The sequence below is a fragment of the Cupriavidus sp. UBA2010 genome (assembly GCF_002335265.1).
Lineage (GTDB): Bacteria > Pseudomonadota > Gammaproteobacteria > Burkholderiales > Burkholderiaceae > Cupriavidus > Cupriavidus metallidurans.
On sequence record NZ_DDCI01000009.1, the window covers coordinates 335,963 to 382,132 of the forward strand.

The window sequence follows — 46,170 nt, forward strand, 5'->3', positions numbered from 1 at the left end:
TTGACGTAGGCCATCACGAACTTGGCATCGCTGGCGGCCACGACGAAATCGCACGCCAGTACCAGCGAGAATCCCGCGCCGGCGGCCGGGCCCTCGACCGCCGCGATGATCGGCTTGGGGAAGGCGTGGAACGACTCGATCCACTGGTTGAGGACTTCGATGCTGTCTGCCTGTACCGACGGTGGTTGCGAACGGTTGCCGAGCAGTCGGTTCAGATTGCCGCCGGCACAGAACACGCCATCGGCACCCGTCAGGATCACGGCACGGATCGAATCGTCGCGGGCGGCGACTTCGAGCGCTTCCGCCGAAGCGGCGTAGATGTCCGGATGCAGCGCGTTACGCGCTTCGGGGTTGGAGATGGTCAGTACGAGCGTCGAGTCGACGCGTTCGGAAAGTAGTTGGGCGGTCACGGCAGCCTCTTGATCTGGCGGAAATGAAAAAGGCGCCCCGTGTCTCGTCGGGGCGCCTGCGTGGGGTCAGGCTTCTTCGGTCAGCAACGACAGGCCAAGTCCGGCGCGGCGCCACAGCCACGGGCTCGGACGGTAGCGCATGTCGCCGGTCAGGCGGTTCAGGTTGCGCAGGACTTCAAGGATCAGGTCGGCGCCGATCGTGTCGCCGAGTGCCAGCGGGCCCTTCGGATAGCCCAGGCCCAGGTGCACGGCCAGGTCGATGTCGGTCGGGGTGGCGATGCGTTGCTGCGCGATGTCGCTGGCGATGTTGACGATGCAGCTGATCACGCGCTGTGCAACGAATCCGGCCGAATCGCGAATCACCGTCACCGGCACGCCGTCGCTGGCGAACAGGCCGTGCGCGGCGTCGCGTGCGGCGGCGCTGGTGGCCGGCGTGGTCATCAGCGTGCGGCGCTTGGTGGCCTCGAACGGCATCAGGGTGTCGATGGCAACCACGCGCGTGGCGTCAAGGCCTTCCTCGAGTGCAGCGGTGGTTGCGTCCAGACCCAGCGGCGTCACCACGATCAGCGCGTCAGCCGGCGGCTGGTTGCCAGCCTCGACCGTGACACCCAGGGCGGTCAGCAGCTTGACGGTCATCGCATGGCCACGCTCGTTGGCGCGGCTCACCCACACGCTGGCAGGGCGCGCAGCCGGCACCGGCGCGGCGGCCGGTACCTGCTTCTGGCCGTTGGGGTACGCGTAGAAGCCCGCGCCGGTCTTGCGGCCGAGCAGGCCACCGACCGAACGCAGCGACGTGATCGGCGACGGACGGTAACGGGGCTCCTGGTAGAACTGGTTGTAGATCGACTCCATCACCGGGTGCGATACGTCAAGACCGGTCAGGTCCATCAGCTCGAACGGGCCCATGCGGAAGCCAGCCTGCTCGCGCATGATGTTGTCGATGTCGACGAACTCGGCCACGCCTTCCTGTGCAACCTTGAGCCCTTCGATGTTCATGCCGCGGCCAGCGTGATTGACGATGAAGCCGGGCATGTCCTTGCAGCGCACCGGCGTATGGCCCATGCGGCGCGACAGTTCCATCAGGCGGTCGCCCACGGCCGGGTCGCCCGAGATGCCATCCACGACTTCCACCACCTTCATCAGCGGCACCGGATTGAAGAAGTGATAGCCGACCACGCGACCGGGCTTCTTCGCGCCCACGGCGATGGCCGTGATCGACAGCGACGAAGTGTTCGACGCGATCACGGCATCATCGCGCACGACGGCTTCAAGCTTGGCCACCAGGTCACGCTTGACATCGAGCCTCTCGACGATGGCTTCCAGCACCATGTCGCACGCGGCCAGGTCTTCCAGCGCGGCGCAGGCCTTCACGCGGGCCAGCGCGGCCTCGCCGTCGGCGGCGCTCATCTTGCCTTTCTCGGCCAGCTTGGTGAAGGTATCCTGCAGATACTGGCGTGCTGCCGCCACGGCCTGGGCATTCGTGTCGAACAGGTTGACGGTCAGGCCAGCCTGCGCGGCGATCTGGGCGATGCCGCGGCCCATGGCGCCAGTGCCGACGATGCCGAGCGTTTGGATGGTGGAATTGCTCATCGTTCGTCCAAAAAAGTTGTGGTTAAATTAGCACGATCGTACGTTTTTTGCACTTGCCGCGACAGACGGGGCGCGCACGCCGCGTGCGCTGATCGGACAGAAACGGCAGTGCGGGGAACGATGAGGCGACTTCGGGTCGACTCCGACGATCTCACACTACTACGGAGAGAGACAACATGCTGAAGCTCTGCGGCTTTGCGGCCAGCAATTACTACAACAAGGTCAAGCTGGCGATGCTGGAGAAGAACCAGCCATTCGAGGAAGTGCTGGCCTGGCTGGGGCAGACCGACCTGCAGGCCTCGCCGCTCGGCAAGGTTCCCTACATCATCACCGATGCGGGCCCGCTGTGCGAGTCCGAGGTGATCGACGAGTATATCGAGGCGGCCTATCCGGGGTCGCCGCTGTTGCCGAAAGACCCTTATCAGGCCGCCAAGGTACGCGAGGTCATCACGTTTCTGGAGTTGTACCTGGAACTGACAGCGCGCGAACTTTACCCGGAAGCGTTCTTTGGCGGCAAGGTCAGCGACAGTATCAAGGAGCGCCAGCGCAAGCTGCTCGACCGGTACATCCCCGGCTTCGCGAAACTGGCGAAGTTCTCGCCCTACATCGCGGGCGATACTTTCACGCTGGCCGATTGCGCCGCCATCTGCCACCTGCCGCTGATCTCGTCTTGCACGAAGATCATCTACGGCGAAGACCTGCTGGCCGGCCTGCCGGCCAAGGATTACCTGAAGGCGATGGCCGAACGCCCGTCCGTGCAGAAGGTCAACGCGGATCGCAAGGTGAATCTGGAGCAGATGGTCGCCAGGAACAAGTAAGAAGGGGGATCACCCCACTTCCACGTTGTGGGAGTGGGGCTGGCAAGCCTCCGATTCGGATCAGAGCCTTGCCAGGCGATCCAGCGCCAGCTTCAGCGTCTCTTCCTTCTTCGCGAAACAGAAGCGCACGACGCCCGATTCGCGCGGCGTGGAGTAGAACGCCGAGACCGGAATCGCGGCAACGCCGATTTCGCGCGTGAGCCACATCGAGAAATCGGCCTCGCTCATATCGGAGATCGCCGAGTAGTCGACGCACTGGAAGTAGGTGCCGTCCGATGGCAGAAGCTTGAAGCGCGTGCCGGCCAGACCGGCACGGAAGTAGTCACGCTTGGCCTGGTAGAACCCGGAGAGGTTCAGATACGGAGCCGGATCGGCCATGTAATCCGTCAGCCCATACTGCACCGGCGTGTTCACCGTGAACACATTGAACTGGTGGACCTTGCGGAATTCGTTCGACAGCGCGGCCGGGGCGGCCACGAAGCCGACCTTCCAGCCCGTCACGTGATAGGTCTTGCCGAAACTCGACACGACAAAGCTGCGTCGCGCCAGTTCGGGATGGCGTGCCACCGACTCATGCCGCTGGCCATCGTAGACCATGTGTTCGTAGACCTCGTCGGATAGCAGCAGGATGTCGGTGCCGGCCAGCAGGTCGGCCAGTTGCTGCATGTCCTCTTCGCGCCAGATCGTGCCCGTCGGGTTGTGCGGGGTGTTGATCATGATCATGCGCGTGCGCGGCGTGATCGCGGCGGCCAGCTTGTCGAACGGGATGCGGAACAGCGGCGCTTCCAGCGTCACGGGCACGGCCGTCGCGCCGGCCAGTTCGATCGCAGGCAGATAGCTGTCGTAGCACGGTTCCAGCACGATCACTTCGTCACCCGGATGCACGGCGCAGAGGATGGCGGTCAGCAGGCCCTGCGTGGCGCCCGCGGTCACCGTGATCTCGGTGTTCCAGTCGTAGGTGTGTTCGTACAGCTTCGCGATCTTGGCGGCGATGGCCTGGCGCAGTTGCGGCACACCGGCCATTGGCGGGTACTGGTTGTGACCAGTGCGCATTGCGTGCGTCACGGCATCGACGATGCGCGGATCGCAGTCGAAATCCGGGAAGCCCTGGCCGAGATTGACGGCGTTCTTTTCGGCCGCCAGTGCCGACATCACGGTAAAGATCGTGGTGCCCACCTTGGGCAGACGCGACAGGGGCGGATTCAGCGGGGCGAGATTGGATTCAGCCATGACGGAGCTTGAAAGAGTAGAAGCGGGGCAATCAGCCAGAGCGACATTCTAGCCGCGATCATCGGGCGGCACCCATGCCGCCAGCCAGCCGCCGAATGCCAGCGGCGGCAGCACTTCCACCCCGCTGGAGCGGCGCAGGCGGCTGCGGAGCTTGAGCACGGCCTTGTCCTTGGACACCAGCAGCGCCGCGCGCGAGAAATGGGCGAGTTCGATGAACTTCTGGTCGTCAGTGTCCTTGCACTTCGGCAGGCGGATCGCGTCAGCGTCTTCCTGGGTGGGCGCCGGTTCTAGTGTGGTGACGCGGTCGACCTCCGCCAGCGCGGCGTCGATATCGACGGCAAAGCGGGTGAACTGGGGATAGGCCAGCACCCGGCGCAACTCCTCCCGGCAGTCGGCCCGGATCACCGGGGCGATGGCGCCGGCTGCCAGCGCGGCCCGGATCGGCTCCACATGCGGGTCGCGGAAGACCAGCAGGTCTACCCAGATATTGGAGTCAAGGACTACCCGGGGTGCGGAAGTGACGGAGAGGGCGCCGGCATCGGGGCCGGTGCTGGAGTTGGCATCGTGGCCGGTGTGGGTGGTGTGCATTCGCTACAATCTGGTCTTTGTTTCTGCCCGCGATTTTGCCATGCTCATCGTCCTGTCTCCCGCCAAGTCCCTGGACTACGAGACACCCCCACGCGTCAAGACCCATACGCTACCGCGTTTCATCGACCGCTCGGCCACGCTGATCGAGCGCCTGCGCAAGCTGGCCCCGCAGGATGTGGCGTCGCTGATGGATATTTCCGACAAGCTCGCGGTGCTCAATGTCACGCGTTACGCCGACTGGTCGCCCGAGTTCACGACGGCCAACAGCAAGCAGGCCGTGCTGGCCTTCAATGGCGATGTCTACGACGGTCTCGATGCGAAGACGCTGTCGACCGACGACCTTGCCTTCGCGCAGAAGCACATCCGCATCCTGTCCGGCCTCTACGGCGTGCTCCGGCCAATGGACTGGATGCAGCCGTATCGCCTGGAAATGGGCACGCGGCTCGACAACGCCGCCGGCAAGGACCTCTACGCGTTCTGGGGCGACGACGTCACGGCGTTGATCAACAAGGATATGGCCGAGCTCAAGCACGAGGGCTCGCAGACGCTGGTGAACCTGGCGTCCGAAGAATATTTCAAGGTAGTGCGCCCGAAGGTGCTGGCCGCGCGCGTGATCACGCCCGTGTTCGAGGACTGGAAGGGTGGCCGCTACAAGATCATCTCGTTCCACGCCAAGCGCGCGCGTGGCACGATGGCCCGCTACGCGGTCACCCATCGCGTGACGGATCCCGCGCAACTGAAGCGCTTCAACGAAGACGGCTACGCCTTCGACAAGGCCGCGTCCGACGATGCCCGCTGGGTATTCCGCCGCCGTCTGGAAGACTGAGAACCAAGGAGCTACTTCATGACCTCAGCGCTGCATATCTCCACGCTGTTCGATTCGGGTGCGATCGAAGTCGAAGCCCTCGATCGTGCCGACGACATCCGCCTGCGTATCCGCGCCGATTCGCACGCCGACTTTCGCCAATGGTTCCACTTTCGGCTGCAGGGCGCGGCCGGGCAGGCCTGCAGGCTCCAGTTCCTTAACGCGGGCGAATGCACCTATCCGGACGGCTGGCGCGACTACAGCGTCGTGGCCTCCTATGACCGGGCCCACTGGTTCCGCGTGCCGACGCGCTACGACGGCACCACCATGACCGTCGACTTCAAGCCCGAACACGACAGCGTCTGGTTTGCGTATTTCGAACCGTATCCCGAGGAGCGGCACCTTTCGCTGCTGGCCTCCTGCCAGCGTTCGCCGCTGGCGAAGCTGTCGCACCTTGGCAGCACCGTCGATGGGCGCGACCTGACCTGCGTGACGCTGGGTCAGCCAGGGCCGGGCAAGAAGACGGTCTGGATGATCGCGCGTCAGCATCCGGGCGAAAGCATGGCCGAATGGTTCTGCGAAGGCGTGCTGCAGCGCTTGACGGGCACCGGCATGTGGGCGGGCGATCCGGTGGCGCGCAAGCTGCTCGATCGCGCCGTGTTCCATATCGTGCCGAACATGAATCCGGATGGTTCGGCGCGCGGCAACCTGCGCACGAATGCCGCGGGCGCCAACCTCAATCGCGAATGGATGCAGCCGAGCCTCGAGACGAGCCCCGAGGTGTATCACGTGCGCCGGGCGATCGAAGCCACTGGTGTCGATCTGTTCTTCGACATTCATGGTGACGAGGCGCTGCCGTACAACTTCGTAGCCGGCAGCGAGATGCTTCCTGGCTTTACCGCAGCCCAGCGCGACCAGCAGTCGCGCTTCATCGAGGCGTTCAAGCGGGCCACGCCGGACTTCCAGGACGTGCACGGCTACGCTGCAAGCAAGTACAACGCGGACGCACTGAAGCTTGCCTCGAAGTACATCGGCCATACCTTCGGCTGCCTGGCCCTGACGCTGGAGATGCCGTTCAAGGACAACGCCGACCTGCCAGACCCGGTGCTGGGCTGGAACGGTGCGAAGAGCGGCCTGCTTGGTACGTCGATGCTGCAGGCGGTTCTGGAGTATCTGGGCTGACGGACGTGATCAGGGTTTGAAGCGCCAAGCGCTCCCTTTCCCGCAAGCGGGAGAGGGAGGCGGGCCTGCGTCTCAGTCGCAGTCGGCGCAGGGCCTTACTGCTTCTTCTTGGTTGTCGTCTTGGAAGATGTGCTCTTGGAAGACGATGTCGATTTGGACGTCGAGCTTGCCTTGCTGGACTTCGACGACGTCGATGCCTTGGCGGTGCTCTTGCCTTTTTTCTTCTTCGAGTGCGACGTGGCCACGGCGGGTGCCGCGGCTGGCTCGCTGATCGTCTCGCCGCTGCTGTTGAGCAGTTCGTACGCCAGCATCATGCCGTTGTCGTAGCCGCAGCGGACCTTGACCGGTTGCCATTGCGGTTCCCCCGAGCGGCGGTGTGCGCTGGCAGCGAACGTCACGACGGAGCTGACGACTACGGACTGCTTGCCCGACGAGAACCGGCTTTCCCAGCGCTCCTCGGTGGCCTGATCCTGGGCAAGTGCGCCCGTGGGGATCTTCAGCGCGTCATAAGTCGCCGACCGCGGCACCACCCAGCTGGCGTGCGCGGCGCAATCGGCTACGTCGGCCGATGCATTCTCCGTCTTCATCAACTGATCGCGCATTTGCGCGCGATATTCGGCCAAGCTCACGCGGCCCCTGTCGGGTAGCGTGACCGTCGTCGTGGGCGGGCTCTTGCCGTTGGTGGTCGGGGTCTTGGCGGCCGTCGCCGAGGCGGGGCCGGGGGCTACGGGGGTGGCGGTGCTGGCAGCGGGCGAGCCGGGCTGGCCAGCCACGGCTGCGGTCTCGTCCGTCGGTGCGGTGGCGCAACCGGCGAGTGCGATCGCACCGGCCACTGCGGCAGACAGCATACGCAGCCGGCTGCCGAACAGTTCGGAAATTCGTCGGATCACGGGGTCGTCTTTGCTCGGTGAAGCAAGGAGGGGTTAGTGAAGGATTGCCATGATAGAGGAATCCCCCGCGGCAAAGTTCCTAAATGTTGTTACCCTTCATTCTAATTGCTTGCAACCGTCGCGATCCCCGTGGATTTGGGTGTGTGCGATAGCAGAGAATTGCCGAGTCACGCAACTCTGGCGAACCCCGAGGCACGCGTGCTGCGTGCCTCGGGGCAGGGCGCCATTGCGGCAGCCCTTTGATCCGTCGGTCAGATCGTGCGCGCGAAGCGCAGCAGCTCGTCCATCAGCGCGTTGAGGTCGCGCTTGAGCTTGTCGAACCCGGCGCTGTGCGTCAGGCCGACTTCATCCATGTACAGTTTCCTGTTGACTTCCAGCTGCAGGCTGTGACGGTTGGCCTGGGGCTGACCTACCACGCGCACGATTTCCACGCCCTTGTAGGGATGGTTGCGCCACACGTCGTAGCCCATGTCCTTGAGTACGCTTTCCACGCGATCGGTGAAGCGGGTATCGCAAGTCGTGCCGTCGCGGTCACCCACCACGAAGTCCGGATGCTGCAGGCCCGGATGCTCAGTCGCGTATTGCGCGGCCTCGCTCGGCATCGAGTGGCAGTTGATGTGCCATACGCGGCCGTGGCGGGCTACGGCCTGGTCGGACAGTCGCTGCAACTGGGCGTAGTAGGGCAGGTAATAGTTGTCGATGCGCGCCTGCAGTTCGGCCACGCCGAGCTTGCGATCGTAGATCGGCTCTCCGGTGTCCAGCACGCGCCAGACCAGGCCCTTGCCGAGGCGCGTCTTCGACGTTTCCTGCTTGGCGCCGGGCCACGGCGCGTCGAGCAGGGCTTCGTCGATCTCCTCGAGACCGCGGTTGGCGTCGAGGTAGCTGCGCGGAAAGCCCGCGCAGAGCAGCGGGATGCCGCGCGCGGGCGCGTCGGCATAGAGCTGGTCCACGAACGTGTCTTCCGCCTGCCGCAGCAGCGGCAGGGGCAGGTTGCCGGCGAAGCGGAAGTCCGCCGGGTACGTGGTGCAGCTATGGGGGGAATCAAGAAAGAGCGGGCCGCACTCGCCTTCCGGCATGTGCAGGAAGTACGGGCTTTCCGCGGTCTTTCGGTCTGCTTCGGTCATGCTGGGTTACCGGTCCGTGATTAGTCCAGGGAGATCTTGGCGGCAGCGGCCACGCGCTTGTTCTTGGCCACTTCGGTGGCGATCTGCTGCGCGAAGTGCTGCGGCGTGTCGCCCACCGGCGTGGCGCCGAGTTTCTCGAGCTTGGCGCGCACTTCCGGCATGGCCAGCACCTTGATGGCGGCGGCGTTCAGCTTGGCCTGGATGTCGGCGGGCAGCTTGGCCGGGGCGATCAGGCCGAACCATGCGGCGTCATTGACTTCAGGCAGGCCCAGTTCGGCGAAGGTCGGCACGTTCGGCAGCGCGGCCACGCGCTTCGGCGCAGCCACGGCCAGCGCGCGCAGCTTGCCGCCTTCGATGAACGGCAGCGACGACGGCAGGTTGTCGAACAGCACCTGCACCTGGCCGGCCAGCGCATCGTTCAGCGCGGGGCCCACGCCCTTGTAGGGCACGTGCAGCAGTTCGGTCTTGCTGCTCATCTTGAACAGCTCGCCCATCATGTGCGACACGCTGCCATTGCCGGCCGAGCCGTAGGCGATCTTGTTCGGTTCCGATTTGGCCAGCGCGATGAACGACTTCATGTCGGTGGCCTTCACGTTCGGGTTGATGCTCATCACGTTCGGCACGGAGGCCAGGTTCGTGATCGGCGTGAAGTCCTTGGTGGCGTCGTATTGCAGGCGCGGATACACGGCCGGGTTGATGCCGTGCGTCGATGCCGTGGCGATGCCGAGCGTGTAGCCGTCCGGCGTGGCCTTGGCCAGGTAGCCGGTGCCGATGCTGCCGCCGGCGCCGCCGCGGTTGTCCACCACCACGGCCTGGCCCAGTTGCTGGCCGAGCTTGTCAGCGACGATACGCGCGACGATGTCGGTGGTGCCGCCAGCCGGGAACGGCACGACGAGCGTGATCGGCTTGGTCGGGTACGTGCCTTGCGCCAGGGCGGGCAGGGTCAGGCCGGCGGCCGCGAAGGCGGTGGCGGCGGCGAGGATCTTGAGCAGGGGACGGCGTTGCATCGTCGGGATTCCGGTGGGGATTCAGGGAGCGGAACTCAGCAAAAGCTGAATTCTTTAGCTCTCGTGATTCTGCTTTCCGATGCAAGATGCGCGCAAACGAAATAAAATCCCCGGATCATTCCAAATGGTATTGAAGTAGAGGTGACCTATGCGACGCTTATGTCCGTCGCTGACGGAATTGCAGGCATTTGAAGCCGCTGCGCGGCACAACAGCTTCACGCTGGCCGCCCGGGAGCTTCACGTCACGCAGGGGGCGGTCAGCAAGCAGGTACGCAGTCTCGAGGCGTTCCTGGGTGTCGAGCTGTTCGAGCGCGTGCGCCAGCGCCTGATGCTGACCGGCGCGGGGGAGCGCTATCTGGAGCGCATCCGGCCGAGCCTGAACGAGATCGAGGCGGCCAGCGTGGAACTGATCGCGCGCAAGGGGCGGGGCGGCATCCTGCATATCGCCAGCATGCCGACACTCGGCGCCAAGTGGCTGATTCCGCGGCTGCCGCAGTTTTTCGCCCGGCATCCCGAAGTCACGCTGGAGTTCGTTCCCCATGCGCAGGGCTACGATTTTTCCCAACCTGATCTCGATGCGGCGATCCGCTTTGGCGACGGCGTCTGGCCGGGGAGTCTCGCCGACTACATGACCGGACGCGAAGTGCTGCCGGTGTGCCGGCCGGGATTGCTCGCGCAGGAGCCTGGGGGCGCGGTTGCATCTCCCGAGGATTTGCTGCGTTACCCACTGCTGCATCACACCACGGTGCCAGAGGCGTGGCCAGACTGGCTGTCCGAACTGGGGGTGTCCACGCGCCAGGCGTGGAGCGGGGCGCGTTTCGATCAGTTCTCGTTGCTGACGCAGGCGGCGGTGTCGGGGCTAGGCATCGCTCTGATTCCGCGCTGCCTGATCGAAGAGGAGATTGCCACCGGCACGCTGGTGGTGGCGCATGCCGCGCGCGTGCTGGCCAAGAAGGGGTATTACCTCTGCTATCCGGAACAGAAGGCTCACCTGCCGGCGCTGCAGACGTTCCGGGCCTGGCTGATGGAGGGTGTCGACGTGGTGGCGTAGCGGCCCGGCAAGCGCTCATTCCAGGCGCTAACTCCGGGCGCTAACTCCGGGCGCTACGTCGATGCATGGCATCCGCTATTTTTACTTCGACAGCACTTTCATCGCTGCCTCGAGCCCCGCGATCGTGACCGGATACATGCGGTTCTTCATGATCTGGTTGATCACGGTGATCGACTGGCGGTACTGCCAGAGGCCTTCCGGCTCGGGGTTCAGCCACACGAAGCGCGGGAACTGCTCGATCATGCGATTGAGCCACACGGCGCCGGCCTCGGCATTGTTGTACTCGACCGAGCCGCCCGGCTGCAGGATCTCATAGGGGCTCATCGTCGCATCGCCGACAAAGATCACCTTGTAGTCGGGCGTGTACTTGTGGATGAGATCCCACGTGGCGATCTTCTCCGCATGGCGGCGGCGGTTGTTCTTCCACACGTAGTCGTAGAGACAGTTGTGGAAGTAGTAGTACTCGAGGTGCTTGAACTCGGTCTTGGTGGCCGAGAACAGTTCCTCCACGCGCTTGATGTGGTCGTCCATCGAGCCGCCGACATCCATCAGCATCAGGACCTTGACCTTGTTGTGGCGCTCGGGCCGCAACTTGATGTCGAGCATCCCCGCGTTGGCGGCGGTGGAGTGGATCGTATCGTCGAGATCGAGTTCGGTGTCGGCGCCCTCGCGCGCGAAACGGCGCAGGCGGCGTAGTGCCACCTTGATGTTGCGCGTGCCGAGTTCGACCTGGTCGTCGTAATCCTTGTACGCGCGCGTCTCCCACACCTTGATCGCGGTGCGGTTGCCCTTGGACGGGCCGCCGATGCGGATGCCCTCGGGGTTGTAGCCGCTGTGACCGAACGGCGAGGTGCCGCCCGTACCGATCCACTTGTTGCCGCCCTCGTGCTTTTCCTTCTGCTCCTCGAGCAGTTGCTTCAGGCGTTCCATCAGCTTGTCGAGGCCGCCCATGGCCTCGATCTTGGCCTTTTCCTCGGCCGACAGCTCGCGCTCGAGCGTCTTCTGCAACCAGTCGAGCGGAATGTCGCTCTTCCAGTCGATCAGGCTCTCCACGCCCTTGAAGTATGCAGCGAAGGTCTGGTCGAACTTGTCGAAGTGCTTCTCGTCCTTTACCAGCGTCATGCGCGACAGGTAATAGAACTCGTCGATCGACGGCGCGATAACCTGCGCGCGCAGGGCTTCCAGCATCGTCAGGTACTCCTTGACCGATACCGGCAGCTTGGCGTGGCGCAGCGAGAAAAAGAAATCGATCAGCATGGGAAACTCTCCCCGGTCAGCGCGGGCGGTCGAGCTGGAACTGCAGGTGCGCGCGCACGGTGGGCCATTCGCTGGCGATGATCGAGAACACGACCGTATCGCGGAACGAGCCATCCGGCATGCGTTGATGGTTGCGGAGCACGCCGTCCTGCTTGGCGCCCAGACGTGCGATGGCGGTGCGGCTCTGGTGGTTCATCCAGTGCGTACGGAATTCCACGGCGATGCAGTCGAGCGTCTCGAACGCATGGCGCAGCAGCATCAGCTTGCACTCGGTGTTGAGCGCGGTGCGTTGCACGCGCCGCGCGTACCATGTCGAGCCGATTTCAACCCGCCGGTTCTTGCCGTCGATGTTCATGTACGTGGTCATGCCGGCCGGGCGGCCGTCAGCATCGAGCACGGTGAACGGTTGCATCGAGTCCTGCGTCTGCAGGTCGAGCCGGCGCTTGATCTCGGCTTCCATGCCTTCGGGCGAGGGCACCGAGGTGTACCAGAGCCGATGGAGCTCGCCATCGGCCGCGGCTTCGCGCAGGCCTTCGGCATGGTCCATCGACAGCGGCGCGAGCGTGGCGTGGCTGCCGGGCAGCGTCACGGGTTGAACGAACCTCGACATCGTGCTGTCCTTAGCGGTTGGCGCGGTTCATGAACACGAGACGCTCGAACAGGTGCACGTCCTGTTCGTTCTTGAGCAGCGCGCCGTGCAGCGGCGGGATCGCGGCCTTGCGGTCGGGGCTGCGCAGTGCCTCGGCGGGAATGTCCTCGGCCATCAGCAGCTTGAGCCAGTCGATCAGCTCCGACGTGCTCGGCTTCTTCTTCAGGCCCGGCAGGTTGCGCATCTCGTAGAACGATTCCATCGCGGCCGCCACCAGCTCGCGCTTGATGCCGGGGTAGTGCACGTCGACGATCTGCTGCATCGTCTCGGCATCCGGGAACTTGATGTAGTGGAAGAAGCAGCGGCGCAGGAAGGCGTCCGGCAGCTCCTTCTCGTTGTTCGAGGTGATGATCACCAGCGGGCGATGCTTCGCCTGGATCAGTTCGCGCGTCTCGTAGACGTAGAACTCCATGCGGTCGAGTTCGCGCAGCAGGTCGTTCGGGAATTCGATGTCGGCCTTGTCGATCTCGTCGATCAGCAGTACCACGGGCTCGTCGGCCTCGAACGCCTGCCAGAGCACGCCCTTGACGATGTAGTTGGCGATGTCGTGCACGCGGTTGTCGCCCAGTTGGGAGTCGCGCAGACGCGACACGGCGTCGTATTCGTACAGGCCCTGCTGGGCTTTGGTGGTTGACTTGATGTGCCATTGCAACAGCGGCATACCCAGTGCTGCGGCCACTTCCTCAGCCAGCATGGTCTTGCCCGTGCCGGGCTCGCCCTTGATCAGCAGGGGGCGCTGCAGCGTGCGTGCGGCATTGACGGCCAGCTTCAGATCGTCGGTGGCAACGTATTGGGCACTACCTTCGAACTTGACCTGCTGGGACGGATTGGCGTTGGCGGTGGTGGACATGGGCGGTCTGATCGTATTGCAAGGGGCGTGGTTGGCAGACAATCGGAAACAATGACTCAGGGCCAATGATCCGGTCGGGCAACAACCGGCATGAACAATCGGAATTTCGGTCGGAATGGGCCAGTATAAGAGCAGATCGGGATTCGCGTTCAGTGGGGGACACCCCAAGGCCGTTCTGTGGACTGGCGCGTGCACGCTGCGGTACAATGCGCCGGTTTGACGCGCCCCTGGTCACAATATCTCCCCCTCATACCCGGCAGTTCTGTCACTGAGACATGGCAGTTCACCGGGAGGCGGCGACAGCGCGAGATGGTTGCAGAATGGTGTGGAAGCACCCGCGGCACATCAGCACTTACCGCGATTTCAGATCCCCGTTCCCAAAGCCGTTTCGCCCTGCAGGGCAGTCACACGCGGTTTAAACACTTCCCACTCAGCTAAGACAATGAAAAAGCTCCTCACGATGGTGGTGTTGGGCGCGGCCGCAACGGCTGCGCAGGCCCAGGACAAGGGCAACGTGGACGCCGCCAAGGACAAGGTCGCAATGTGCATTGGCTGCCATGGCATTCCTGGCTACCGTGCATCGTTCCCCGAGGTATATCAGGTGCCCATGCTTGGCGGCCAGAGTGCCAAGTACATTGAGAACGCGCTCAAGAGCTACCAGAAGGGTGATCGCAAGCATCCGACCATGCGCGGGATTGCCGACAGCCTGTCCGACAAGGACATCGCCGCCGTGGCTGCGTACTACTCGCAGCAGAAGCGCGACACGCAGAACAATCCGCTCAAGTAAGAGGCCCCTGACCATGAAGATGCTGAAAGCTGTTTCGTTCGCGCTGGGTGCTGTCGCGCTTGGCGCCGCTGCCATGTCCGCTTCGGCGGCAGATATCGCCGCTGGCAAGGCACTGGTGGAAAAGGGTGGATGTGTGGCGTGCCACGGCAAGGATCTGAACGCGCCGATCTCGCCGGACTATCCGAAGCTGGCCGGCCAGCACCAGGATTACATCTATCACGCCCTGTTGTCTTACCAGATCAGCGGCAACCCGCTGGTGGGCCGCAATAATGCGATCATGGCCGGTCAGGTCAAGAGCAACCCGGCGGTTACCGGCAAGGACGGCAAGCCGCGGGAGTTTACGCGCAAGGAGTTGAAGGATATTGCCGCGTATATCGAATCGCTGCCGGGCGATCTGGTGCTGAAGAAGTAAGTCGAAAGACGTCAGCCGCTTCGATTTCGTCGCAAGGGAATCGAAGAAAAAAAAAGCCGCTCGAATGAGCGGCTTTTTCGTTCTGCAGTGCGGATCAGTTGCCGCTGCCGGTCACCAGGCGACGCTGTTTCACGGCGTTGGCCAGCGTCTCCAGTACGGCCACGGAGTCATCCCAGGCGATGCAGGCGTCGGTCACCGACTGGCCGTAGGTCAGGTTCTCCACCGGAGTGCCCTGCACATGGTCCTGTCGGCCAGCTACCAGGTGCGATTCCACCATGACGCCGACGATGCGCTGTTCGCCGCCGGCGATCTGCTTGCCGATGTCCTCGCAGACCGGGATCTGGTTCTCGTGCTTCTTGCTGCTGTTGGCGTGCGAGGCATCGATCATCAGACGTGCGGCCAGGCCAGACTTCGAGATCGCGTCGCAGGCTTCCTGCACGCTGGCCGCGTCGTAGTTCGGTGCCTTGCCGCCGCGCAGGATGATGTGGCAGTCCTCGTTACCCGAGGTCGACACGATGGCCGAGTGGCCGCCCTTGGTTACCGACAGGAAATGGTGGGGCTGCGAGGCGGCCTTGATCGCGTCGACGGCGATCTTCACGTTGCCGTCGGTGCCGTTCTTGAAGCCGACCGGGCACGACAGTCCGGAAGCGAGTTCGCGGTGCACCTGCGACTCGGTGGTGCGCGCGCCGATCGCGCCCCAGCTCACCAGATCGGCGATGTACTGCGGGCTGATCATGTCCAGATATTCCGTCCCCGTCGGCACGCCCATTTCGCTGATATTCAGCAGCAGTTCGCGGGCGGTGCGCAGACCGTCGTTGATCTTGAAGCTGCCATCCATGTGCGGATCGTTGATCAGGCCCTTCCAGCCGACCGTCGTGCGCGGCTTTTCGAAGTAGACGCGCATCACGATCTCGAGCTCACCCGCGAAGCGGTCGCGCTGCACCTTGAGCAGCTTGGCGTATTCCAGGGCCGCGCGCGTGTCGTGGATCGAGCACGGGCCGATGATGACGATCAGGCGGTCGTCCATGCCGTGCAGAATGCGATGCATGGCCTGACGGGCGCCATAGATCACGTCGGACGCAGCCTCCGAGCAAGCAAACTCGCGGATCAGGTGCGCGGGCGGCAGCAGTTCCTTGAGTTCTCGAATACGCAGGTCGTCGGTGTTCTTCAGCATGATGGCTCCGGGTTTGTGAGGTCGTGAGTCTGATCTGGAATTGCGTTGCGGCGGTGGCGGGGATAAAAAAAGCCGCCAGGGTCGCTGGCGGCTTTTTTTAGTATTCGGGGCTACTTGCAGCTATCCCTCTCTATCCGCCAGCGGTGTGAGATGCCAAAAAAAGTAAAAGTAAAACTTGGCGGACATGGCGGAAATCGGATCGGCTGTAGTCAGCTTGTGTCGGTTATGCGGCAATGCGTGAAATTTATGCTGCGGTGCGCGATCAAAAGGCATTTTATTGCGCACTCGTGGGAAAAATCACGGGGTGCAATCGCCGCTCGCGCGACAACGAAGCATCTTTATATCGCTTTTCAAGGAAGATGGCAAGCGGCCAATCGATAGATTTAAGCAATTGCAGAGTACCCATGCTTCCTATAGTGGAATCACAAGAACAAGGTGGAGGGAGGGTAGCCATCATGCCAGTCGATGAGGCAAGGCTGAATGCCTTCATGGAGAAATTCGTCCATGACATCGGTGCCGTGATGCACGCGGCGACGGTGGTGTTGGGCGACGAGCTTGGGCTGTACAAGGCACTGGCCGAAAAACCGATGACCGCCGATATGCTGGCGGCAAAAACCCGCACGGATGCGAGGTACCTGCGCGAGTGGCTGTCAGCGCAGGCCGCCAGCGGCTACGTCGAATACGACGCGGACACCGACAGCTTCTCGTTGAACGAGGAACAGGCGCTGGCGCTGGCGCAGGAGGGCAGTCCGGCGTTCATTCCCGGCGCATTCCAGATTGCGGTGGCACAGTTCCGCGCGATTCCGAAGATGGTCGACATCTTCCATAACGGCCGAGGGCTTGGCTGGCACGAACACGACCCGGCGCTGTTCCATGGTACCGAGCGGTTCTTCCGCCCCGGCTACGCGGCACATCTGGTCGGCGAATGGATTCCGTCGCTGGAAGGCTCCGACGCCCGGCTCAAGGCGGGGGCCATGGTGGCTGACGTGGGGTGCGGGCACGGTGCTTCGACGATCATCATGGCGCAGGCCTATCCGGCTTCCACGTTTCGCGGCTTCGACTACCACGAGCCGTCGATCCGATATGCGATCGAGTCTGCCAGACGTGCAGGCGTGAGCAACCGCGTGACGTTCGAAGTGGCGGCGGCCAAGGATTATCCCGGAAGCGGATACGACCTCGTGACGGTCTTCGACTGCCTGCATGACATGGGCGACCCGGTTGGCGCCGCGCGGCACATCCGAGAATCGCTCAAGCCCGACGGGTGCTGGATGATTGTGGAGCCGTTTGCCAATGACCGGCTGCAGGACAACCTCAATCCGATCGGGCGCGTGTTCTATTCGGCGTCGACATTCATTTGCACGCCGGGATCGCGGTCGCAGGAGGGGGCAATGTGCCTGGGAGCACAGGCCGGTGAGGCCCGCATGCGTGGTGTGACGGAGCAGGGCGGCTTTGGCAGCTTCCGCCGCACGGCACAGACACCGTTCAATCTGGTGTACGAGGTGAGGCCGTAGCTTTGACCAGGCGCCCCTCTCCCGCAGGCGGGAGAGGGGCGAACTTCGGCTGTCAGGCCGTGCCACCCACCGTCATGTTCTCGATCCGCAGCGTTGGCTGACCCACGCCCACCGGCACGCTCTGGCCTTCCTTGCCGCAGACGCCCACGCCCGAATCCAGGCGCATGTCGTTGCCGATCATCGTGACGTCCTTGAGCGACTCGGGGCCGTTGCCGACCAGCGTCGCGCCCTTGACCGGATACGTGATCTTGCCGTCCTCGATCATGTATGCCTCGCTGGCCGAGAACACGAACCTGCCGTTGGTGATGTCGACCTGACCGCCGCCGAAGTTCACGGCATAGAGGCCGCGCTTGACGCTGGCGAGGATTTCCTGCGGATCGCGGTCGCCGTTAAGCATGTAGGTGTTGGTCATGCGCGGCATCGGCAGCGCGGCATAGCTCTCGCGGCGTGCATTGCCGGTGACCGGCATCTTCATTAGGCGCGCGTTGAGCGTGTCCTGGATATAGCCGCGCAGGATGCCGTCCTCGATCAGCGTGGTGCACTGCGTGGGGTTGCCTTCGTCATCGAGGTTCAGCGATCCGCGGCGATTGGCGATGGTGCCGTCGTCGACCACGGTCACCCCCTTGGCCGCCACGCGCTCTCCCATGCGGCCGGCAAACGCCGAGGAACCCTTGCGGTTGAAGTCGCCCTCCAGGCCGTGGCCCACGGCCTCGTGCAGCAGCACGCCGGGCCAGCCCGGCCCGAGCACCACGGTCATCGCGCCAGCCGGGGCGGGACGCGCCTCCAGGTTGACCAGTGCCGACGACACCGCTTCGTCCACGTATTTGCGCAGCAGGTCGTCGGTAAAGTACCCGTAGGCATAGCGGCCGCCGCCGCCCGAGGAGCCGATCTCGCGCCGACCGTTCTGTTCGGCGATGACGGTCACGGACACGCGCACCAGCGGACGCACGTCGGCGGCGATCACGCCGTCGCTGCGCGCCACCAGCACCACGTCGTATTCTCCGGCAAGGCCGGCCATGACCTGCACCACGCGCGGATCCTTGGCGCGTGCCAGCTTTTCGATCTTCTCGAGCAGCGCCACTTTCTCGGTGGCGGTCATCGAGTCGAGCGGATCGTTCGGTGCGTAGAGGTTGCGGCCCGTGTGCGAGGCGAGCGAGCCCGCCACCTTGACGCGCCCGCCGCCGCTCTTGCCGATCGTGCGGGTAGCCGCGGCGGCCTGGCTCAGGGCCGGCAGGCTGATGTCGTCGGAGTATGCGAAGGCGGTCTTGTCGCCCGAGACGGCGCGCACGCCAACGCCCTGGTCGATGCTGAAGCTACCCGACTTGACGATGCCTTCCTCGAGGCTCCAGGCTTCGTTGCGGGTGTGCTGGAAATACAGGTCGGCGTAGTCGACCTTGTGGGTGAAGATGTCGGCCAGCACGCGCTGGAGCTTGGCTTCATCGAGCCCGTACGGCGCCAGCAGCAGTTGCTGGGCAGTGGCCAGGTTGCGGATTCCGAGATCGCCGGCGTTCATGATTGTCCTTTTCGATACCCCGTGGCGGTCTGCCACGGCGGCCTGCAATGTGAATTTCCGTCAATCCTACAGCACGCGGTGACGCAGTGCCGGCAGGTTCTGACGCACTTCGGCAAGACGAGCCGGGTCGACCGTACCCGACACCACGCCTTCACCCTCGGGCAACACGCCCATCAACTCGCCCCACGGGTCCACCAGCATCGAGTGACCCCAGGTGCGGCGGCCATTTTCGTGCTTGCCGCCTTGTGCCGCGGCCAGCACATAGCACTGGTTTTCGATCGCGCGGGCGCGCAGCAGGATCTCCCAGTGAGCCTGGCCCGTGGTGTAGGTGAAAGCCGCCGGCATCAGGATCAGGCTGACGTCATTCTTGCCCGCCAGTCCGCGATAGAGCTCCGGAAAGCGCAGGTCGTAGCAGACCGACATCGCCACCCGTCCGCACGGCGCATCGAAGGCCACCGGCGTCTTGCCGGCCAGGATCGTGCGCGATTCGTCGTAGCTCTCGGTGCCCTTGGTGAAGCCGAACAGGTGGATCTTGTCGTAGCGCGCCACGCGGCGGCCATGCGGATCGAAGGCGAGCGACGTGTTGTAGACGCGCGCATCGTCGTTGCACCACATCGGCAGTGTGCCGCCCACGAGCCAGACGCGATGACGCCGCGCGGCATCGGCCAGGAAGCTCTGCACCGGACCGTCGCCATCCTGTTCGCGGATGGCGACCTTGTCGGTCTCGTGACGGCCCATCATGCAGAAGTACTCGGGCAGCAGCACCAGTTCGGCGCCGCCGCGCGCGGCCTCGGCGATCAGCGCATCGGCACGCGCGAGGTTGTCGTCGAGCGTGATGCCGGTGACGGTCTGGATGGCGGCAACGCGCATCGGGGCAGTGGCAGTCATCTTGGCTTCCTTCTCTGGAGCAGGGGCTTCAGCGCGGATAGGCGCCGGAACGCTCCTGGATCGGCGGTTGCGGCTTATTGTCTTCCACTTTCGTGACCTTGGGGTCGGCCCACGATCCGGACACGCGGTAATGCTGCGTGAACACCTTCGAGATCTCGTCGGCGAACATCAACTGGGCGGCCAGCGTGCCGATGCCCAGCACCGGATTGATGAACGCGGCGGCCACCGACGTGGTGGTGGCGTTGATGCGCGGCGTCACGGCCACTTCCAGGTCCTGCGTCTCGTGCAACAGGTCCGCCGTGCCAGACATCGAGGCCATGGCCTGGCCACTCTTGAACTTGAACTCTTCGATCTTGCCCACGCCGTTTTCGATCGTGCCGGTGCCGTTGAGGCTGTCGAACACCATCCCCCGGCTCGAGAGCGAGCGGAAGTCCAGCGTGGCGAAACGCAGCAGGCTTTGCAGGCTCAGCACGCCGAGCAGCCGCGCGGCGCCCGGGTCGACGCTCAGGATCTGGCCGTTCTCGATATTCAGTTTCAGGCGACCCGAAAGCGTGGGGTAGTCGATCGACATCGGCGAGCCGCGCCAGGCGATGCGACCCTCGAACGTGCCCTTGCCGTCGCGCAGCGTGTGGGGCAGGCCCATGCGTTCGAGCACGTCGCCTCCGTTGCGGATGTCGAGCTTGAAGTTCAGCAGCGTGCGGCGGCCTTCGGTCGAGGAAGCATCGCCTTGAGCCGCCGCTTCACGCAAGCGCCTTGGCAGGCGCCAGGAGCCATTGCCGGTGAGCTTGGCGCCCGGCTGTTCGATGGTCAGGCTGTCGAGCGTCCAGACCGGCTGGTTGTCGTCATGGCTCGTATGGGCCTTGACCTCGAGCTTGCCGAATTCCCGGCCGTGCAGGACGAACCTGTCGACGCTCAGGTCGAGCGCCGGCATTTCCTCGACGCTGCGCGTGATGGCTTCGGTCATGTGGCCGTCATCGGTGGCGTCGGGGATGTCCAGATGCGCGAGCCGCACGGTGAGCATCCCGGACGGATTGCTCGCGTTGCGGCGCCACTGTCCGGTGCCGGCGATCTGGCGCGAATTGATCTGCATGTTCCAGCCGCCGTCGCCGCGCTCCCGGCCGGCATCGAGCGAAACGTCATCGAGACTGCGGCCGAACGCATCGAGCACCTTGGCGCGCACCGTCATGCGATCGGGCAGGAATGGGGACGAGCGTCCTATGTCACCGGCGGGTTTGTCGCCGCCTTTGTTATCCGGGCCGCTGAGCAAGGCGCGCCAGGCATCGACATTGAGCCGGTCCGTGGTCATCGCCACCGTGATGCCGCTTGCAGGCTGAGGCGCCGGTTGCCCAAGGCCGATGCCGCCGGACAGGACTTCCAGCGCATCGCCGCCACGGCGTAGCACATAGCGCGCGCTGGCCGCATTGCCGAGTTGCACGGTGACTTCGTCCAGGCCCGCGCGGCCGGGCGCGGTCGACGGTCGTAGGTCGAAGCGCAGTGGCATGTCCTGCGCGGCGGTCTTGGCCAGCGGCGCTGGCAGGTCCAGAGCGAGTCCGTTGAGGTTGGATGCCACCTCCACCTGCAGATGCTTGTCGTGAACGCCGACCACGGCGCTATAGGCGGTGGTCCCGTCGATGCGGCTGCCGAGGGCTGACATTTCCGTACCGAGCGCCTCGCGCAGGCCCTGGGCCGTGGCCGTGCCGCTGACTGTCACACGTGTGGTGCCGTCTGGCTGCGTGCCGCCGCCGAGGCGAGTCTCGCCACCGACAAATCGGCCACGCACGTTGTCGAGTCGGAAGCCGTGTTCGTCGAAGGCCACCGCGCCGGTGGCGCCGTAGAGCGTTGGCAGTTCCGGGAACAAGGTCACGTCGTTGCCGGGGAAGCGGAATTCGCCGTTGACCTTAGAACCCGCCGCGTGATTGAGCGGCAGGTCCAGTTTGAGCTTGAGCTCGCCATTGCCCGGCGCGTGCGACGTCTCGGTGACGTTGGCCGTCCACTCCTTGACCGGGCTGGTAGCCACGAAGCGCAGGAAGCTCTGCACCGGGCCGCTGGCGCTGCCGTCGACCAGCAGGTGACCGTGGTCACCCATGTCGTCGATACGCCCGCTCACGTCGCGCAGGGTTACGCCCTGGATACCCGCCACGCCCGCGCGCTTCGCCAGGAACGACATGCTGCCGCGTTCGAACATCACCATGCCTTCGATGTCCGTGAATTCGGGCCATGCCGTGCCGGCCTTTTGCCCGCTTGCGCCGTTGGGGCCGGTTTCGTCTGGTGCGATCTGGTAGTTCACGTGGCGCACCGGCACTTCCACGCGGAAGTCGCCAGCCTTGGCCAGCGGCGGATGGAACGGGAAGTGAGTGAGGTCGCCCTTGACCAGAAACTTGACGTCGTGCGCTTCGCCGCCGACCAGCGCGCCCGCCAGATAGTGGCGGGTGGCTGGCAGCGTGAGCGGCATGTAGCGCGGGACACGGTTGGCCTGGGCGCGCTCGAGTTCGCCTGTCAGATCGGCCACGCCGGCGTGGCTGTCGCCTCCCTGGCGCCAGGTGCCGCGCACCGTGCCGGCGGTATCGGTGTTGGCGAACTGGATACCATCGGTACGGACCACGAGCTTGTCACCCTCGTGCGTCCAGCGCACTTCGCCGCGCAGCGTGTCGAACGGCAGGCGTGGATCCTCGAACACACCCGGGAAGATCAGGGCGCCGCCGGTAGTGTCGACCCTCGCCACGCCCTGCTTGTCGTCGAAGTTGAAGCTGCCCGAGAGCTGGCTGAAGCCGGGCGTGCCGGCGCGCGGGAGGCCGTCCGCATCCACGGCCGGCACGGCGGGCTGGCCATTCACGGAAACGTTGCGCAGTGTGCCCTGCACGTTGTAGTGCTGGGTGCCAGGGGTACGTGACAGCATGCCGGCGCGGTCGCGCGACCACGCGACGTCGAGATTGTCGATATGGCCCGCCGGCTGCAACGCGCGGAGCTGGCGTAGCACGGCGGTGTCCAGCGGCATCGACGTGGCCAGCGCGCGCAGCGTGTTGAGGTCGAAAGTCGGCGCCCGCAGTGCGAACTTGCGTAACTGACCGGAGCTGTCACGGTTCCAGTCGATCGTCACCTTGCGCATCCCTTCGCGCCACGTCGCGTCCGCGTTGGACGGCGGGCCCGCCTGCGGCTCGGCCTGCCAGAGCAGGGTGTCGATGGTCAGCTGGTGGTTGCCGTTGCGGTCGCTCTTATGCAGTAGCAGGGCCTGGGCGTTGGCCAGCTTGAGTGGCTCCGGCGCCCCAGCCAGATGCAGGTCGACGCCAGATGCACGCAGCCGCATCTGGCTGCGCTGTACCTGTCCGCCACGGAAGTCGACGGTGCCGTCGGTGCTGAAGACGCCATCCTGCACGCTGTCGAAGATGGCCAGGTAGCGCTGCACGACCGGCAATTCGAGCTGGTTGAAGGCCCAGCTTGCCTGACCGGTCCAGTGCTGCCAGTTGCCCGTGCCGTGCAGGTAGTCGTGGCGCAGGTTGGCCTGGAATACCAGCGGTCGCGGCGCCAGCGCGGCGCTGCGCGCCTCGAGCCGCACAATGTGCTGGGCGCCATCGCGCTCGGTGGTGAAGTGGATGTCCGCCACGTCGAGCTGAGGCAGCCGGGCCTTCTCGTCCAGCCAGCGCAGGTTACCGCTGACCAGGTCGATGCGCCCCTGGGACAGCAGCCAGTGCAGGAACGGATCGTCCTGCGCGCCGGTCTTTTGTGTTTCCACAGGCACACCGGCAACCAGCAACTTGCCTTCGGGGGTGCGCCGGATCAGCACATCGGTACGGTCGGCCGTCAGGCTGACGAACTGCAGCGCCATCGTCGGCACCGATTGCCACGACAGTTTGCCGTCGAGCGACCCGGCGGTCAGCAGCACGCGCTGCTGCGCGTCCACCGCGCGTACGTCGCGGGCGCGGAACGCCGGATGCCAGCCATCCCAATAGGTGTCGAGTTCGCCAATAGTGAGGCGCGCGGAGAGCGCGGTCGACCCTTGGTGTTCGAGCCATTCGCGCGCGGTGTGGGCCTGCGGCCAGAGCACGAAGCGGATCAGCAGCACGGCGACGATCGCCAGTGCGAGCAGCGCCGCCACGATGCGCACGATCATCCGCCAGAGTCGCGGCCAGACTGGATGGCGGATGGCGGTCCACAATCCGAGCCAGAGCCCGCGCAGCGTGGCGCGGACGAACGCCGCCGCCCGGCGGCCAGCGCCAGATGTGGGCATCGAACTCCGGGGAGCAACGGCAAGCGCGGCTTGGTCTTCGCCACCCGCGCGTGGAGATGCGGAACCGTCGTGTGGAGCGGTAGGGCGGCTGGACATGGGCAGATTATCCGACAATACTAGCCGCTCTCCAAAGTGGTGCGCACGCGAATGCCGCGTGTTGTCACGGCGCCTGCTGCGAAATTGCAAAAAGTAACTGGAATGACTGTCCCTGATCCGACGAGTTCCGCCGAGGGCAATGCCCCGGCTTCGACTGACCTGCAGCGCATGGCGGATGGCGCAGGAACCACTTCGAATGTGACATTGCCCGGCGAGGCCGGTCCGATCGGCAACATGGCCCAGGGGGCCTATGCCACGATCGCGGCTCAGGGACTTGCCGCCGCAGATTGCGAAGGCCACGTATTGTACTCGGCTGCGTACTCTCATTACGCACGCCGGGTGCTCGCGGCACGCCCGGGCCTGCCGGCAATCGTCGGCGAGGCCGCCGCGACGCCGGTGTCCCGTGCATGGATGGAGTCGCGGCTGCAGGCGCTGGTCGCGCCGTCCGCCGATGCGGAGGCCGCCGCGGGCCAGGCACTGCGCCGGTTGCGTGCCGAGGTCATGTGCGTGCTGATCGAGCGCGATCTGCGTGGTCTGGCCACGTTGGCGGAGATCACCGGCGCGATGACGGACCTGGCGGAGCTGGCGATCCAGTTCGGCCTGCGCGTGCTCGGCGCGGACCTCGGCGCGACCTACGGACGCCCCATCGGCGAGCAGAGCGGCGAGGCGCAGGAACTGGTGGTCGTCGGCATGGGCAAGCTCGGCGGGCGCGAACTGAACGTCTCGTCCGACATCGACCTGATCTTCCTCTATGACGAGGATGGCGAGACGCAGGGCGGATCGCGCAGCCTGTCCAATCACGAGTATTTCATTCGCCTTGGCCGCCGGCTGATCACGTTGCTGTCCGAGGTCACGGCTGATGGCTACGTCTTCCGCGTCGATATGCGCCTGCGGCCCAATGGCGACGCGGGGCCGCTCGTCTGCAGCTTCGGGATGCTCGAGGAATACCTGGTGGTGCAGGGCCGCGAGTGGGAGCGCTATGCCTGGATCAAGGGGCGTGTGGTGTCGGCCTGCGATACGCCGCACGCCGAACGTGTCGCGTCCATGCTCTCGCGCCTGACCACGCCGTTCGTGTTCCGCCGTTACCTCGACTACGGCGTGATCGCGGCGATCCGATCGCTCCATGCCCAGATTCGCGCCGAAGCGGCCAAGCGCAGCGGTGGTCTGGCCGGGCACGGTGTGAACCAGCGCTCGTTCAATATCAAGCTCGGTCGTGGCGGCATTCGCGAAATCGAGTTCATGGCGCAGGTGTTCCAGTTGATTCGCGGTGGGCAGGACCCCGCGCTGCGGGTGCGGCCCACGCTCGAGGTGCTCGACGTGGCGCTGGAACGCAACCTGTTGCCCGCTGGGCAGGCACTGCAGCTTGCCGATGCCTACCGCTTCCTGCGCCAGCTCGAGCACAGGCTCCAGTATCGCGACGACGCCCAGACGCATCACCTGCCGACGTCGGACGAAGAGCGCGTCGCCGTGGCGCAAATGATGGGCTATGGCGACTGGGAGGCGCTGGTCGCGCAGATGAACGCGCTGATGGACCCCGTGGCGCAGCAGTTCGAGGCGACGTTCACCAGTCCCGATACGCCGGAGTGCGAGGCGCTGTGGCCCGCGCTGGTGCGTGAGGAGCAGAGCTCCCGCGCCTCGCAGGACACCCCGGGTGACGGCGAGGAGACCGATCCCGAATCGTCACCATGCCAGCGCCTGCAGGCCGCGGGCTTTAGCGACTGCACGGGCCTGTACGACCGGCTCCGCGCGATCGCCACGTCGATGCGTTATCGCGCGTTGTCCGAAACCAGCCGCTCGCGCTTCGACCAGCTCGTCAACCGGGCGCTCGATCTCGCGGCCAAGCAGGACGATTCGGACAGCACGATCGCGCGCTTTCTCGATTTTCTCGATGCGATCAGCCGGCGGGCGTCTTATCTGTCGCTACTGTCGGAGTATCCGCAGGCAATGGACCGCGTCGCGCAGACGCTGCACGCATCGCGCTGGGCCGCGACCTACCTGACGCGCCACCCGCAACTGCTCGACGAACTGCTCGATGCCGACGCGCTGGCCGGAGCGCCGGACTGGCCTGCTTTCCGCGCGCGGCTGAGCGAACGGCTGCAGGCGTCGGACGGCCAGATCGAGGCGCAGATGGATATCCTGCGTCGCGAGCACCATGCCGAAACGTTCCGCATCCTGTTGCAGGATCTGCAGGGGATGCTCACCGTCGAGCAGGTGGCCGACCGTCTTTCCGATCTGGCGGATGCGATGCTCGACGTCACGCTTCAGGCCGTGTGGCGCCAGTTGCCGACGCGTCACTGCGACACCCCGCGTTTCGCGGTAATCGCCTATGGCCGGCTCGGCGGCAAGGAGTTGGGGTACGCGTCCGATCTGGACCTGATCTTCCTCTACGACGACGATCACGAACGTGCGCCCGACGTCTATGCGGCCTACGCGCGCCGCCTGATCACCTGGCTGACCAGCCATACCGCGGCGGGCATGTTGTTCGACGTGGACACGCGTCTGCGGCCAAACGGCGCGGCCGGGTTGCTGGTGACCAGCTTCGACGCGTTCCGACGCTATCAGTTGCGCGAGGGTGACAACGCCGCATGGGTCTGGGAACACCAGGCCCTGACGCGCGCGCGCTTCTGCGCTGGCGCCCCGGAAATCGGCGCCCGTTTCGAGGATCTTCGCGAAGAGATCCTGCGCCAGCCGCGCGATGGTGCCGCGCTGCGCGGCGAGATCGTCGAGATGCGCGCCAAGGTGGCGGAGGGGCATCCGAACCCGACCGACCTGTTCGACCTCAAGCATGATCGCGGCGGCATGGTCGATATCGAGTTCGCCGTGCAGTATCTGGTGCTGCTGCACAGCGGCGCGCATCCGGAACTGACCCGCAATGCCGGCAACATCGCGCTGCTGCGTATGGCGGGCGTGCTGAACCTGATCGACGCCAGTCTCGCGCAGGCCGTGGGCGACGCGTACCGGCTGTTCCGCGCGCGCCAGCACAAGCTGCGGCTCGATGGGTTCGACCAGGCGCGGGTGCCACCGGAGAGTGTGCGCGAACAGGCCACGCAGGTGCGCACCCTGTGGCGCGCGGTATTTGGTGAAGGCTGAGCGCGCCTTGCCGGGCTGGCCGGCCATGCTCGCCGCAGTGGCGGGTGTGGCGGCGCTGGCCGCGTTGTTCACGTTCGTGCCGTGGATGCACGCGCACGGCCTCTATTTGCGCGATGCCGTGCGGACGGAGGGTCAATGGTGGCGCCTGGTCACCGCGATGTGGGTGCACCTCGACACCAGACACTATCTCTCCGATGTTGCCGCCACCGCCGGGCTCATGCTGCTCGCCGGGCGCGAGGCGCGGGTGCGTGAGTCGCTGACGGTGCTGGTGGTCTGCGGACTGGCCGCCCAGTTGGCGTTGCTCGCGATGCCGGCGGTAGGTTGGTATGGCGGGTTGTCCGGGGCTACACACGGGCTTGCGCTATGGACGGCGTTGCGGCTGCTGCAGGCACCCGGCTGGTCGCGCCTGATCGGCGTGGTGACGTGCGTGATCGTGCTGGGCAAGGTCTGGCTCGAACAATCGTGGCTCGCGGCCGTGGTGTTCGATCCGTCGTGGGGGTTCGGCGTGGTGCGCGGCGCGCACGCGGCGGGCGCTGTGGCGGGATTGGGCTGCTGGTTGCTGCAGGAATGGTGGGGGGCGCGTGGGAAGCGTGAAGGATAGTTGAGCGGTTATCGCCCTTCCAGCCAGCCGGCGAGCGGCGCAAATCGCCAGCCTTCGATCTTGATACTCCCGCGGTGCTCTGCCCCGACCCCGCTAGCAGGAAAGGGGAAGGGGCAGGGCCAAAGGGCAGGCGCCCGCTATGCGGTTATGCCCGCTTCACTCCCACCCGCCTCCGTATCGCGAACCCCATCACACCCATCACCAGCAACAAGGCAGCGCTCCACGGCACCATCGCGCCGCCCCCACCGCCCCCGCCCCCGCTGCTGCCGGAGCCACTGCCGCCAGTCGATGTCGATGAGGAACCGGCCGGCGCGCTAATCGCCGCCGCCAATGCGGCATCGGCATCCAGCAGTCCGGCGCCACATTTGCCGACATTGCTGCCGGTGGTGCAGAACGTGTTGGCCGGGTGCGGACGTGCCGAACTCTGCAGGGCAGTCGTGACCTGGGCCGGCGTCAGTGCGCCATTCACCGCGAACATCAATGCGACGACGCCCGACACCATCGGTGTCGCGAAGCTCGTGCCTTGAGAACTGACGATCGTGTAGTTGCCGATGGTCGTCGCGCCATCGTTCGAGAGCGTCCGGATGTATGACTGGCCGCCCACCGCCGTGCAGACTGGCTGACCCGCGATGGTGCCGACCTTCGAGTTGCCGCAGCCGCCGCCGGGCGCGCTCAGCGTTACCTGGGTCCCGAAGTTGGCGTAGCTCGCGTTCTCGCCATCGTTCGCGTGCGCGGTCACGGCGACCACGCCGGAGCAGTCGGCGGGGGCTTCCACGGCACCGGCCGAGTTGCCGGCGGCAGCCACCACCACCACGCCCGCTGCATTGAGATCGTTGATTGCCTGTTGTTCAATCGTCGAGCACGTGCCGCCACCCAGGCTGATATTGATCACCCGCGCCGGGGTCGGGTTGGCCGGTACATTTGGCACGCTCAGGCCGCCGGCCCAGCGCATGCCGTCGACGGTGTCGGACAGCAGCGCGCCGCAGCGTCCCGATACCCGCACAGGCTGAATCCGTGCCGACCAGTCCACGCCGGCGATGCCGAGGCCGTTGTTGGTCAACGCGCCCAGCGTGCCGGCCACGCGTGTGCCGTGCCAGGTGCTGGCCTGTGGGCCGGCGGAGCCGTCCGGGCAGGTGACGCCGGATGGGACGTAGTCACCGGGGTCCGTGGCGTCGCCGCTGCGCGTCGCGCCGTTCGTCGATACGAAGTTGTAGCCGGCGATTATCCGGCTGGCCAGATCGGGGTGGGGCAGATACCCGGTGTCGACCACCGCGATCACGACGCTGCTACTGCCGCGCGTGCGGTCCCACGCCTTCGGCAGGTTGACGCCGCCAACTACCTGCGATGGCGGGCCAAGATACGTCTGGTTGGTGGCGAACTCGGGGTCGTTCGGAATGGTGTCATGCAACCGCAGCCAGCGATCCGGCACGGCGTCGGCGATGCGTGGGTCGTTGCGCAGCCGCTTTGCGACAATCTCGGGATCGTCGCCACGACTGTCCTTTACCGTCAGCAACTGCATCGCGCCGGACATCGGACGCTTGACGGATAGGCCGAGCCCCGTGCTGGAGGCCACCTGGCGCATCCGGGTGGTGTCCGTGGGGGTATCGACGGTCTGGCTGCCGTCGCGCCATCGCACGATGTAGTTGCCGGTGTAGACCGGGGCGGTACGCGCTGCCGTGCCGGTATCGGCATGGGCGGCAGGAGCGTGGGCGAGGGCTGCGCCGATGACAACCAGCGCGGCTGGCGCGGCGGACGTGAGCCAGGACTTCAGCAACCTGTACGGCATCATCGCTCCTTAAGGGGCTTTGTCGGCTAGAGCTTGTCGAGGCAACCGGCGATGCGAACTGCTGAGGTACTCGGCTCTCAGATTAGGCGATGCTGATACTTATTGCTGGGGCATGTCGCGGCCACCCGGCATGGAGCGGTGCGGCTTCAACATGCGGTCGGGCGTTGCCGATTCCACGCGCGGCGCGGCCTGCAGCGTGGCGACTGCCTGGTCGGCGGTGATGTCGGGGGATTTCGTGATCGCGGTGACCAGCCAGACCCCTCCTGACATCGGGCGTTTGACCACATAGCGCACCGGCCCCTCGATCGCTGCCAGCAGCTTGCCGGCGTCTTCCGAGGTTGTCACATCCGGCGGCGTGAACTTGACGAGGATGTCCCCGATCGCGCGGTCGTCCGTAATGCTGCCGCGCGGCGGCGCAAATGACTTCGATTCCGAGGCGCAGCCCGACACTGCCGTCACAGCCAGCGCGGCAAAGGTGGCCGCGACGACGCGGCGGTGGAGCGATGGCGACTTGCCATGGGTCATCGGTTTGAAACTCCTGTGTGGTTCGGCGTGCCGGAATCAGCCGGCCGCGCGGCGCGGGCGCTTGCCACTGCTTTCGCGCGGCGAGTTGGCCGCCTGGGCCGCCTGGGTGCCTTGCGCCAGCATTTCCTCGGCATGTTGCATGGTCGTGGCAGTGACCGTGGTACCCCCAAGCATACGCGCGGTTTCCTGGACGCGACCATCTGTATCAAGTGTCCGGATGCGTGATCGCGTCACCGGGCCGCCATTGTCGCCTCCGGCCTTTTTGTCATCCTTGCTGGTTTCCTTGCTGACCAGCAGGTGGGTCCCGGCCTGCGCCGCCACCTGTGGCAGGTGCGTGACGCAGAGTACCTGTCGCGAGCGTCCGAGCTCCTGCAGGCGGCGTCCGACCACCTCGGCTACCGCGCCGCCGATACCCGTGTCCACTTCGTCGAAGATCAGCGTTGGCGTGGGCGCCGCCTCGCTTGTGATGACCGAAATCGCCAGGCTGATCCGCGCCAGTTCGCCACCCGATGCCACGCGGGCGAGCGGCCTGGGGCTCACGCCGGCGTGGCCCGCGACCAGGAACTCGATCTGCTCGAGCCCGTGGCTCTGGCCTTCCTCTAGCGGATGCAATGCCACGGCGAACGTGCCGCCGGCCATCGACAGGCCCTGCATCGCATTGGTAACGGCGGCGGACAAGGCTTCGGCTGCCACCTTGCGCGCCCCCGACAGATGCTGGGCGAGGGTCAGGTAGGCAGCGCGCGACGCGGCTTCGCGCGCCAGCACCTTGTTGATGTCCTGGGCGGCCTGGAGGTCGTCAAGTTGCTGGCGGCGGGCCAGCAACTCGTCGGATAGCTGTTCGGGCGGCAGACGATACTTGCGGGCGGTGGCGTGCAGCGCCTGCATGCGCTCTTCCACGGCCTGCAGCCGTTCCGGATCGAGTTCGAGCCGGTCGACATAGCGGTTCAGGGAGTGCGCGGCTTCCTCGACCTGCACCAGCGCCGGCTCGAGCGCGGCCAGCACGTCGCGCAGGCCCGCGTCGACATCGGCCAGTTGCTGGAGTCGGTGCACCACGCCGTTGAGCACGGAGGTCACTGCGCCGTCCGATTCGGATAGTGCGTCGAGCGCGGCGCGGCCGCCGTCGATCAGGCCCGCCGCGTGCGACAGGCGGTTGTATTCGCCCTGGATCTCTTCCCATTCACCTGGCTGCGGCGCGAGCTTGTCCAGTTCGCCGACCTGCCATTCGAGCCGCTCCCGTTCGAGCTGCATCTCGCGCGACTGGTGCTCCACCGCCTCGCGTTGCTTGACGCAGGCGCGCCACACACGCCAGGCCTCGGCCACGGCGGCGGATTGTTCGGTCAGGCCTGCGTGGGCGTCGAACAACTGGCGTTGGGCATCCGGACGCAGCAGCAACTGGTGCGCGTGCTGGCCGTGGATATCGACGAGCTGGTCGCCCACCTCGCGCAACTGCGCCAGCGTTGCCGCGGCGCCATTGATGAAGGCCTTGCTGCGGCCGCTGGCGTCGACAGTCCGGCGCAGCAGCACGGTGCCGCCGTCGTCGTCTTCCATGTCGCTCGACAGTTCGCGCTCGGCCAGCCACGCATCCAGCGCTGGGTGGGTGTGGAAGGTGGCACTGATGCTGGCACGTGCCGCGCCTTCGCGGACCACGCCTGCGTCGGCCCGTTCACCCAGCACCAGGGCGAGCGCGTCGATGAGGATCGACTTGCCCGCGCCGGTTTCACCCGTGAAGACGGTAAAGCCGGCGGAGAAGTCGAGGTCGAGCGTGTCGACGATGACGAAGTCGCGGATCGATAGGCTGCGCAGCATCGTGGGCGGTGAGCGGTGGCGGGTAAGGGCGGTAAGGGCGGTAAGGGCGGTAAGGGCGGGTAACGAGGATAACGGCGGAACGTTGAGGTGCCTGTGGATCAGAGCCGGTTGTCTTCAGTCGGATACTCGTGCCAGTGCAGCTTCTTGCGCAGTGTGGCGTAGTAGTTATACCCCACCGGGTGCAGCAGGTTGATGGTCTTGGCCGAACGGCGTACCACGATGCGGTCGCCGGGCAGCAGCGAGGCCAGCGCCTGCATGTCGAAGTTGACGCTGACATCGCGCGCGCTGGCCACTTCGATCGTGACCTCGGCGTCGTACGGCAGCACGATGGGCCGGTTCGACAGCGCGTGCGGCGCGATCGGCACCAGCACCAGGCCGGACAGCGTCGGGTGCAGGATCGGGCCCCCCGCTGCCAGCGCGTAGGCGGTGGAGCCGGTCGGCGTGGAGACGATCAGGCCGTCCGAACGCTGGTTGTACATGAAATAGCCGTCGACCGAGACCGCCAGTTCGACCATGCCGGAGATCCCCGAGCGGTTCACCACCACATCGTTGAACGCCAGCGCGGAGAAAATCACCGAGTCGTCGCGGATCACGCGCGACTCCAGCAGCATCCGGGTTTCGGCCTCGTACCGGCCGGAAAGCATCTCTGGCAGTGCCGTGGAGATGGCATCGAGCGGGATGTCGGTCATGAAGCCCAGTCGGCCGTGGTTGACGCCGATCACGGGCACATCGTGCCCGGCCAGCTGGCGGGCCAGCCCGAGCAGCGTGCCGTCGCCGCCCAGCACCACCGCCACATCGGCTTCGCGGCCGATCTCGTCGGGGGTCAGCACCGGGTAACCTGTCAGCCCGGTAGCCATTGCGGTTTCGCGTTCGAACACCACATCCTGTCCGTTACGGGAGATGCAAGATGCGAGCTCTTCCAGCGGACCTTCGATGCCAGCGGTCGAGTGTCGGCCCACCAGGGCTACAGTCTTGAACGGGGGGCGCGCGGCGCCGGTCTTGTGGGGGGCAGACATGCCGGGATTAGACCATACCGGCATGATCGTTGTCAGCACTGGGCCGCCGCCGCTCCAGGTGACGCCTGAACCGCCAAAGTTTGATTAAAATCGGGGCATCATGGACGAACGTTCAAAAAAGCTTCTCAAGACCCTGATCGAGCGATACATCGTCGAGGGGCAGCCCGTGGGCTCGCGCACCCTGTCGAAGTTCTCGGGGCTTGATCTCTCGCCGGCCACCATCCGCAACGTGATGTCGGACCTCGAGGAGATGGGTTTCATCGCCAGCCCACATACCTCGGCTGGCCGAATCCCCACGCCGCGCGGGTACCGGCTGTTCGTCGACACAATGCTGACGGCGCGCCCGCTGGAGCGCGCGCCGGAGTTCAGTGCCGAACTGGCTGAGCTGACTGGCCAGATCCAGGGTCAACTGGGTGGCCAGCAGTTCGGGCCGCAGCGGATGATCACGGCGGCGGCGCATACGCTTTCGAATCTTTCTCATTTCGCCGGCGTGGTGATGACGCCACGGCGCGCGCAATCGTTCCGGCAGGTGGAATTCATGCGGTTGTCTGACAAGCGCATCCTGCTGATCATCGTCAGCCCGGAAGGGGATGTGCAGAATCGGATCATCCAGACCGACCTGGCGTACACGCCGGGCCAGCTCATCGAGGCGGCGAATTTCTTCAACTCGCACTATGCGGGCATGAGTTTCGACGCCGTGCGCGACCACCTGCGCGTGGAGTTGCAGGACCTGCGCCGCGACATGTCCGCGCTGATGCAGGCGGCGGTCGAGGCGGGCAGCAGCGCGATGGCCGAGGACAACGAGCAGGTGTTCATCTCAGGCGAGCGCAAGCTGCTGGAAGTGGAAGACCTGTCGTCGAGCATGGACAAGCTGCGTCGCCTGTTCGACGTGTTCGAGCACAAGACGAGCCTGCTGCAGCTGCTCGATGTGTCGAGTCACGCGCAGGGCGTGCAGATCTTCATCGGCGGCGAAAGCCAGCTTGTGCCGATCGAGGACATGGCCGTGATCACCGCGCCATACGGGGTGGATGGCCAGATCGTTGGCACCCTGGGCGTGATCGGCCCCACGCGGATGGCCTACGAACGGGTGATCCCGATCGTCGATATCACCGCGCGGCTCCTGTCCAGCGCGCTCAGCCAGAGCTGAGCCACGAACTATTGACACGGTGGACGTGTCTGTCCTGAGTCGGCCGCCTGCAACGGCTTGCGGCCGGCCCCTGATTCGCCAGCGCCCCCGGCAGTCCCAACGGAAACCCTATGACGTTTTCGCCTGAACCGGCACACCAGCACGGCCAGCCGCCGCGCACCGCGATCCTGCTGATCAACCTCGGCACCCCGGACGCGCCCACGCCTAAGGCGGTGGGGCGCTACCTGAAGGCGTTCCTGTCCGACCCGCGCGTGGTAGAGATCCCGCGCCTGGCCTGGCTGCCGATCCTGCACGGGCTGATCCTGCCGTTCCGCTCGCGGGCGTCGGCCATGAAGTACGAGTCGATCTGGCTGCGCGAGGCGCATATGACCGGGTCGCCGCTACTTGTGTATACAGAGCGTCAGGCTCATGCGCTGCAACTGTTGATGCAGCAGCAAGGTCACGACGTAACGGTGGCCTGCGCGATGCGCTATGGCAATCCGTCGATCGAATCGGTCATGGAAGCGCTGCGCCGGCAGGGTACCGAACAGATCCTGTTGCTGCCGCTGTATCCGCAGTTCTCCGGCACGACCACGGCCACCGCCTTCGACGAGGCATTTCGTGTCCTGTCGGCGTGGCGCAACCAGCCCGAGTTACGGCTGATCAAGCATTTCCACGATCACCCGGCGTATATCTCTGCGCTGCACAAGCAGGTGGGCGGCTATTGGGCCCAGCATGGCAAGCCGGATTTCGCGCGCGGTGACAAGCTGATCCTGTCGTTCCACGGCCTTCCGCGCCGGTTGCTGGACCTCGGTGATCCCTATCACTGCGAGTGTCTGAAGACCGGTCGTCTGCTCGGCGAGGCGCTGGGCTTGCAGCCCGGCCAGTATCAGGTGACGTTTCAGTCTCGTTTTGGCAAGGCGGAGTGGTTGCAGCCCTATACAGCGCCGACGCTGGCCGAACTGGGCAAGGTCGGGACGCAGCGCGTGGACGTGTTCTGTCCCGGCTTTCCCGCCGACTGCATCGAGACGCTCGAGGAGATCGCGATGGAGGGGCAGTCGGAATTCCGCGTGGCCGGCGGCCAGGATTTCCATTTCATCCCGTGCCTCAACGATGCCGAGGCCTGGATCGCCGGATTGGCGGATATTGCGTTGCAGCATCTGCAGGGGTGGCCGCTCAATGTTCCACATCCCCACGAACTGGAAGCAAGACGCTCCCGCGCTCAGGCGCGCGGCGCGGGAGCCTGAGCCTGTGACGGCGGTCACGGGCAGTAACGGACGGTAATCATGCAAGTCGATTTCGAACCCGATGCGCGGCTGCGCATCGACAAATGGCTCTGGTGCGCGCGCTTCTTCAAGACGCGCTCGCTGGCTGCCGAGGCGGTGGAGCGGGGGCGCGTGAGTGTCAACGGGCAGCCCTGCAAGAACTCGCGCGAGGTCAAGCCGGGCGACACCGTGATACTGGAGGCGCATCAGCAGCGCTGGGAAGTGGTGGTCAAGGGCGTGGCCGCGTCACGCGGGCCGGCGCCGATCGCCCAGACGCTCTATGCGGAGACCGAGGAAAGTCAGGCCGGGCGACAGACAGACGCGGAACGGCGGCGCTTCCAGCACGAGCCGGCGGCGCAGATGCACGGGCGACCGACCAAGCGCGACCGGCGCAGAATCGACGACTTCAAGGGGTGACGGTTGCAGCCAGCCGGGGGCGGGGCACTCCGGCTGGCCGTAATGTAGCGGGTTAGCGGACGTACTGGACGAGGTAATGCTTGAATACGGCCTTGCCGCTGCCATACTCGGTGTCGCGCGGGGCAACCGTGTCGGACAGGCAGATGAAGACCGTCATGGCCGAGAGCGCGGCAATCAGGCAAAGGGCAACGACTGGCAGCTTGTGCATGGCGAACCTTCCGAAGGATGCACCAAAATGATCCACCTCTCTGCTCCCGTTATTTTTGACATTTTTTATTAAGTGAATCTTAGTGTGTGCGATGCAGCAAAGCAATGACGGCTCGATTTCATCGAGCAAGGCTTTGTAACGACGTATTTCCGCGTCTCTGAACCTCCACACTTGAAAAATCGGGGACTGACACCAAGTGCAGCTAGACTTGCCGGTTTGACACCCGACTCACCCGATGGCCTGCCGCCAGAGCGGGCCGTGCTTTTGTTTTGATACGAATCGACATGGAAGAACAGAACCAGACGCCAACCCCCAATACGCAGGCAGCCGAGGACGCCGCCCGCACGCCGGAAGCCGGTGCCGACGAGGTGGTCCGCCTGACGCAACAGGTGGCCGAACTGGAAGCCAAGGCCAAGGAACACTACGATATGTTCCTGCGCGCCACGGCGGAGGGCGAGAACATCCGCCGCCGTTCGCAGGACGAAGTGGCCAAGGCTCACAAGTTCGCCATCGAGAGCTTTGCCGATAACCTCGTGCCCGTGATGGACAGCCTGCAGGCCGCGCTGGCCGACGGTACCGGTGACCTCGGCAAGCTGCGCGAAGGTGTGGAACTGACCGCGCGCCAACTGACCGCCGCGTTCGAACGTGGCCGCATTGTCGAAGTGAACCCGGTGGGCGAGAAGTTCGACCCGCATCGCCACCAGGCCATCTCGATGGTGCCGTCGGAGCAGGAACCGAACACCGTGGTCAACGTGCTGCAACGCGGCTACATGATTGCCGACCGCGTGCTGCGCCCGGCGCTGGTGACCGTCTCGGCGCCGCGCTGAGCGCGAGTCGTCGGCATACGGCAGTACGAAACGCCCGGGCCATTGGCACCGGGCGTTGTCGTTTCAGGAGGGATCGAAATGTCCGAAGGAAACGAGCCGCACCTCGATCACCGCGCGTTCGAGGCGCTCGATATGGCCGAAGTCGATGGCGAGAACATCGACGCGGCGATCGCCAATGCTGGCGACGATCTGGTCTGCGTGTTCTTCTGGGGTGTGGACTGCTTCAACTGCGAGATGGCCAAGAAGGCGATCCTGGCCAATCCCGAACCGATTCGCGCGCTCGACCTGCACTGGCTGCATGCCAATGTCTATGCCCATCCCGAGCTGGGGCGGCGCTTCGGCCTGCATGGTATCCCCGTGTTCATGTTCTTCCACAAGGGTAAGAAGCTCGGCCGCGCCACGGGCTGGCACGGCCATGGGCAGTTCTCGGCGGCCGTGGGCAATGCGCGGCTCAAGGCCAGCGGCAAGCCGCTAGCGGGATAGCGCGTAACCCAGGCGGATCTGCCAGGGCGTCTTCTGGTTGTAGTTGAGCAGGCTTTCGCCATAGCCATAGAAGTAGCCCAGCATCAGGTAGCCAGCCGTGCCCGGAATCAGGCGAGAGAGCGGGTACGAGGCCTGCGCGTCGACGCTGCCGTACATCTGCCGCGTGCCCTTGCGCAGCGTGGCGGCGAATTCCCACGAATCGGGCTTCCCATAGGCCAGGTTCAGGTCCATGTAGCCGCGATAGTGCGCGATGTCCTCATTCTCGCTTTTCTCCAGGTACGCATAGACCTTGGGCGCCACGCGCCAGTGCCAGTCGTTCTGGTCGCCAAAGTACATCGTCGGCTTGAGGAACAGCGTGTTGATGCTGCGCGAATCGGCGCCGGCCCGGCCATTCGACTCGTGCTCGAAGCCCGAAGCGATCGACAGCCGGCTGATCACGCTGTTCTTCACGCCCGTGTCGGACAGGTAGTAATACAGGCTAGGGCGATAGTTGGTGTCCTCGAACGGCTTCGAGGCGCTGTGCAGGTCCCATAGCGAGAACTGCGTGTAGGCGAAGTAGAGGTTGTCGATGAAGCGCTTCGACGCCGGGTCCTTGCCCTCGTAGATCCGGAATTTGAAGCTGAGCTGGAACTTGGCGTTGGCCCCGTCGTGCGCGCCGAACATGATGTACATCGGCTCGTTGAAGGAAAGCCGTTGCGCATCACGCAGATCGGCTGGCGCCGGAGTGGATGCGGGGACATTCTCGGCCGATACGACCGGGGTGACCTGGCCGACGCTGACAGGCGCGCCGGCCGCTTTGGGTTCGGCCGGTGTGCCGGCGACCACTGGCGCAGTAACGGTGGCCGGGTTTGCGCCCGGCGCCTGGTTCAGCGTGATCAGGACCGGCGCGGCGTCGATCCCGGAGATGTCCAGGCGGACCACTCCACGCAATGTCGCAGGCCATTCCCCACGGAAGCTGACGGTCTGGTGCTCGCCTTGCCGCAGATTCAGGACGGTTGGCCCCTTGCCGACGCGCTTGAGCGTCATGGGTGCCGGCGCCACAAGGTCTCCCGAGGCCGACACCTCAAGGGTGTCGGGCACGGCATAGCGCCGCATGTCCCGATCTCCAGTGATCAGCAGGGTCAGCGTGAGCGGCTGAGTGGCATCAATGACACGCGGCGGCTGCAACACGGAGACCGCGGCATCGGCTGGCGTGGCGTGGAACAGGACGGCCGACGAGGCCAGCGTAGGCAACAGCAGGCGGAAGGCCGTGCGTGGAAGTGCAACACGGCCTGACACGTAACGTGGCATCGGGAGCAATGAGCGCCGCACCGGCGGGATATCGACAGCACTCCGGTGACGTGGACGCGACAAGAGTTGCGATGCCCGCAAGCGTACCATGTGTGGCGCGTGCGGCATGTGACGAATGGTTAGCCACGGGGCGTGGCCAAACCGGGTGGGTGCGGATCAGCCGGCGGCCCGGCGTCGGATATCGTCCACGTAGGCCTGCCCGTCCGGCGGCATGCCATTGCGCTGCGCGTTCCAGAGCATCTGGCCGAGCGCTTCCATGATCTGGTGCTGGGCCTCGTGCGGCGAATCGAGCCGGCGGCTCAATGCCTCGTAGGCGGCGCGGATGCCGGGCGGCTGGTCGATCGAGACCTGTTCGGAGATCGACAGATGCATCGCCAAGTGCAGGAACGGGTTGGTCTGGCCGCCTTCCGGTGTGTAGTCGCGCGCTAGCGCGGCTTCGGTATCGGTCAGCAGGGACTGGTACTCGGGATGCTGGTCGATCCAGTCGACCGCGATCGCTTCAAGCGGCGTGAGGACGTTGCCCGCGACGCGCTTCTGCCAGGCTTCGCAGAAGAACCGGCGGACTTCTTCTCTTGAGGGATTGAACATGATGGCCGCTATTGTAGTGCAGCGGTCGCGGCTCTGCCGACGGCGCCCCGCGCATTAGTAGAATGCGGAAGTTTGTTCGCCGTCGTTCAGTACGCTGACAAACTATCGCGAACAAACCTCAGCCACTGCCATTTTTCAGATTCGCCACCGATGACTGCATCCGCCACCGGCACCATGGGCCACGCCCGCGACAAGCTCGCGGGCGTGTTGCTGATCGCGCTCTCCGCCAGCGCCTTCGGCGCCATGGCCATCTTCGCGCGCTTTGCCTATGCAGCGGGGGCGGACGTCTATGGCCTGCTGGCCGTGCGCTTCCTGCTGGCCGCGATTGCGATGGGCTTTGTGATGCGTGCCAGGGGGATCAGCCTGCCGCCGTGGCGCCGCGTGCTGGCGCTGGCGGCGATGGGTGGCATCGGTTATGTCAGCCAGTCGTACTGTTTTTTCACGGCGTTGAACTACGCGCAGGCCAGCCTGGTGGCGCTGCTGCTGTATCTCTATCCGCTGTTCGTGACGATCCTGGCCGCCGTCTTCCTGAAGGAGCACCTGACCACTTCCACGGTGATCGCGCTGGTGCTCTGCTCGGTGGGCGCGGGTTTGACCGTGGGGGGAGGCGAGGGCAGTTCGCTAGGCATCGCCCTTGGGGTGGCCGCGGCGGTGATCTATTCGATCTATATCGTGGTGGGTGCGCGCGTGACTGCCGGCGTCAATGCCATCGCCACGACCACGGTGATCTGTACGGCGGCGGCACTGGTCTATGTGACGCTCGGGTTCTTGCGCGCGGGGGCTGGCGTGCCGCCGCAGTTTCCGGCCAGCGCAGGTGGCTGGCTGGCGTTGGTGGCCATCGCGCTGGTATCCACCGTGCTCGCGATCCTGACGTTCTTCGCCGGACTGCAGCGGCTTGGGGCCTCCAAGGCATCGATGCTGTCGACGCTGGAGCCTGTGGTGACCGTAGTGCTGGCCGCCGTGCTGCTTGGCGAACACATCGGCCCGACCCAGGCCGTCGGGGGCGGGTTGATCCTCGCCGGAGTGCTCTGGCTGACACGCCGGGCCAGCGGTACGCCCCCACTGAAGACCTCCGACGAACGGAATTGAACGGGTTCGTCAAAGCGCTTGTGGGCGCACGGCGGACGCTTGGGTACAATCGCGCTTTCTTTCATCCCAAAACCCGGAAAACGCGCAATGAAATCCGTCGATCAGGCAGTCCTTGCACAATTGTTCACTGAAGCCCGCACCCACAACGTGTGGCAAGACAAGCATGTGGATGATGCGCTGCTGAAGCAGATCTACGAAGCGATGAAATTCGGTCCGACCGCCGCAAATGGCTCGCCGGCACGCATCGTGTTCGTGAAGTCGGCGGCCGAGAAGGCCCGCCTGGTCGAGTGCGTATCGGCTGGCAATGCCGACAAGACCCGCTCGGCGCCGGTGACCGCGATCATCGCGTTCGACCGCAACTTCCACGACCAACTGCCGAAGCTGTTCCCCCACGCCGATGCGCGCTCGTGGTATGCCGGCAACGACGAGAAGATTGCCCGCGACGCGCTGATGAACAGCTCGCTGCAAGGTGGCTACTTCATCCTGGCCGCCCGCGCACTGGGTCTGGACTGCGGCCCGATGGCCGGATTCGATGCCGACAAGCTCAACGCCACGTTCTTCCCCGACGGCAAGTGGGCGGTCAACTTCCTGGTGAACCTGGGCTATGGCGAAGCCGACAAGCTGTTCCCGCGTGGTCCGCGCCTGACGTTCGACGAAGCCTGCCGCATCGTCTGATGCGCCGCTGACCCGAAACAAAAAAGCGACCCATCGAGGTCGCTTTTTTGTTGGCGCGTGGACGGCTCAGGGGCTCAGGCCGACCATTCCTCCATCGGATTGCAGGCGAGGTATTGCTTTGCTTCCGAGATGCCAAGCCGCTCCCGGGCCGCGTCGATCGGCTCGTTCAGCAGCGCATCGTAGTCTTCGGCCAGCAGCCACTTCGCCCGCTTGCCCAGGCGGTAGCCTTCGAGCACTGCGCGCGCGAACGCGAGGCTGCCGGTCAGCCGCCAGCTCTTCAGGGCAGCGGCGACCGCGATGAAGGCCCAACCCTTGCCGCCGGTCTGCGCATAGCTGAACGCGACCAGTGCCGCCTCGCCGAGACTTTCGTCGGCACGGTAGCCGGTCAGCACGTGCCAGATATCGTGGATGTCGCGTGTGCGCCGGCCGAACCACATATACGCGTCCTCGACCACCGGTTCCTGGTTCAGGTTCGAGACCTTCGCCAACCCATCCGCGCTATAGCCGGTCTTTTCGAGAAAACCACGGTACGCCGCGCCGACCGTTCCCGGGGCAAAGCTGGCGATGTATGCGGGATCGCAGAGTCGCTCGGCCAGTTCTTCGCGCAGGTAAGCAAGGCGGCGGCCTTCCGGCGTGCTCAGCAGCCGGCTGTAGTTCTTAGGCATGCTCGGGCCATTGAGCGCCCGCATGATGCGGAAGACCTGCTCTGTGTCGTGGCCGTCCGCCAGCAGTTTGCGGATGGCATCGAAGGCGGTGGGCAAGTCCCGCTTGTAAGGGTTGAAACCGGTCGAAGCGGCCATCGTTGGGCTCCTATTTTCGGGCGGGCGGATCAGGCGGACACTGGCTCGTGCAGTTGCAGTGCCGCGTTTCGGACAAAATCCACGCTGGTATCGATCGCGGTAACTGGCAGCATATGCCCTCCGCTTACCAATGTCAGCCTGGCGCCAGGGACCTTCGCGGCGAATGCCTCGCCGTTCAGCTTGTAGTCGAGGATGCGGTCCTCGCGGCCGTAAAGGACGTGGATCGGCATCCGCAGCGCGCCATAGTGCGGCACCACGGCAGGCAGACTCGCGGCCGCGCCGATCAGGTCTTCCGAGGCACCGAGGAAATGGCTCGGCCGCATTGCCAGCAGGCCGCCGCCGCGCGTGGGGAAGTCGTCGGGCGCGCGGTCGGGGCCGAAGACAATGTCCATGACCTGCTCGCGATTCCTGATCGACATCGGGATCAGCAGCGTCCACGCCAGCAGCTTTCTCTTCCATGCGCTCGGGATCGTCATTGCCTCGAACACGGGCGAGATATGCTCGGGCGGATGCGTCAGCGGGGCGATCAGGGCCAGACCGCCCACATGCTCGGGGTGGCGACTCGCCAGGGTCAGCGCAATCGCGCCACCCAGCGAGTGGCCGACCACCAGTGGCTTGTCGAGGCCCATCTTGTCGATCAGGGCAGCCAGCGTGTCGGCCTGCGCCGGCAGGTCGGCAGCGGCGCCGGGCGCGCGCGTCGAGTATCCGGCGGCAGGCCGGTCGATGGCCACCACCCGGAAGTCGCGCGCAAGCGGTTCGATCATCCCGTAGTCGAAGTTGCCGAGCTGGCCGGACAGGCCATGCACCAGCAGTACAGCGGGGCCGGTGCCGCGCTCGACGACATGCAACTGCGCGCCAGGGACGTCAATGAAACGCCCGGTCGGCGGCAAGGCGGCTTCGATCTTCCGGGTGGTGCGCCACGTGAACAGGAACAGCGCAAGGCCGATCAGTACCAGCAGCCCAACGACGGCGACGATGACGGAGAGCAGGACGTTCACGGCTGTACCTCCGCCAGGGCATCTTCCTGCGGCAAGGTCGCGGTGCCTTGCCTATCAAACTGCAGCACGCCATCCGCGATGCGGCCATGGCGAATGGTCATCATATCCATGAAGTAGTTCTGGTAGACGCGCCACGGCCGGCGGTCGCCCTGCCGGGGCAGCACACTGGCGGCGCGTTGCACGTAGCCCGAAGAGAAGTTCAGAAATGGCATGGTCTGCACGGTTGGATCCACGTGCGGCGCGGCGGAGCGGTAGCCGTGGCGATCCATGTAACGCAGCAGCCGGCAGACGTACTCGGCGGTCAGGTCCGCCTTCAGCGTCCACGATGCATTGGTGTAGCCGAAGGCCAGCACGAGATTGGGTACGTCGCTGAGCATCATGCCCTTGTAGGCCATCGCCTCGGCCGGGCGGCGCGGCGCGCCATCCACGGTGACGACGATGTCGCCCAGCATATTCAGCTTCAGGCCGGTGGCCACCACCACGATGTCGGCCGGCAGGGTCTGGCCCGAGGCCAGCACGATACCGTCCTCGGTGAAACGCTCGATGGTGTCGGTCACGATGGAGGCGCGGCCCTCGCGGATCTCGCGGAACAGGTCGCCGTCGGGCACCAGGCAGACGCGCTGGTCCCATGGCTTGTAGCGCGGTGTGAAATGGGTGTCGACGTCATAGCCGGGCGCGAGCTGCTCGGCCGCCATGCCGATCATCCGGGCCTTGACCTTCTCAGGTTTGCGACGGGCAAGCTGGAAGAAGAACATCCCCAGCAGCACGTTCTTCCAGCGCGTGGCCGCATAGGCCAGCCCTTCGGGCAGCATCCGGCGCAGCTTGTGAGCGATCGCATCCTGACCGGGACGCGTGACGATATACGTGGGCGACCGCTGCAGCATCGTCACGTGGGCCGCGGTTTGCGACATGGACGGTACCAGCGTGACGGCCGTAGCGCCGCTGCCGACTACCACCACGCGTTTGCCGGCATAGTCGATCGACGGGTCCCAGAACTGTGGATGCACCATGCGGCCACGGAAGTTCTCCTCGCCGGGAAACGTTGGCCGGTGTCCCTCCGCGTAGCTGTAGTAGCCGGCGCAGACATAAAGGAAATGTGTGCGCAGGCGGACCCGGCTGCCATCGGCGGTGCGCTCGGCCTCGATCGTCCAGCAGGCTGAGCGGCTATCCCAGGCCGCGCTGACCACCTTGTGCCCGTAGCGGATGTGCTTTGTGATGCCCGCCTCATCGGCGGTCTCGCGAATGTACGACAGGATCGACGGGCCATCGGCAATTGCCTTGGCGCCTCTCCAGGGCTTGAAGCGGTACCCCAGGGTGTACATGTCCGAGTCGGAGCGGATGCCCGGGTAGCGGAACAGATCCCAGGTACCGCCCATGGCCTGCCGGGCTTCCAGGATGGCGTAGCGCTTGCCGGGGCAGCGGTCCTGCAATTGTCGGGCGGCGCCGATACCGGACAGGCCGGCGCCGACGATCAGAACATCAAGGACTGCGTCATCAGGAGTAGGGGCGGTCATGACGGGAACCCGGATCAGTGGCATTTCTGACAACATAGGTTGTCAGAAGCAATCTGACAATAGGGAATGTCATAATGGCGCCCATGACTACCGAGCTCTCTCCCGCGCGCCGCTACCGTGGCGCCGAAGCCGAAGAACGGCGCGCCCAGCGCCGCGGGCAACTTATTGCCGCGGCAGTACAGGTCTATGGCGAGCGCGGCTACCAGAACGCGACAGTCAAGGCCGTTTGCGAGGCAGCCGGTCTTACCGAGCGGTACTTCTACGAGTCATTCGCCAACAGCGAGGCCTTGCTGCTGGCTTCGTTTCAAACAGTCACGGACCTGTTGCTGCAGAAGATCGAACTGGCCGGCGAAGCGGCCGGCGGTGACGGCGAGCATCGCGCATTGGCGATACTGCGTGCCTACTTCGGCACGCTGCAGTGCGAACCCCGCTCGGCGCGGGTCTTCCTGGTGGAGATCCGGGGTGTCAGCAAACTGGTGGATGAGGCGCTCGGCCTCTCGCTGCGCGATTTCGGCGGGCTGCTGGCGCGTGTGCTGATGCCGGAAGGCAAGGAGCCGGATCCGATGCTGCTGGCCGGTGTGGCTGGCGGCATCATTCATGTGGCACTGCACTGGATCCGTCACGGCTATGCGCCCGATGTCGATACCGTTGCGGCGACGGCGCTGCAACTGGCGCTGGTGTTGAAGGATCGTCAGCGTTCCTGACGACCGGCGACTGAACCGGCTACTGCTTCGGCGCGGGCGTTTTTTCCTTGAACTCGCAGAGGGGTTCGATCGCGCAGTGCCAGCACTCGGGCTTGCGCGCCTTGCACACGTAGCGACCATGCAGGATCAGCCAGTGGTGCGCATCGTGCAGGAATTCTGTCGGCACGACCTTCAGCAGCTTCTGCTCTACTGCGTCGGGATTCTTGCCGGGCGCCAGGCCGGTACGGTTCGATACGCGGAAAATGTGCGTGTCCACGGCGATCGTCGGCTGGCCGAACCCAACGTTAAGCACCACGTTTGCCGTCTTGCGGCCGACGCCGGGCAGCGATTCCAGCGCCTCGCGCACCGGCGGCACCTTGCCGTCGTACTTCTCCACAAGAATGCGGCACGTTTCCATTACGTGCTTGGCCTTGGTCTTGTAGAGGCCGATCGTCTTGATGTAGTCGATCAGGCCCGCCTCGCCAAGCGCCAGGATCTGCTGCGGCGAATGCGCGACCGGGAACAGCAGGCGCGTGGCCTTGTTGACGCCGACATCGGTGGCCTGCGCGGAGAGCAGCACCGCGATCAGCAATTCGAACGGCGAGCTGTACTCCAGCTCCGTGGTCGGCGTCGGATTGACCTCACGCAGGGTTTCGAAGATGGCGCGGCACTTGGCGGAGTTCATGTCGAAGGGTTGTTGTTGTCCTGCTTGTTTTCCTGTTTATTGCCCTGCTCGCCGGCCGGTTCGTGCGTTGTCATGCCAAGCTTTGCCCGCCGTGCTTCGGCAGCGTCGATCTGCGCCTGGACGGCCGGCGAAACGTTCTCGGTGTTGAGCGGCCGGGCCGCAGCCTGCTTCTGTCGCGCGCGTTCAATGGCCGCCTGGATGATCGCCTTCTTGCGTGCCTGGGCTTCCTGTTCCGCGGTGTTGGCGACGGGCTCGGCCTGCAGCGCCTCGAGTTTGGCGGCAGCCTTGGCAGCCAGCCGCGCATCGTTTTCCTCGCGCTCCCGCACCAGCCGCACGCCGCGCGCGGCGTAGCGCGCGTGTGCCGCGTCGGCCTGTTCCTGTGACCACGCAGCCCATCCCGTTTGCTCGCCGGTGACCGGAATCATCTCGATGCAGTCGACCGGGCAGGGCGTCACGCACAAGTCGCAGCCCGTGCACCAGTCTGGCAGGACGGTGTGCATCTGCTTGGGCGCACCGACGATGGCATCGACTGGGCAGGCCTGGATACACAGCGTGCAGCCGATACAGAGCGATTCTTCGATCCGGGCGACCGCGCGGGGTTGCTCCACGCCGCGTTCCGGGTCGAGGGGGGGGGGGGGGGG

The 46,170-nt window shown here is 65.2% G+C and carries 43 protein-coding genes (1 of these 43 running past the window's edge); 17 read left to right on the forward strand and 26 right to left on the reverse strand.

Features of this window, described 5'->3' with window-relative positions; all coding sequences use genetic code 11:
- Positions 1 to 410: the 5' portion of an oxepin-CoA hydrolase, alternative type gene (locus tag B2246_RS04950; protein ID WP_008643432.1), read on the reverse strand. The gene continues 370 nt to the left of window position 1, outside the view; 410 of the gene's 780 nt are visible here — the first part of the coding sequence; it begins with the start codon at positions 408 to 410; its stop codon lies off the left edge, out of view.
- A 66-nt stretch (positions 411 to 476) separates the two neighbouring features.
- The gene (locus tag B2246_RS04955) at positions 477 to 2,000 is read right to left on the reverse strand and encodes a 3-hydroxyacyl-CoA dehydrogenase (protein ID WP_008643434.1); all 1,524 of its coding nucleotides are present in this window, start codon (positions 1,998 to 2,000) and stop codon (positions 477 to 479) included.
- A 176-nt stretch (positions 2,001 to 2,176) separates the two neighbouring features.
- Between B2246_RS04955 and B2246_RS04960 the strand changes: the two genes are divergently transcribed.
- On the forward strand, positions 2,177 to 2,818 hold the full coding sequence (locus B2246_RS04960) for a glutathione S-transferase (protein WP_008643435.1): 642 nt from the start codon (positions 2,177 to 2,179) through the stop codon (positions 2,816 to 2,818).
- A gap of 60 nt (positions 2,819 to 2,878) precedes the next feature.
- Here B2246_RS04960 and B2246_RS04965 read toward each other — a convergent pair whose 3' ends face one another.
- Together B2246_RS04965 and B2246_RS04970 are read right to left on the reverse strand one after the other, a co-directional pair.
- Positions 2,879 to 4,048: a pyridoxal phosphate-dependent aminotransferase gene (locus B2246_RS04965; RefSeq protein ID WP_286879961.1), complete on the reverse strand. Its 1,170-nt coding sequence runs from the start codon at positions 4,046 to 4,048 to the stop codon at positions 2,879 to 2,881.
- A gap of 48 nt (positions 4,049 to 4,096) precedes the next feature.
- The gene (locus tag B2246_RS04970) at positions 4,097 to 4,636 is read right to left on the reverse strand and encodes a putative toxin-antitoxin system toxin component, PIN family (protein ID WP_286879963.1); all 540 of its coding nucleotides are present in this window, start codon (positions 4,634 to 4,636) and stop codon (positions 4,097 to 4,099) included.
- A gap of 40 nt (positions 4,637 to 4,676) precedes the next feature.
- On the opposite strand from B2246_RS04970, the gene yaaA reads away from it, so the two are divergent.
- Positions 4,677 to 5,462, forward strand: coding sequence for a peroxide stress protein YaaA (gene yaaA / locus B2246_RS04975; protein ID WP_008643440.1), 786 nt, complete (start codon positions 4,677 to 4,679; stop codon positions 5,460 to 5,462).
- Positions 5,463 to 5,480: 18 nt separating this feature from the next.
- Positions 5,481 to 6,623, forward strand: a complete 1,143-nt coding sequence (locus tag B2246_RS04980) for a M14 family metallopeptidase (protein ID WP_008643442.1) — start codon at positions 5,481 to 5,483, stop codon at positions 6,621 to 6,623.
- A gap of 95 nt (positions 6,624 to 6,718) precedes the next feature.
- Here B2246_RS04980 and B2246_RS04985 read toward each other — a convergent pair whose 3' ends face one another.
- From B2246_RS04985 to B2246_RS04995, 3 genes are all read right to left on the reverse strand, one after another.
- Positions 6,719 to 7,513: a BspC domain-containing protein gene (locus B2246_RS04985; RefSeq protein WP_368013931.1), complete on the reverse strand. Its 795-nt coding sequence runs from the start codon at positions 7,511 to 7,513 to the stop codon at positions 6,719 to 6,721.
- Between the two features lie 251 nt (positions 7,514 to 7,764).
- Positions 7,765 to 8,637, reverse strand: coding sequence for an N-formylglutamate amidohydrolase (locus B2246_RS04990; RefSeq protein WP_286879966.1), 873 nt, complete (start codon positions 8,635 to 8,637; stop codon positions 7,765 to 7,767).
- A 20-nt stretch (positions 8,638 to 8,657) separates the two neighbouring features.
- Positions 8,658 to 9,644 carry a Bug family tripartite tricarboxylate transporter substrate binding protein gene (locus tag B2246_RS04995; RefSeq protein WP_008641723.1) on the reverse strand — a complete coding sequence of 329 codons (987 nt, stop codon included), beginning with the start codon at positions 9,642 to 9,644 and terminating at the stop codon, positions 8,658 to 8,660.
- Positions 9,645 to 9,792: 148 nt separating this feature from the next.
- Between B2246_RS04995 and B2246_RS05000 the strand changes: the two genes are divergently transcribed.
- Positions 9,793 to 10,695: a LysR family transcriptional regulator gene (locus tag B2246_RS05000; RefSeq protein ID WP_008641724.1), complete on the forward strand. Its 903-nt coding sequence runs from the start codon at positions 9,793 to 9,795 to the stop codon at positions 10,693 to 10,695.
- An 81-nt stretch (positions 10,696 to 10,776) separates the two neighbouring features.
- On the opposite strand, the gene B2246_RS05005 is transcribed toward B2246_RS05000, so the two are convergent.
- From B2246_RS05005 to B2246_RS05015, 3 genes are read right to left on the reverse strand one after another with little or no spacing between them, the layout of a single operon-like run.
- Entirely contained in the window at positions 10,777 to 11,952 is a 1,176-nt protein-coding gene (locus tag B2246_RS05005; protein WP_286879970.1) for a vWA domain-containing protein, read from the reverse strand.
- A 16-nt stretch (positions 11,953 to 11,968) separates the two neighbouring features.
- On the reverse strand, positions 11,969 to 12,562 hold the full coding sequence (locus tag B2246_RS05010; protein WP_286879973.1) for a GNAT family N-acetyltransferase: 594 nt from the start codon (positions 12,560 to 12,562) through the stop codon (positions 11,969 to 11,971).
- A 10-nt stretch (positions 12,563 to 12,572) separates the two neighbouring features.
- The gene (locus tag B2246_RS05015) at positions 12,573 to 13,451 is read right to left on the reverse strand and encodes an AAA family ATPase (protein ID WP_008641739.1); all 879 of its coding nucleotides are present in this window, start codon (positions 13,449 to 13,451) and stop codon (positions 12,573 to 12,575) included.
- Between the two features lie 442 nt (positions 13,452 to 13,893).
- Here B2246_RS05015 and B2246_RS05020 point away from each other — a divergent pair, with 442 nt between their 5' ends.
- The gene (locus B2246_RS05020; RefSeq protein ID WP_008641741.1) at positions 13,894 to 14,238 is read left to right on the forward strand and encodes a c-type cytochrome; all 345 of its coding nucleotides are present in this window, start codon (positions 13,894 to 13,896) and stop codon (positions 14,236 to 14,238) included.
- 13 nt (positions 14,239 to 14,251) lie between these two features.
- Positions 14,252 to 14,650, forward strand: coding sequence for a c-type cytochrome (locus B2246_RS05025; RefSeq protein WP_008641743.1), 399 nt, complete (start codon positions 14,252 to 14,254; stop codon positions 14,648 to 14,650).
- Positions 14,651 to 14,744: 94 nt separating this feature from the next.
- Here the strand turns inward: B2246_RS05025 and aroG are convergent, their stop codons facing one another.
- Positions 14,745 to 15,824 (reverse strand): 3-deoxy-7-phosphoheptulonate synthase AroG, encoded by a 1,080-nt coding sequence (aroG, locus tag B2246_RS05030; RefSeq protein WP_008641744.1) that lies wholly within the window; start codon positions 15,822 to 15,824, stop codon positions 14,745 to 14,747.
- A gap of 455 nt (positions 15,825 to 16,279) precedes the next feature.
- Between aroG and B2246_RS05035 the strand changes: the two genes are divergently transcribed.
- A complete protein-coding gene (locus B2246_RS05035; RefSeq protein ID WP_008641745.1) occupies positions 16,280 to 17,335 on the forward strand; it encodes a class I SAM-dependent methyltransferase in 1,056 nt (351 codons plus the stop codon).
- Positions 17,336 to 17,387: 52 nt separating this feature from the next.
- On the opposite strand, the gene tldD is transcribed toward B2246_RS05035, so the two are convergent.
- The 3 genes from tldD to B2246_RS05050 all read right to left on the reverse strand — a co-directional run bounded on the left by tldD (position 17,388) and on the right by B2246_RS05050 (position 23,961).
- A complete protein-coding gene (gene tldD / locus B2246_RS05040) occupies positions 17,388 to 18,848 on the reverse strand; it encodes a metalloprotease TldD (protein ID WP_286879979.1) in 1,461 nt (486 codons plus the stop codon).
- 66 nt (positions 18,849 to 18,914) lie between these two features.
- Positions 18,915 to 19,736 (reverse strand): carbon-nitrogen hydrolase family protein, encoded by an 822-nt coding sequence (locus tag B2246_RS05045; protein ID WP_024569129.1) that lies wholly within the window; start codon positions 19,734 to 19,736, stop codon positions 18,915 to 18,917.
- A gap of 28 nt (positions 19,737 to 19,764) precedes the next feature.
- On the reverse strand, positions 19,765 to 23,961 hold the full coding sequence (locus tag B2246_RS05050; protein WP_286962609.1) for a YhdP family protein: 4,197 nt from the start codon (positions 23,959 to 23,961) through the stop codon (positions 19,765 to 19,767).
- Between the two features lie 330 nt (positions 23,962 to 24,291).
- Here B2246_RS05050 and glnE point away from each other — a divergent pair, with 330 nt between their 5' ends.
- The gene (gene glnE, locus B2246_RS05055) at positions 24,292 to 27,147 is read left to right on the forward strand and encodes a bifunctional [glutamate--ammonia ligase]-adenylyl-L-tyrosine phosphorylase/[glutamate--ammonia-ligase] adenylyltransferase (protein ID WP_035881895.1); all 2,856 of its coding nucleotides are present in this window, start codon (positions 24,292 to 24,294) and stop codon (positions 27,145 to 27,147) included.
- 25 nt (positions 27,148 to 27,172) lie between these two features.
- Positions 27,173 to 27,748, forward strand: coding sequence for a rhombosortase (rrtA, locus tag B2246_RS05060; protein ID WP_051705333.1), 576 nt, complete (start codon positions 27,173 to 27,175; stop codon positions 27,746 to 27,748).
- Between the two features lie 145 nt (positions 27,749 to 27,893).
- On the opposite strand, the gene mprA is transcribed toward rrtA, so the two are convergent.
- From mprA to B2246_RS05080, 4 genes are all read right to left on the reverse strand, one after another.
- The gene (gene mprA / locus B2246_RS05065; protein ID WP_035881769.1) at positions 27,894 to 29,534 is read right to left on the reverse strand and encodes an MprA protease, GlyGly-CTERM protein-sorting domain-containing form; all 1,641 of its coding nucleotides are present in this window, start codon (positions 29,532 to 29,534) and stop codon (positions 27,894 to 27,896) included.
- 99 nt (positions 29,535 to 29,633) lie between these two features.
- Positions 29,634 to 30,059, reverse strand: a complete 426-nt coding sequence (locus B2246_RS05070) for a hypothetical protein (RefSeq protein WP_008649333.1) — start codon at positions 30,057 to 30,059, stop codon at positions 29,634 to 29,636.
- Between the two features lie 36 nt (positions 30,060 to 30,095).
- The gene (gene recN / locus B2246_RS05075; RefSeq protein ID WP_286879983.1) at positions 30,096 to 31,865 is read right to left on the reverse strand and encodes a DNA repair protein RecN; all 1,770 of its coding nucleotides are present in this window, start codon (positions 31,863 to 31,865) and stop codon (positions 30,096 to 30,098) included.
- A gap of 98 nt (positions 31,866 to 31,963) precedes the next feature.
- Positions 31,964 to 32,881, reverse strand: coding sequence for an NAD kinase (locus B2246_RS05080; RefSeq protein WP_008649331.1), 918 nt, complete (start codon positions 32,879 to 32,881; stop codon positions 31,964 to 31,966).
- 100 nt (positions 32,882 to 32,981) lie between these two features.
- Between B2246_RS05080 and hrcA the strand changes: the two genes are divergently transcribed.
- The 3 genes from hrcA (at position 32,982) to B2246_RS05095 (ending at position 35,689) form a co-directional block, all read left to right on the forward strand.
- Complete coding sequence (hrcA, locus tag B2246_RS05085; protein ID WP_008649330.1) at positions 32,982 to 34,028, forward strand: heat-inducible transcriptional repressor HrcA; 1,047 nt, start codon at positions 32,982 to 32,984, stop codon at positions 34,026 to 34,028.
- A 110-nt stretch (positions 34,029 to 34,138) separates the two neighbouring features.
- A complete protein-coding gene (gene hemH / locus B2246_RS05090) occupies positions 34,139 to 35,254 on the forward strand; it encodes a ferrochelatase (protein ID WP_008649329.1) in 1,116 nt (371 codons plus the stop codon).
- A 39-nt stretch (positions 35,255 to 35,293) separates the two neighbouring features.
- A complete protein-coding gene (locus tag B2246_RS05095; RefSeq protein ID WP_008649328.1) occupies positions 35,294 to 35,689 on the forward strand; it encodes an RNA-binding S4 domain-containing protein in 396 nt (131 codons plus the stop codon).
- 52 nt (positions 35,690 to 35,741) lie between these two features.
- On the opposite strand, the gene B2246_RS05100 is transcribed toward B2246_RS05095, so the two are convergent.
- Entirely contained in the window at positions 35,742 to 35,897 is a 156-nt protein-coding gene (locus B2246_RS05100; RefSeq protein WP_008649327.1) for a hypothetical protein, read from the reverse strand.
- 284 nt (positions 35,898 to 36,181) lie between these two features.
- Here B2246_RS05100 and grpE point away from each other — a divergent pair, with 284 nt between their 5' ends.
- Both grpE and B2246_RS05110 read left to right on the forward strand, forming a co-directional pair.
- Positions 36,182 to 36,724 carry a nucleotide exchange factor GrpE gene (gene grpE, locus B2246_RS05105; RefSeq protein ID WP_008649326.1) on the forward strand — a complete coding sequence of 181 codons (543 nt, stop codon included), beginning with the start codon at positions 36,182 to 36,184 and terminating at the stop codon, positions 36,722 to 36,724.
- Positions 36,725 to 36,802: 78 nt separating this feature from the next.
- Positions 36,803 to 37,207 (forward strand): thioredoxin family protein, encoded by a 405-nt coding sequence (locus B2246_RS05110; RefSeq protein ID WP_008649325.1) that lies wholly within the window; start codon positions 36,803 to 36,805, stop codon positions 37,205 to 37,207.
- Here the strand turns inward: B2246_RS05110 and B2246_RS05115 are convergent.
- Both B2246_RS05115 and B2246_RS05120 read right to left on the reverse strand, forming a co-directional pair.
- Positions 37,196 to 38,497, reverse strand: a complete 1,302-nt coding sequence (locus tag B2246_RS05115) for a phospholipase A (protein ID WP_035881771.1) — start codon at positions 38,495 to 38,497, stop codon at positions 37,196 to 37,198. The two genes, B2246_RS05110 and B2246_RS05115, sit on opposite strands and share 12 nt — an antisense overlap.
- Before the next feature lie 156 nt (positions 38,498 to 38,653).
- A complete protein-coding gene (locus tag B2246_RS05120; RefSeq protein WP_008649323.1) occupies positions 38,654 to 39,085 on the reverse strand; it encodes a DUF1841 family protein in 432 nt (143 codons plus the stop codon).
- 150 nt (positions 39,086 to 39,235) lie between these two features.
- On the opposite strand from B2246_RS05120, the gene B2246_RS05125 reads away from it, so the two are divergent.
- Positions 39,236 to 40,174, forward strand: a complete 939-nt coding sequence (locus tag B2246_RS05125; RefSeq protein WP_008649322.1) for a DMT family transporter — start codon at positions 39,236 to 39,238, stop codon at positions 40,172 to 40,174.
- Between the two features lie 87 nt (positions 40,175 to 40,261).
- On the forward strand, positions 40,262 to 40,849 hold the full coding sequence (locus tag B2246_RS05130) for a malonic semialdehyde reductase (RefSeq protein WP_008649321.1): 588 nt from the start codon (positions 40,262 to 40,264) through the stop codon (positions 40,847 to 40,849).
- A gap of 74 nt (positions 40,850 to 40,923) precedes the next feature.
- On the opposite strand, the gene B2246_RS05135 is transcribed toward B2246_RS05130, so the two are convergent.
- The 3 genes from B2246_RS05135 to B2246_RS05145 are packed head-to-tail and all read right to left on the reverse strand — an operon-like array spanning position 40,924 to position 44,161.
- On the reverse strand, positions 40,924 to 41,649 hold the full coding sequence (locus B2246_RS05135; RefSeq protein WP_008649320.1) for a Coq4 family protein: 726 nt from the start codon (positions 41,647 to 41,649) through the stop codon (positions 40,924 to 40,926).
- 29 nt (positions 41,650 to 41,678) lie between these two features.
- Positions 41,679 to 42,647, reverse strand: a complete 969-nt coding sequence (locus B2246_RS05140; RefSeq protein WP_008649319.1) for an alpha/beta fold hydrolase — start codon at positions 42,645 to 42,647, stop codon at positions 41,679 to 41,681.
- Complete coding sequence (locus tag B2246_RS05145) at positions 42,644 to 44,161, reverse strand: flavin-containing monooxygenase (protein ID WP_286880181.1); 1,518 nt, start codon at positions 44,159 to 44,161, stop codon at positions 42,644 to 42,646. Before B2246_RS05145 ends, B2246_RS05140 begins: the two co-directional genes overlap by 4 nt.
- 74 nt (positions 44,162 to 44,235) lie before the next feature.
- Between B2246_RS05145 and B2246_RS05150 the strand changes: the two genes are divergently transcribed.
- A complete protein-coding gene (locus B2246_RS05150) occupies positions 44,236 to 44,865 on the forward strand; it encodes a TetR/AcrR family transcriptional regulator (protein ID WP_008649315.1) in 630 nt (209 codons plus the stop codon).
- A 19-nt stretch (positions 44,866 to 44,884) separates the two neighbouring features.
- Here B2246_RS05150 and nth read toward each other — a convergent pair whose 3' ends face one another.
- Entirely contained in the window at positions 44,885 to 45,529 is a 645-nt protein-coding gene (nth, locus tag B2246_RS05155) for an endonuclease III (RefSeq protein ID WP_286880182.1), read from the reverse strand.
- On the reverse strand, positions 45,526 to 46,170 hold a 645-nt coding region (gene rsxB, locus B2246_RS05160), incomplete at its 5' end, for an electron transport complex subunit RsxB (protein ID WP_286964022.1). The genes rsxB and nth, both read right to left, overlap by 4 nt.

Excerpts from the sequence above, each read along its gene's own strand:
- B2246_RS05080 (WP_008649331.1), bottom strand. The coding sequence starts at position 32,881 with ATGTCTGCCCCCCACAAGACCGGCGCCGCGCGCCCCCCGTTCAAGACT.
- B2246_RS05110 (WP_008649325.1), top strand. The coding sequence starts at position 36,803 with ATGTCCGAAGGAAACGAGCCGCACCTCGATCACCGCGCGTTCGAGGCG.
- B2246_RS04955 (WP_008643434.1), bottom strand. The coding sequence starts at position 2,000 with ATGAGCAATTCCACCATCCAAACGCTCGGCATCGTCGGCACTGGCGCC.
- B2246_RS05120 (WP_008649323.1), bottom strand. The coding sequence starts at position 39,085 with ATGTTCAATCCCTCAAGAGAAGAAGTCCGCCGGTTCTTCTGCGAAGCC.
- hemH (WP_008649329.1), top strand. The coding sequence starts at position 34,139 with ATGACGTTTTCGCCTGAACCGGCACACCAGCACGGCCAGCCGCCGCGC.
- B2246_RS04965 (WP_286879961.1), bottom strand. The coding sequence starts at position 4,048 with ATGGCTGAATCCAATCTCGCCCCGCTGAATCCGCCCCTGTCGCGTCTG.
- tldD (WP_286879979.1), bottom strand. The coding sequence starts at position 18,848 with ATGAACGCCGGCGATCTCGGAATCCGCAACCTGGCCACTGCCCAGCAA.
- B2246_RS05100 (WP_008649327.1), bottom strand. The coding sequence starts at position 35,897 with ATGCACAAGCTGCCAGTCGTTGCCCTTTGCCTGATTGCCGCGCTCTCG.
- B2246_RS05010 (WP_286879973.1), bottom strand. The coding sequence starts at position 12,562 with ATGTCGAGGTTCGTTCAACCCGTGACGCTGCCCGGCAGCCACGCCACG.
- B2246_RS05125 (WP_008649322.1), top strand. The coding sequence starts at position 39,236 with ATGACTGCATCCGCCACCGGCACCATGGGCCACGCCCGCGACAAGCTC.
- B2246_RS05145 (WP_286880181.1), bottom strand. The coding sequence starts at position 44,161 with ATGACCGCCCCTACTCCTGATGACGCAGTCCTTGATGTTCTGATCGTC.
- B2246_RS05000 (WP_008641724.1), top strand. The coding sequence starts at position 9,793 with ATGCGACGCTTATGTCCGTCGCTGACGGAATTGCAGGCATTTGAAGCC.
- B2246_RS05035 (WP_008641745.1), top strand. The coding sequence starts at position 16,280 with ATGCCAGTCGATGAGGCAAGGCTGAATGCCTTCATGGAGAAATTCGTC.
- aroG (WP_008641744.1), bottom strand. The coding sequence starts at position 15,824 with ATGCTGAAGAACACCGACGACCTGCGTATTCGAGAACTCAAGGAACTG.
- B2246_RS05095 (WP_008649328.1), top strand. The coding sequence starts at position 35,294 with ATGCAAGTCGATTTCGAACCCGATGCGCGGCTGCGCATCGACAAATGG.
- B2246_RS04990 (WP_286879966.1), bottom strand. The coding sequence starts at position 8,637 with ATGACCGAAGCAGACCGAAAGACCGCGGAAAGCCCGTACTTCCTGCAC.
- B2246_RS05130 (WP_008649321.1), top strand. The coding sequence starts at position 40,262 with ATGAAATCCGTCGATCAGGCAGTCCTTGCACAATTGTTCACTGAAGCC.
- B2246_RS05150 (WP_008649315.1), top strand. The coding sequence starts at position 44,236 with ATGGCGCCCATGACTACCGAGCTCTCTCCCGCGCGCCGCTACCGTGGC.
- glnE (WP_035881895.1), top strand. The coding sequence starts at position 24,292 with ATGGCCCAGGGGGCCTATGCCACGATCGCGGCTCAGGGACTTGCCGCC.
- B2246_RS05005 (WP_286879970.1), bottom strand. The coding sequence starts at position 11,952 with ATGCTGATCGATTTCTTTTTCTCGCTGCGCCACGCCAAGCTGCCGGTA.
- B2246_RS04995 (WP_008641723.1), bottom strand. The coding sequence starts at position 9,644 with ATGCAACGCCGTCCCCTGCTCAAGATCCTCGCCGCCGCCACCGCCTTC.
- B2246_RS04980 (WP_008643442.1), top strand. The coding sequence starts at position 5,481 with ATGACCTCAGCGCTGCATATCTCCACGCTGTTCGATTCGGGTGCGATC.
- B2246_RS05015 (WP_008641739.1), bottom strand. The coding sequence starts at position 13,451 with ATGTCCACCACCGCCAACGCCAATCCGTCCCAGCAGGTCAAGTTCGAA.
- B2246_RS05050 (WP_286962609.1), bottom strand. The coding sequence starts at position 23,961 with ATGCCCACATCTGGCGCTGGCCGCCGGGCGGCGGCGTTCGTCCGCGCC.
- B2246_RS05025 (WP_008641743.1), top strand. The coding sequence starts at position 14,252 with ATGAAGATGCTGAAAGCTGTTTCGTTCGCGCTGGGTGCTGTCGCGCTT.
- B2246_RS05045 (WP_024569129.1), bottom strand. The coding sequence starts at position 19,736 with ATGACTGCCACTGCCCCGATGCGCGTTGCCGCCATCCAGACCGTCACC.
- B2246_RS04960 (WP_008643435.1), top strand. The coding sequence starts at position 2,177 with ATGCTGAAGCTCTGCGGCTTTGCGGCCAGCAATTACTACAACAAGGTC.
- nth (WP_286880182.1), bottom strand. The coding sequence starts at position 45,529 with ATGAACTCCGCCAAGTGCCGCGCCATCTTCGAAACCCTGCGTGAGGTC.
- grpE (WP_008649326.1), top strand. The coding sequence starts at position 36,182 with ATGGAAGAACAGAACCAGACGCCAACCCCCAATACGCAGGCAGCCGAG.
- hrcA (WP_008649330.1), top strand. The coding sequence starts at position 32,982 with ATGGACGAACGTTCAAAAAAGCTTCTCAAGACCCTGATCGAGCGATAC.
- yaaA (WP_008643440.1), top strand. The coding sequence starts at position 4,677 with ATGCTCATCGTCCTGTCTCCCGCCAAGTCCCTGGACTACGAGACACCC.
- rrtA (WP_051705333.1), top strand. The coding sequence starts at position 27,173 with ATGCTCGCCGCAGTGGCGGGTGTGGCGGCGCTGGCCGCGTTGTTCACG.
- mprA (WP_035881769.1), bottom strand. The coding sequence starts at position 29,534 with ATGCCGTACAGGTTGCTGAAGTCCTGGCTCACGTCCGCCGCGCCAGCC.
- B2246_RS05020 (WP_008641741.1), top strand. The coding sequence starts at position 13,894 with ATGAAAAAGCTCCTCACGATGGTGGTGTTGGGCGCGGCCGCAACGGCT.
- B2246_RS05135 (WP_008649320.1), bottom strand. The coding sequence starts at position 41,649 with ATGGCCGCTTCGACCGGTTTCAACCCTTACAAGCGGGACTTGCCCACC.
- B2246_RS04970 (WP_286879963.1), bottom strand. The coding sequence starts at position 4,636 with ATGCACACCACCCACACCGGCCACGATGCCAACTCCAGCACCGGCCCC.
- B2246_RS05115 (WP_035881771.1), bottom strand. The coding sequence starts at position 38,497 with ATGCCACGTTACGTGTCAGGCCGTGTTGCACTTCCACGCACGGCCTTC.
- B2246_RS05070 (WP_008649333.1), bottom strand. The coding sequence starts at position 30,059 with ATGACCCATGGCAAGTCGCCATCGCTCCACCGCCGCGTCGTCGCGGCC.
- recN (WP_286879983.1), bottom strand. The coding sequence starts at position 31,865 with ATGCTGCGCAGCCTATCGATCCGCGACTTCGTCATCGTCGACACGCTC.